Origin of the sequence: Aridibaculum aurantiacum (assembly GCF_017355875.1) — a bacterium.
Taxonomy (GTDB): Bacteria; Bacteroidota; Bacteroidia; order Chitinophagales; family Chitinophagaceae; genus Segetibacter; species Segetibacter aurantiacus.
The window spans coordinates 2,421,584-2,479,254 of the sequence record NZ_JAFEWC010000001.1 but is presented as its reverse complement, the minus strand read 5'-3'; the positions used below and the strand labels follow the sequence as shown (position 1 = coordinate 2,479,254).

Genomic DNA, 57,671 nt, shown 5'->3' with positions numbered 1-57,671 from the left:
ATGATGGAGCCAATGATGGGTTTATTCCTTTTTTCCACTTCAGCATTCTTAACATCTAATCTTGGTTTTCCTTCACTGTTAAGCGGTTCTTTTAGCCAGATCACCTTTCCGAAGTACTTGCCATTTTCTTTGTAGATCTGTATGTGACCTTTGCCGCTACCATTTTGCCAAACTCCTAGTATGGCATCAGCATTGGCAGAAACGGCAGTGGTCATAAATAAGCTAAGTATAGTAGCAACAATCAGGTTTTTCATGCAATGAAAATAAGGCGGATTAATGAATGATGAACAGGTTTAACCTGCTATTATAGTATATGCTGCAGGTCAGGCCTTTTTTGAATAAACGCTTTAGCAAATGAACATATTGGTACAATCTTCCATTCTTTTTCAGTAGCATATGCCACGGCTTGTTCCACCATTTGCCCTGCCAGGTTTTGCTCCCTGTGCTCTTTGTCTACTTCTGTAGAATAGATTTGTAATGAATTGTCTTCCACATTATATAGCATTTTGGCTATTTGCTTGTTATCAGAAACAATAAAGAATTTTCCTCCGTTGCCGCTTGCCTCGTGTTCTATTTTCATGAGTTCATGTTTGAAACTCTCTGTGTTCAAACAGCATACCCGCTTCAATTTGCTCATAGGATTTTTTAGCAGTAGAAAGTGCAATTGCAGTAAGTTCAGCTTGATAACAAACTATTTAGGTTTAAATTGCATCTTTACTAATACAACAAGTGCATCAGTAAGAGCACCGGTTGCATACGCCACTTGAAGAAAGAACAAATGTTTCAATCAAAATTCTTTTTGTGTCATTAATAGCAACTGAAAACGAACCCACTAAATCGCCCGTTATTCATCAAAGAATAATGGTATCCGGAATGGTTGACATCAACCAGATGCACCAGTTATATGAAGAGAACGTGCAGTTTGCAGGTCTTCATTTCTTTCCACAGTCTCCATACTACATTCTCAACCATACTACCGGCGAAACAATAAAAAAGGAAAAGCTCAAGGTTTTTAAGATCGGCATTTTTGCCAATGCTTCTTACGAAGAGATCATGAAGCAAGTAGATGCGTTTGGGTTGGATATGGTGCAGTTAAGTGGTGATGAAACACCTTATTTCTGCGAAAGGATCTCAAATTATGTTTCAGTTATCAAGGGTTTTCATTTTGTAGAAAACGATCATATGGAGTGGGTAATTAAGGATTATTACGCTGACTGTGATATGTTTTTATTCAATTCATCTTCCACCATTTACGGAACAAAAACCAAGCAGTTCAACTGGCGGAAGCTTAGCGGCAGAAATATTGGTAAGCCTTTCTTGCTTAGCGGAGCTATTTCGCCGGCAGATGTAGCCAATATACAGCGCTTCCGGCACGATAAAGTGGCTAAAGATCTATTCTCCATAGTTATCAATTCAGGATTTGAGACTGCGCCTGGTGTGAAAGATATGGAAGCAATCCGTTCTTTTGTTCAACAAGTGAACCAGCCACTTGATTAAAAACAATGCTGGCTGCTTTACCCCATGATAGCTATAAGACTTGCTTCTCTTTCTGATCTGCCTTCTATCCGGCAGATATACAATGATGTGATACTACATACAACTGCCGTTTACGATTATGAGGCTCATAGTGAGCAAATGATGCAGGAGTGGTTTGCAAACAAAGAAAAAGATGGTTTTCCCATTTTTGTAGCAGTAGATGGTGATGCCGTTATTGGCTTTAGTACCTTTGGCCCCTTTCGACGCTGGGCGGCGTATCAATACACGGTTGAAAACTCTGTGTATGTAGCAGAAACTGCCAGGGGGAAAGGAGCAGGAAGGTTATTGCTTAATCATGTAGTTGATGCAGCTAAGCTACAAGGTAATCATTGCATAGTGGCAGGGATTGATGCCACTAACCAGGCCAGTATTTCTTTACACCAGTCGGTTGGTTTTAAAGAGGTGGCTCATTTTAAAGAGGTAGGCTATAAGTTCGGCAGGTGGCTTGACCTGAAATTCTTACAGCTAATGTTAGATACACCTGCTATCGGTTAGCAGGTAAAATTGAGGAGATATGAAAATTGTTATAGTAAAATACAATGCAGGAAATGTTCAGTCAGTACTGTTTGCATTGGAACGAATAGGAGCAGAGGCTGTAGTTTCTGATAACCCGGAAGAAATCAAAGGCGCTGATAAAGTGATCTTTCCAGGGGTGGGTGCTGCGGGTACGGCTATGGCTTACCTGCGCGAAAGAAAACTAGATCAACTTATAAAAGATTTACAACAACCTGTACTTGGCATTTGCCTGGGCATGCAACTGATGTGTGCGCACAGCGAAGAAAGTGACACTACTTGCCTCGGTATTTTCAAGGAAGAAGTAAAACGTTTTGCTCCTGCTGAACCATCGGCATTACTTAAAGTGCCACAGATGGGTTGGAACAAGATATACAACGTGAAGAGTGATTTGATGGAAGAGGTTTCTGAAGGTTACTGCTACTTTGTTCACAGTTATTATGCTGCCTTAGGTGAACATACCATTGCCACTGCAGATTATATTCAACCTTATAGTGCAGCCTTACACCGCGATAACTTTTATGGCGTACAGTTTCACCCGGAGAAGAGTGCAGAAACAGGCGAAAAAATATTAGCAAACTTTCTTACTAGAATATAATGGAGATCATACCTGCTATAGACATCATTGATGGTAAATGTGTGCGGCTAACAGAAGGCGATTATGATACAGTAAAAGTTTACAACCAGGACCCGCTGGATGCAGCTCGTCAATTCGAAGATGCCGGTCTTACCCGACTGCACCTGGTAGATCTTGACGGTGCAAAGAAAGGCGCAGTTACCAATTGGAAAGTGCTGGAGAAGATAGCTGCTAAAACAAAGATGGTTATTGATTTTGGTGGTGGTATAAAAACAGATACAGATGTACGTATAGTTTTAGAGTCTGGTGCGGCTTATGCTACTGTAGGAAGCATAGCCGTAAAGGATGAAGAAACTTTTAGTAGCTGGCTCACCACATTTGGAGAAGACAAGTTCATGTTGGGCGCAGACGTGAAAGATGAAAAGATAACTGTTGGTGGATGGTTGGAAACTACCGGCGTTTGGGTATATGATTTCATTGAAAAGTATACAGCTAAAGGTGTCACTAAAATATTTTGTACTGATGTAAGTAAAGATGGAAAACTGGAAGGCCCATCTATTGATCTATACAAGAACATCATTGAAAAATTTCCTACACTTCATTTTATAGCAAGTGGTGGCGTAAGCAACATCAATGATGTGTATCAGCTGGCTGAGATTGGGTGCAAAGGTGTGATCATTGGCAAGGCAATTTATGAAGGGCGGGTAACACTGCAAGAACTGGTAAAAGTGAAATAATGCTGACCAAAAGAATAATCCCATGCCTGGATATAAAAGATGGCAGAACGGTTAAGGGTGTCAACTTTGAGAACATTCGCGACGCCGGTGATCCTGTAGAGTTAGCAGCATTATATGCGAAAGCTGGCGCTGATGAACTGGTATTTTTAGACATTACGGCTACTGTTGAAAAAAGAAAAACCTTAAGTCAACTCGTGAACCGCGTTTCGCATAAGATCAATATTCCTTTCACAGTAGGTGGCGGTATAAGTACAGTAGATGATGTAAGTGTTTTACTCAGTAATGGCGCCGATAAAATATCCGTTAATACTGCTGCGTTTAAAAACCCGGGGCTGATTGATCAGTTGGCTGGAAATTTTGGCTCGCAGTGTATCGTGCTGGCTATAGATGCTCGCCAGGAGGAAGATGGAGAATGGTATGTATACCTGAATGGTGGTCGCACCAAAACAGAAGCAAAATGTTTTGATTGGGCAAAAGAAGGAGTAGAAAGAGGCGCCGGTGAAATCTTGCTAACCTCTATGAACAATGACGGTACTAAAAAAGGTTTTGCTTTAGATATCACTAAAAAGCTGGCTACAGAACTACCGGTGCCTGTAATTGCTTCTGGTGGCGGAGGCACTATGGAGCATTTTAAAGATGTATTTGAGAATGGTTGTGCAGAAGCCGCACTCGCAGCAAGTATTTTTCATTTTAAAGAGATCGCTATACCTGATCTGAAACAGTATTTGCACCAGGAAAACATTATTGTAAGAATATGATCCAGCTTATACAAGAGCAGGATAAACAGATAAAACATGAAGATTGATTACGCAAAATATGCTGACGGACTTGTTCCCTGTATTGTACAGGATTTTGCTACGCAAAAAGTACTGATGCTGGGTTTTATGAACGAAGCAGCGCTTCAGCAGACTGAAGAGCAGGGTAAGGTGACCTTCTTTAGCCGAACCAAGAACAGGCTATGGACCAAAGGGGAGGAAAGTGGAAACTTCCTGCTGGTAAAAGAGGTTTTACTGGACTGCGACTCAGATACGCTTCTCATAAAAGCGGAACCTGTAGGACCTGTATGTCATACCGGCGCCGATACTTGCTTCAATGAAAAAAACCAGTCAAACGAATTTCTTCCTTACCTGGAACAGATCATTGATCAACGAAAACAGCTGGCTGCCGATAAATCTTATGTAGCTTCTTTATTTGCAAAAGGCATCAATAAAATAGCACAAAAGGTAGGAGAAGAAGCAGTTGAGCTGGTAATTGAAGCCAAAGATTCGAATGATGATCTTTTCCTGAATGAAGCGGCTGACCTGCTGTTTCACTATTTACTTTTGCTTAACGCAAAAGGCTATAAATTGCGCAACGTCGTTGAGATACTTCAAACTCGTCATTCTCATTAATTTATGAAAAAGCTTCTCTTTTTATTCTTCCTACCGGTATTTGCTATTGCCCAAACTAACCAGAAGACTTCCACTAAAGGATTTACTATTAAAGGCAACATTGCTGGATTAAAAGACAGCACTTTTGTTTTTGTAAGTAATCCAATGGCAGACAACAAAGTGCTGGCAACAGGTTATAGCAAAAAAGGAAGCTTCTTCTTATTTGGCAATGTCGACAATGCTGACCTTCACCTTATAAACTTTGTTGGTTATCCTGAGGTCAAAGATTTCTTCTTATCTAACGACTCTTATACCATTACCGGTGATGCAAAATCTTTGAATGCAGTGAAAATAGCAGGAAGCAGCTTGCACAAGGATTATGAAGTATTCAACCAGAAGTTCGATCCTGTAAAAAACAAGATGAACAACCTGGCGAATACAATCAATGCTACCCCTCAAAGCCCTTCCCGCGATTCAATGCTACAAGTATTTGAGAATGGAAAACAGCAGGTTGTAAAACTAGCTGGTGAGTTTGTTAAAGCACGTCCAGCTTCGCCGGTTAGTGCATTCGTATTGCTTTATACCAGCCCTGTTTTTAATAATCTACAGCTTCTAGAAGAACAATACGAACAACTATCAGAAGAGGTAAAACAGACTGAGCATGCAAAGCAGGTATATGCTGCCATAGTGAAAAACAAAGTAGGTATGGAAGGCACGCAGGCACTTGACTTCACACAAAATGATACAGCAAATATTCCCGTTTCACTTTCTTCTTTCAGGGGTAAATATGTACTGGTTGATTTTTGGGCTAGCTGGTGTGGACCTTGCCGTCACGAAAATCCAAATGTAGTTGCTGCATACAATGCCTTTAAGGATAAAAATTTCACAGTGCTTGGCGTATCACTAGACCAGGTTAGGCAAAAATGGATAGATGCCATCAAAGTTGATAATCTTACCTGGACACATGTAAGCGACCTTAAGTTCTGGAACAATGAAGCTGCACAGTTGTACAAAATACAAGGCATCCCAGCTAACCTGCTGATCGATCCTACAGGAAAAATAATAGCGCGTAACCTTCGTGGAGAGCAATTACACCAGGTGCTTAGCCAGGTGGTTAAGTAGCTTTATCGCAGCAACTCCGAAACATACTTCAAAGAAAGCCCGCACAGGTAGCCCCCATAGGTGCCTACTGCGTAGCCTAATATTGCCAGCAGCACGCCCACAGGTGCAAGGTATTTGTTGAATGCTGCCGCAACTATTGGTGCCGAAGCTGCACCGCCTATATTCGCCTGGCTTCCTACAGCTACAAAAAAGAAAGGTGCTTTTATCCATTTAGCTACTACAAGTAGTATGGCTATATGAATGATGATCCAAATTAGCGCTATCACAAATAAAGTAGGAGAGGTAAGTACAGCTTTAAGATCCATCTGCATACCAATGGTCGCTACTAAGAAATAAAGAAAGACCGAACCAAGATCAGACGCACCATATTGTTCCAGCTTACGCGCCTTGGTAAAAGAAAAAATCAATCCTAAAGTAGTAGCAATAATCACCAACCAAAAGAAGCCACTGGTAAGGGAGTAATTGGCAGATGCAGGGTAGTTTTTGGTGAACCATGGAGCAATAATATCAGCTCCAAAATGCGAAACGGCTGTCAGGCCAAAAGCGGCTCCTAATAAAAGTATCCATTCGCGTGTGCCCCTCTTTGTCACTGCACGATTGTTATCAATTGCCTCCATCTTGTTCTCCAATTCTGTTATGGCAGCACTATTAGCTCCCAGCCACTTGTTTATTTTTTCGTTGTGCTGCGAGCCATATAGTAGGATGCCCGTCCACAAATAGCCCACCATTACATCAACTACTACCACCTGGCTAAACAGGTCTTTGCTGGCGCCGAATACTTCAAGCATGGCTGCCTGGTTGGCGCCTCCACCTATCCAACTACCGGCAATGGTTGCCAATCCCTTCCATGCCTCTTCATCTTTGTATAGAAGAACACTTTCATTTATAGAACCTACAATGAAAAGCGCCAGCGGACCACCAACCATCACACCTATGGTTCCGGCAAAAAACATGATGGTGGATTTACCACCCAGCCTGCGAAGTGCAGGAATATCTATCCCCAGCGTAAGCAATACAAGGCTTGCAGGAAGAAAGTAACGTGAAGCAATTGTATATAGTGCCGACTTCTCGCCATTGATGATATTGAACGTATTGAGCAGAGCCGGTATGAAGTAGCAAAGAAGGATGCTGGGAACGATCTTATAAAACTTTACCCACCCGTTTTTTTTAGAAGAAGCCGTATAAAAAACAAGGGCAAGTATGCCTAAAAGTATTCCTGTAACCACAGCATCGTTGGTTATAAAAGCAGTTTGTTTGTCATCCATAACTGCAAAATATCTATTTTAAATGAGCTGTGGTTGATGCAGTAAAAAGGAGTTTGAGTAAAAGAGACCTGGGTTAGTGAAGCTGCATCTATTCTTGTTGGAATGATTATTTAGAAAATCTTTCCATCTAAAACCACATAATTATTAGCTGACCACAAAACCAACAAAAAATGAAAAAGTCAATTTTTTACCTTTTGATGATCCCGGTTTTCTTCTTTGCTACTGCTTGTTCAAGTCATGGCGACATACCATCATCAGATGTGCCGCAAGACATCATTACTAACTTCAATTCAAGATACCCGGGTGCTGACCATATAAAATGGAAAACCGAAAAGAAAGATGGCAAAACCATTTATGAAGCGGAGTTTCTGATCAACGGCGCTAAGGTAGAAGCCGAGTTTGACGAAGCTGGTAACTTTATAAGAGAGGAGGATTAACATCCTCCTTTTTTTATGCGATAAATTAACTTTCTTCTTCTTCAGATTCTACTTCGTCTGTCACCTTCACCAATACCTTATCTATACGCTGTGCATCCATATCCACTATCTCAATATTGAATGCACGCCATTCAAGATGGTCGCCGGTTTTAGGTATAGCCTGCAGTTGATCCAATATAAAACCTGCAAGCGTATTGAAAGAATTCTCATCTTTTTCCAGGTATTCCGTCCGCTCAAAATGACTTAAGAAATCATAGAATGGTATTTGTGCGTCTACCAGGAAGCTGCCATCCTCCCGTTCTACTATTTCGTAATCATCCTCATCGCCTGGCGCAATGTCGCCTACGATTGCTTCCAGGATGTCATTCAAGGTCATCATGCCTTCTACACTGCCATATTCATTTACTATAAAACAGCTATTGAAATTTGCAGTTTTGAATTTCTCCAGCACCTTGTACACTGAGTTGTTTTCAGGGACATATAAAGCAGGCCTCATCAGGTCGCTTATCAACACCGCATCATCCGCCAGCAAAACATCTTTAATGGTCACAATGCCCTTGATATTATCAATGGTTCCCTCGCAAACAGGGTAAGCGGAATGGATCACTTCATGCAATTTCGGTTTGATCTCGCCGGCAGTGCAGCTCATATCAAACCATACAAGATCGTTGCGATGGGTCATAAGTGAGGCAATATTCCTGTCGCCCAGGTGAAACACACGTTCAATGATCTGCTGCTCTGTCTCTTCAATAGCGCCATGTTCTGTTCCTTCACTTATGATGGCCCTAATCTCTTCCTCCGTTACCATTGCATCATTTTTTTGGATGCCAAAAAGCTTCACCAACAAGCTGGTACTGTTGGAGAGTAGCCAGATAAACGGATAAGTGATACGGGAGATCCACCGCATAGGCGCTGCGGCAAATTTTGCTATGCCTTCAGGGCGCGATAAGCCAATTCTTTTTGGAAGCAGCTCACCAAAGATCAGCGTCAGGTAGGTAACAATGATAACTACAATCAGTGTAGCCAATGTATTGCTGTAAGCTTTGGTTGCTTCAAAGCCATTGAGGTACTCAATGAAATCAGATTTTAATTTTTCACCTGAGAAAATACCCGTCAGGATACCGATCAAGGTAATGCCTATCTGGACAGTGGAAAGGAAATTGTCCGGGTGATTGGACAATTTCAAAGCCTCTTTTGCACGGGTGTCGCCTTTGTGGGCTTGCAGTTCCAATCGTGCTTTTCTTGCAGAAATCAGGGCTATTTCAGCCATGGAAAAAAGCCCATTTAATAATATAAGTCCAAGAATTAAAAATATTTCGGTCATCTTATGTGGTTGTCGCAAAGCTAGGTAAACGACACAGTTTATTGTAGTTATATAAAATTTTGCACCAAGTGGCAAAATGAGGTCTTATTATAAAGTAAGACACCTAAATTGCAGCCACTTTATGAACCACGGGAAAAAAATTGCCATTATTGGCGCCGGCCCTGCAGGACTTACCGCTGCATATTTATTAGCCAAAGAAAAATTCGATGTAACCGTTTTTGAGAGTGATCCCACTTATGTTGGAGGTATTTCAAGAACTGAAAAGTATAAAGGTTACCATTTCGATATAGGGGGCCACCGCTTCTTTTCAAAAAGCAAAGAAGTTGAGGATTTTTGGACAGAGATACTTGGTGATGAAATGCTTGACAGGCCTCGCAGCTCACGCATTTTCTACAACAAGAAATTCTTCTCTTATCCATTGGTTGCAATGGAAGCTTTACAAAAACTGGGTGTGGTAGAGTCGGCTTTATGCGTAGCCAGCTACCTGAAAGCAAAAGCAGCACCTATAAAGAACCCAACCAATTTTGAAGACTGGGTAACCAACCAGTTTGGTAAAAGGCTGTTCAACATTTTCTTTAAAACCTATACGGAAAAAGTTTGGGGAATACCTTGTAACCAGATCTCGGCTGACTGGGCTGCACAGCGTATCAAAGGATTGTCGCTTTCTTCAGCTATCATGAATGCACTGATAAAGCCAAAGAAGCAAGGCAAGGACAAGGTGATCAAAACATTGATTGACACATTCCGCTATCCTAAAAATGGCCCTGGGCAAATGTGGGAAGTGTGCGCTGAAAAAACCATCGCTTTTGGTGGTGAAATAAGAATGAACACACGTGTTACTTCTATTAATAATGTTGCTGGAGAATGGGAAGTAGAATTGGATGGAAAAACAGTAGAGAAAGGATTTGATTATGTTATTTCCAGTACGCCTGTTCGATATCTTATTCCGCGTATTCAGCCGGCTATGCCTAAGTCTGCTGTAGAAGCTGCCAACAAACTGAAGTACCGCGATTTCCTTACTGTAGTAGTTATTCTGCGAGATGAAGATGCTTTTGATGATAACTGGATCTATATCCATGATCCATCAGTTAAAGTTGGTAGGGTACAGAACTTTAAATCGTGGAGCCCTTACATGGTACCTGATCCTGCTATGGCTTGCTATGGTTTGGAATACTTCTGCTTTGAAGGTGATGGTATGTGGACCAGCAAAGATGAAGACCTGATAGAGCTTGCAAAAAAAGAAATGGCTCAGATTGGTTTGGCTACGCCAGATAAAATACTGGAAGGATATGTTGTAAGACAGCCTAAGGCTTACCCTGTGTACGACCACGAATACAGCCAGCACATTGAAACCATAAAAGAAGGTTTAAAGAATTATAAAGGACTATACCTGGTAGGTAGAAATGGTATGCACAAATACAACAACCAAGATCATAGCATGATGACAGCTATGCTTGCAGTAGAAAACATCAAGGCAGGAAAAGAAGTTTACAACCTGTGGAATGTGAACCAGGATGCTGAATACCATGAAGCGGGTAACCGTGGAGCGGAAGAAGGCGGACGTATGGTTCCAAAAGCAGTTAGCTAAATAAATTAAAAGAGGTGCCGAAAAAGCACCTCTTTTTTTGCTTATGAATTTCTTCACTGGTAACTACTGTTGTTGAATTAACTGTTAATCTTTGCTGGCTGGACCAGTTCATCATAATCCTCCAGTAGGTGACGCATCCAATTCAAGTTGGCCAACTCTTCTATTGAAGAACCTGCCACTAGCAGTTCCGATACCTATTCCTACCAAAGCGCCACCAATCACATCTAAAGGATAATGTACGCCCACATACACCTGTCCATACACTATGGATCCTGCCCAAAACCAAAATGCCCATCTATATTTTCCGAGGTATTTTCCTAAGGTTATTATGATAAATGTTGCCATACCAAAATGATTGGCCGCATGTGAACTTGTAAAACTTCCACTGATAGGACAGTGAACTACAAGCAGCCGGACATACTGGTTGAAATCCGGGTCGCGACATGGTCTTAACCTGCCAAAGAATTCTTTCAGGAAAGCACTGCTAAACTGGTCGCAAACGCTTACCGTGATGATGAAGAACAATATCCATGGCATAGCCTTCCACCTGAAATTAAAAACGATCAGCACAAACAGGAAAAGGTAAAGCGGCATCCATGTATTAGATTCTCTATAGATGGGGAAAAATGAATCGAAAAATGAATTGGTCAATGTATTATTGATCAGCAGGAAAAAGGATTTATCGATACCAGATATCCATGCCCATATAGCTTCAAAAAAAGAATTATCAGCCGCTTGCAAAAGGTACATTCTGAGTGTTTTGATGGAGAGGGCAAACTTAATTAATGATTAACTTTGGCCGCATATGCAAACCTTAAAAGTACCCCGCTACATTCAATGGATCGTTATTACAGGGATTATATTTTTATTGATAATGTCTTTGCTGCGGTTGATCTTGGTGTTTGCCTTTCCTCATCCTTCTGATCTTTCGTCATTGGTGCCCGCCTTTTTGCTAGGGCTTCGTTTCGATCTGCGCGTTATAGGTATCATCAGCTTGCTTACTTTTTTACAAGGATGTATAAAACCACTTCATCCTATACGTGCAAGAAGGGGAGTGGCTGTTACTTTTTTTACCTGGTCAGTGTTCCTGGTGCTGCTGTCGCTATCCTATACAATCGATTTTGCTCATTATGCTTACTTATCGCAGCGGTTAAATGGAAGCGTATTAAATTATGTAGATGATGCCAAGATCTCAATGAAAATGGTTTGGCAGACTTACCCTGTGCTATTGATATTGGCAGGTTTGATAGGAGGTTTCCTATTGATGCTGGGCATTGTGAAGTTGACCTATAACCACATTCTTTCGAAGCCCATTACCAGCACCAGGAAGAGTAGTGTGATTTGGGGCATCTTGTTTTTCCTGATGCTTGCTGTGGCCATATTTGGTAGAGTAGGACAATATCCTTTACGCTGGAGCGATGCATTTGGATTAAGCGATGATTACAAAGCACAGGTAGCTCTAAATCCTTTTCAATCATTCTTTAGTTCTCTTAACTTCAGGCATAGTACCTACGATCAAAAGCTGGTGAGAGAACACTATCCATGGATGGCTCAACATCTTGGAGTAGATAATCCGAATATTGATTCGCTAAATTATTTACGCGTAGTTCCGGCTAATGCTGGTGTAGCAGGAAAACCATTGAATGTAGTGCTGGTAATTGCAGAATCATTCAGTACTTATAAAAGTTCTATGGTGGCGAACCCGCTTAACACCACTCCGTTCTTCAATCAAATGGTACAGCAGGGAGTGTATTTCAGCAACTGTTTTACACCTGCCTATGGTACAGCGAGAGGTGTTTGGGCCACGCTTACAGGCACACCAGATGTTCAGTTATATAAAACTGCCAGTCGCAATCCTGCCGCAGTAAACCAGCATATCATTATGGATGATTTTGCAGAACATGAAAAATTTTACTTCCTTGGTGGTAGCACCAGCTGGGCAAACATTCGTGGCGTGCTTACCAACAATATTCCTAACCTTCATCTTTATGAAGAAGAAGACTATAAAGCAGCGAAAGTTGATGTGTGGGGCATAAGCGATAAGAACCTTTTTCTTGAAGCCAACAAGGTGCTTGCTACGCAGCAGAAGCCATTCTTTGCTATCATCCAAACTGCAGATAACCATAGGCCATATACGATTCCTGCAGAAGATAAAGGTAAATTCGAGATCAAAGAATACCCTCAGGATACACTGCAGAAATATGGCTTTACCAGTATAGAAGAATACAGGGCGTTTAGGTATACTGATTACTGCATCCAGAAGTATATGGAAGCGGCATCTAAGGAAGTTTATTTCAATAATACATTGTTTGTTTTTATAGGTGATCATGGCATACCGGGCGATGCAGGCAATATGCTTCCGCGTGCTTACAGCGAGCATAGCCTTACACAGCACCACGTGCCTTTGTTGTTTTATGCACCATCTATACTGCCGCCTGCTACTTACGATTTTGCAAGTTCCCAGTTAGATGTTATGGCTACCATTGCGGGAATTTGTGGTATAGGATATACCAATACTACAATGGGAAAAGACCTTCTGAAAAATACAGATCCTGCAAGGCAAACAGCTTTCCTCATGAATGTAGATGCGCGCAGGATCGGCATTATCTTCAATGGCATTTACTACAGCTATAATATAAAAGGAGGCGGAGAAGTAGTAGCAAGCACTACAGATAATCGACCTATCCAATTGACAGATTCATTGCGATCAACGTATAGGAAAGCAACAGAAGCTTATTATCAAACTGCACGCTACTTACTGCTGAACAACAGGAGGAAATAAGGCAAAAACGGCTTTAAAAATGATGGAGAGATTTAATTGTAGGCCACATAACCTTTTAATCCAGCTACAGCCTAACAACTACCGCCTAACGCCTGTTTATCAAACGTCCCTTATCTTCTTCGCTACCATGATCAATCTCGGTGACTTCCTTACATCGTAATGTTCAAAATGGTAATCACCAAATACTTCCTGTATCTGCATTCCCTGGTAAGCAAACATATCTGTAAAATCACCTAGAGAGAACTTGGCAACTTTCTCTGTAAACAGGTGCTTTATAACTCCATTCTCACTCACCTGGATTTGCTTAAAAAAGTGTTCGTCATTGTGCCACCTGGAGATCCTGAAAACAACGCCATCAATTTCCTTTTCATGCGTTTTTTCCAGGCGGTCTTCTGCATAATGAACGTTGAGGTAATCCATTACAAAAACGCCCTGTGAGTGCATACTTTGAGCAATGGTGCGAATGGCATTTTCGTGTTCACGCAAAGTCCGGAAATAGCCAAAGCTCGTGAAGAAATTGAACGCATAATCAAAGTAGTTGATCCAAAACGGAAGCCGCATATCGTGTTGAAAGAAATGCAGTGTATCAGTTTCAAAAGTTTTCGCTTCTTCAATAGATTCTAATGAAAGATCAATACCCGTAACATCGTAACCCAATTCTGCCAAAACCTTACTGTGTCTTCCCTTGCCGCAGGCCACATCCAATATCTTACTGCCTGGTGCAGGATTCAGTTGCTTTATAAGTGCGCGTATAAAAGACAATGCTTCCTCGTCGTCGCGGTGTTTATACAGCAAATGATAGTAAGGCGAATTGAACCAATCTTTGAACCAGTTATGATCAGGCATATCAAAAAATATATAAAGGGTGCAAATGTAGTGCAAGCAGCCTGTTCTTAGGCAGTGCTGCAGGTAATGATCAGCTAAATCCTGGTAAATTTTACAGCAGCTATTAGGCAAATCCTTCTTGAAGTAATTAACTATACCATCGGCATTTGCTATGCATTCTCTATGCATTCTACTAAAAAAGAAAAGACTGAATGTACATCCAGTCTTTTCAGTTATGTTGGTTGACCTTATACCAGGTCATCATCTTCGTCTTCGTCGTCATCATCCAGGTCCAGGTCGTCATCAAGATCTACATCATCGTCCAGGTCTGCTGGCTCTTCTACTTCGTCTACATCCACTTCTTCCACTTCATCTAATTCATCATCCAGGTCATCATCATCCAAATCTTCATCGTCTTCATCCAGGTCATCATCATCTAGCGCTGATGCCGTAAAAGAATCTTCGAAAATACCTGTAAGAAGTTCTGTGTTTTCTGAACTAAACATGAGGTCATTGTTGCTAAAAGGCGTTACCATCTTCTAATTAATTTAAAGGGTGATTGTTTGCATTGATGTTTAAATATAGTGATAAAACCATGCCATTTCAAAACAGGTTCATTCAATAGTTTATTAAGTATTGTTGTGCGTTTACATTCTCTTGCTGATTCTAATATCGTTTATAATTCATTGTAAATGAAGTTGTAGTAGCTGCTTCTGTAGACTAATTTCCTCGAATGATGACCATTGCAACAGTGGTAAGAAATGTATGATGTTTGATAATAGGGCACGAAAGTTTTAAGCACTTATACAAAAGGCAAGTATGCAAAAGTCGAACGATAAAAAGCCTATTCGCAAATCACAATCACAACCTCGTCCGGGTTTACAAACACGGATGACACCAGAGCCGGTAACAGCACCACAGGAAGCTGCAAGCGGCAGGTTGGTGGGCAAGGTGGCATTGATATCAGGAGGTGATAGTGGGATAGGAAAAGCTGTAGCTATACTGTTTGCAAAAGAAGGTGCAGATGTTGCCATCATGTACTTAAATGAACATGAAGATGCAGAGGATACACGCAAACAGGTAGAAGCATTTGGTAAGCAATGTTTGCTTTTGCCGGGTGATATCTCTAAAGAGAAAACCAGCTTAGGTGCGGTTAAAAAAGTAGTATCAAAGTTTGGTCGTATAGATATACTGGTTAACAACGCTGCCATTCATTATGAAAGCAAATCGCTGGAGGAGATTTCTACCGAACAATTGACAACAACTTTTGCTACCAATATATTTTCTTACTTCTGGCTTACAAAAGCTGCTTTACCTCATATGGGTAAAGGAAGTTCTATTATCAACTCTACTTCAGTTACAGCATATAGAGGCAGTGCATCACTTATAGATTATGCAAGTACAAAAGGTGCAATAGTTTCCTTTACACGCAGCCTTGCACACAATGTAGTAGAACAAGGTATACGCGTTAATGGTGTAGCTCCCGGACCTATCTGGACACCATTGATCGCTTCTAGTTTCGACAAAAAGAAAGTGGCCAAACATGGTAGTGATGTACCAATGAAACGTGCAGGTGAGCCGGCTGAAGTTGCACCTTCTTATCTCTTTCTTGCCAGCAGCGATTCATCGTATATGACTGGCCAGATATTGCATCCTAATGGAGGAGAAATTGTAAACGGATAAAAACGATCATTATGAGATCTATATGGACAGGCGCTATTGGTTTTGGATTGGTGAACATACCAGTGAAAATGTACAGCGCTTCTGAACGCAGTGAGTTGAACCTCGACATGCTTGATAAGAAAGATCATTCGCGGATAAAGTACCAGCGTATCAATGAGAAATCTGGTAAGCCAGTGGATTGGGATGGGATAGTGAAAGGCTATAAATATGGCGATGATTACGTGATACTTGATGACAAGGATTTTGAAGCAGCGAATGCAAAAAAGACAAAGACCATAGAAATCACTGACTTTGTAAAAGAAGAAGAGATCGATAGCATTTACTATGAAACGCCTTATTACCTGGAGCCTGATAAAAGTGGTGTAAGAGCATATGCATTATTGCGTGCAGCTTTGCAAAAAACAAAGAAAGTTGGTATTGCCACCTTTGTTATGCGTAGTAAAGAAGGCCTTGCTATTCTTCGTCCTTCAGATAAAGTGATCGTATTGAATCGTATCCGTTTTGCAGAAGAGATACGCGACCCAAAGCAGCTTGCTCTACCTGAAGAAGCAGAAATAAAAAAAGCAGAACTGGATATGGCTATTACGCTCATCAACCAGCTGACTTCTAAATTTGATATCACCGCCTTTAAGGATACCTATACCGAACAGCTGATGAATGTGATAGAAGCAAAAGCTAAAGGCAAGAAAACAACTGCACCTAAAATGCGCGTGGTACACAGTTCTACCACAGACCTGATGAGCCAGCTAAAAGCAAGTTTGGGAACAGGTACCAAGAAAAAGAAAGCTTCGTAAAAATTTCTTCTAAGTATATAAAACACGAACATCAATTGCATGAGCCTAGGCTTGTATAACAAAAAGCGCAACTTCAACGAGACGGAAGAGCCGGAGGGAAAGAAGAAGCAAGGAAAGGTAAAAACTTTATCTTTTGTTATACAGCGTCATAAAGCCTCTCGCCTTCATTACGATCTTAGGTTGGAGATGGAAGGTGTTCTAAAATGTTGGGCAGTTCCAAAAGGCCCAAGTCTTAATCCTAAAGACAAGCGGCTGGCGATGATGGTGGAAGATCATCCTTATGATTATAAAGATTTTGAAGGTGTGATTCCGGAAGGAAATTACGGTGCAGGTATAGTAGAAATATGGGATAAAGGAACATTGACAGCACTGGATGATATTGATCCATCAAAGGCTGAAAAAGCACTATTAGCAGGCCTGGAAGCCGGTAACCTGAAGTTTGTTTTGAATGGGAAAAAACTAAAAGGAGAATTCGCACTGGTTAAACTAAAAAAGGCTGATGATAATAGCTGGCTGTTGATAAAGCATCGTGATGAATATGCAACAGATGAACCTTATGACAGTGAAGAGCACACGCCAAAATCTTCTCCCATAAATAAAGCTTTGGCTGGTAAAAAAGCAGCTTCTCCTGTAAAAAAAAAGCCCAGTTGATGAGAGGGAAAACCGGAAGGAAATTAGATGAGTACATTCCAGCCATGCTTGCTAAGGAAGTAGACAATCCATTTGATGATGAAGATTGGATTTTTGAAATAAAGTGGGATGGTTACCGCGCTCTTGCAGAAGTAGATAAAAAAGCAGTTAAGCTATACTCACGCAACGGAAATTCTTTCACTGATATTTATCCGAACATTGTAAAAGAACTTCAGAAAATAAAACATTCAGTTGTTTTAGATGGAGAAATAGTAGTGCTGAACGAAGCCGGTGAACCTGATTTTCAGAAGCTGCAGCATTATGATGCAAACCGCCATTTACCCTTACAATATTACATTTTCGATTTACTGGAATTGGATGGAAAAAAGCTTTATGAAGTTCCACTTATTGAGCGTAAAGCGATGTTGCAGGATATTCTTCCAGCAAATGATATTTTAAAATTCAGTGATCATGTAGAGGAGACAGGTGAGGATTTCTTTCATGTAGTGGAAGAGCGAAATATGGAAGGCATAATGGCAAAAAGAAAGTCCAGTTTTTATTATCCTGGTAAACGTTCAGCAGATTGGCTTAAAGTAAAACATCATAGATCTGATGAAGCAATCATAGCTGGTTTCACAGCGCCACGCGGAGGCAGAAAATATTTTGGTGCACTAGTGTTGGGTGTATATGATAAAGGTAAGTTTAGATACATCGGCCACACCGGCTCAGGGTTTGATACCAAACTTTTAAAAGAAATATATGCGCAGTTACAGCCACTGGTTATAGAAGATTCTCCATTTGATGAAAGAGTGAAAACGAACATGCCGGTAACGTGGGTGAAGCCAGAACTGGTTTGTGAAATGAAATTCACTGAATGGACCAGCGATGGCAAATTGCGTCACCCAATCTTTTTGCGGATGCGCAATGATAAAAAGGCTGCAGATGTAAATACTGCTTATTTAAGTAAAGGTAAACCAGTGGCTTCTACTGAAGCATCCGAAGAGGAAATTGAGCCAGTTGAAGCATCACCGAAGCAGCCTATAAAAAAGGCAACAAAAAAAGCAGCAACCAAATCACCAACTCCAAAGAAAGCAGCTAAGAAAACTGCAGAGAATTCTACATCTGCAGGAAAGAAAGCAGCTAAAACTGCAACTGCTGATGTAGTAAAAAATGATAAGGATAAAACCATCAGGATAGGAAGTGCAGAGGTGAAAACTACCAACCGCACAAAAATATTTTTTCCTGAAAGCGGCATCACCAAAGGCGATGTAATTGACTATTACGAAAGGATGGCGGATTATATTTTGCCTTACCTGAAAGACCGGCCTGAGTCATTGTTTCGCACGCCGAATGGTATAAATGCGAAAGGTTTTTTTCATAAAGATGCAGGCGATGAAGCACCAAAATATGTGAAGAGTATCTCGTTGTATTCTGACTCTGCTAAAAAGCATATTGAATACATCTTGTGCAATAACAAAGCATCATTATTATACCTCGCCAACCTCGGGTGTATTGAGATAAATCCATGGCATTCGCGGGTGAATGCATTGGACGCGCCGGATTATATGATCATTGATATTGATCCTTCAGATAACAATACTTTTGACCAGGTAGTGGAAGCGGCGTTGGTGGTAAAAGAAATTCTTGATGAGGCTGGTGCACCATCTGTTTGCAAAACCTCGGGCTCATCAGGTTTGCATATTTATGTGCCCATGGGTAAAAAATATACCTATGACCAGGTGAAGGATTTTGCTTACCTGGTTTGCATGTTAGCCAACCAACAAATACCTGCTTTCACTACGTTGGAAAGAAGTCTTGGCAAACGACGCAAAGACCAGATATACATGGATTACCTGCAAAACAGGAAAGGTCAGACTATAGCCTCTGTTTATAGTTTACGACCCAAGCCCGGCGCCACCGTTTCTACGCCATTACTTTGGGAAGAAGTAAAGCAAGGCCTTTCTCCTAAGGACTTCACCATCTTCAACATTGAACAAAGGGTAAAGGAAGTAGGCGATCTTTTTAAACCAGTAATGGGTAAAGGCGTTGACCTTGTGAAATGCCTTCAGCGGCTGGAAGGAGAGAGCTGATCACCCGGCTGCAGCCTTACTTCTTGTTCTTGTTGCCACTCGTTTTTGAAGCCTTTTTCGATGCAGCTTTTGTAGTTGCTTTTTTAAATGATGATTTACCTGTACCTCTTTTCTCATCAGGATTATTTCCTTTCTTCTTTGTATTGCTTTTGCTACTATACCCTTTTGTGCTTGATTTGGAAGCAGATTTTTTAGGCGCTGCTTTCTTTGTTGCCGTTTTCTTTGCAGCAGCTTTTTTTGGCGCAGACTTCTTTGGAGCTGCTTTTTTAGTAGCTGCTTTTTTAGTAGCTGCTTGCTTAGTTGCAGTCTTTTTAGGCGCTGGCTTCCTTCCAGCATTCTTACCTGAATTTTTATTTGAAGGATCCTTAGGCGGCGGCACTTTTTTTCCTTCACTTCTTGCTTCACTCAGCCCAATGGCTATTGCCTGTTTTCTTGAGGTTACTTTTTTACCGGTTCCTGTTTTTAGTTTTCCCCTCTTCATTTCGTGCAGGTTTTCTTCTACTTTTTTGCCGGCTGCTTTTGAATATTTGGCCATAGTTAAAAGTTGTTACTGATGAATGTTTACTGTTTCAGTAGCTTCTTCTGCTTTGGCTTCAACAGGTATAGCTACTTAAATTTCTTTTAAAAAAAGATTAAGGATTCCAAAACTGTTCCTCCTCGTTTACCGTAACTCCAGCCATAGACATAGTAAAAATTATCATTCACAAAATCTACTATTATGACAAACAAAGCTTCTTTGGAAAAACCTACAGACGGGCTTCCTTCTGTATCGAGGCGTAAGTTCCTGGCATTTGCAGGTGCATCGTCAGGTTTGGTATTGGCTGGCGCGGCCTGTAGAAAAAATAACGATGCAGGTGGTGTTGATCTCGGCAGTGGCGATACTGGTATCCTAAATTATGCATATGCACTTGAGCAACTTGAGGCGGCATTTTACATCCAGGTGCTAAACTCACCATACTCTGGTATAACTGCCATGGAAACTGCAATGCTCCGCGATATCCGTGACCATGAGATAGCACACCGTGAGTTCTTCAAAAATGCGCTTGGCAGTAACGCCATTCCCGGCCTTGAGGTTGATTTTTCTGCAGTAAACTTTTCCAGCAGGGATAGCGTATTGAGTACTGCTAAAACATTTGAAGACTTAGGCGTAAGTGCTTACAATGGTGCAGGAAGATTACTTACCAATCCTGCCTTCCTTACACTGGCAGGAAAAATAGTTTCAGTAGAAGCAAGACATGCGGCATACATCCGCGATATTATTAGCAATGGCTCATTTGCAAATAACGAAGTAGTAGACGCAATGGGACTGGATGTGATTCGTACTCCGGCACAAGTAATGGCTGCTGCAGATCCATTTATTAAAACGAGCATCAACATCAGCAATCTTCCAACATCATAAAAACATACTATTATGAATTTTGAAAATATTTTATCAGAAATAGAAAAAGTAGACCCTGAGGTTTATGAAAGATTGGATACCCGCAGGTCTACATTGAAGCGGTTTAAAGACATTGCCGGCAAACTATCTCTTGCAGCCATACCAATGGCGTTAGGTTCAATGTTCAACAAGGCATATAGCCAAACAGCTACCGGTGCCCAGGTAGTAGATATTCTGAACTATGCGCTTACGCTAGAGTACCTGGAAGCTGAATTTTATAAGCGTGCTGTTACAAGTTTTGCTACTATTGGTGTTCCTGCAGGAGCTGCTCAAATGGCTATAACCACTATCAGGGACCACGAAGTAGCGCACGTAAACTTCTTACGTACTGCAATATCAGGGGCAGGTGGTACACCTGTAACATTTACCGCGGCTAATTTTGATTTTACAGCTGGTAACGGATCAATGGCAGGACCATTTGCCAATGTATTTACCAACTACAACACCTTCCTTGCAGTAGCACAAACTTTTGAAGATACAGGTGTACGTGCTTATAAAGGCCGTGCTGCCGAGTTAGTAAGAACAGGTGATGTATTAAGTGCTGCACTTCGTATCCACTCTGTAGAAGCGCGCCATGCTGCTCACATCAGGCTGATGCGGAAGGCAAATAATTTTGGTGATGTAAAACCATGGATAACCGGCAACCAGACAGGTATTGGTGCTGCTGTACAAGCAAGTTATAATGGTGAAGAAAATACCGTACAGGCTGGAGTTCAGATAACCGGCATTAATGGCCTTGGTATCACAGCCGAAGCAGCTTCTGAGTCATTTGATGAAGGACTGACACCTGCACAAGTACTGGCAATTGTTGACCCTTTCATTATATAATAGGATTAGCTAGTGAATGAAAGAGCCATGTTTTGCATGGCTCTTTTTTTATTCAGGTATGATGAAAGTAAATGTAGCTCCTCCGCCAGGCGAGGCCGAAGCGAAAATGACACCGTTGTGGTTCTCAACTATTTTTTTACAAATAGAAAGACCAATGCCTGTTCCTTCGTATTCAGCTCGACCGTGCAGTCTCTGGAAAATGGCGAAGATCTTTTCTGCATATTCGGCATCGAAACCGATACCATTGTCGCTGATGGTTATTTGAATAAATCTTGAACTGTTTTTAAGATGGTATTTAGCAGCTTTGCTAGCTGTCAAATATTCTGTTTTTATAGTGATGACAGGCGTCTCTTCTTTGCTCACAAACTTCAACGAATTGCTTAGCAGGTTCTGGAACAACTGCCGCATTTGTGAAGGATTAATATTGGCCTCAGGAAGCTGATCTGCCTGTATGATAGCCCGTGTTTTTTCAATCTTCAGGTCAAGTGTTTGCAACACTTCGTCCAACACTTTTTGCAGGCTATATCTTCTATACGATTTGTCGCCAGAGATAAGTGAAATGGACAAGATATCATTGATCAGTTGTTGCATTCGCTGCGACGAATTGATCATCTTATCAAGGTAAACTTTTCCTTCAGGTGCAAGTGCATGATTGAAATTATTCAGCAGCCTGTCGCCAAACGTGCAGATCTTCCTGAGTGGTTCCTGCAGGTCGTGACTAGCAATGTGCGCAAATTCTTCCAGGTTTGAGTTGCTCTGCTGCAACTGAATGGTTTTTTGAATGAGCGTCTGCTCCATTTCTTTTCTGTCAGTTATATCCAGTGCTGATCCAATTACTTGTACTGCCTGCCCATTTTCATCTCTTTTAAAAACAATCTCGCGTGTCAGTAGCCACTTCCATTTTCCATTTCGATCTTTTACCCTGCCTTCTATCTGGTGAATAAGGCTGCTGCCATCAGCTATTGGGTATTTTATATGGTTTTCGTTGTTCTTTATTTCATCTTCTGGATGAAGAAAAGAGGCAGAAACTTTATTGCCCAGATTTAATATTTCTTCAGGTAGGTAGCCTAGCACCTGCGTTACCTCTTTGTTTACATATAAAAAGCGGTTTTGCTGCAGGTCGAACAGGTAAAGGATTGTAGGAGAGGCCTCGGCAATGTGAAGACTGAATTTTTCCTGCTCCTGCAGTTTACGTTCTGTTTCAACTTTCTCAGTTATGTCCAGCGAGATGTTGAGGATGTTTTCGACTTTTCCTTCGCGGTTACGATCAAATACGGTTCCATAGGTATGGAGCCACCTGTATTTGCCACTGCTGTTTTTAATCCTGTATTGGAATTCAACTACCATCTCTTTATCACACTCAATGCCCTTTGTGTTAGCATATGCAAGAGCTTTGTTGTTCTCCTCCATTATCCTTGGCAGATCCTCTGGATGCATGATATCTATAAAAAATTGAACACCCTTTTCTAAAGGCTCCTCAATTTCATAACCAAGCAGTTTTTTCAGACCTTCACTAACAAAACTGTATACACCCGTATTGATGTTGTAACTGCTGATAATGGAAGGCGTGGCGTCTGCTATTTTCTTGATGAAAACCTGGTTATCGAGCAACTGCTTTTCTATTTCTTTTTGTTGCGTTACATCCTGCGCGGTTCCTACCAGCTGTATTACATTTCCTTCAGAGTTAGTTACCACCTCTCCTTTAGAGTGAATGATTTTATTCGCTCCGGATGGCAAATTGATCTGGTAAAAAAAGTCATGCGGCCTTTTATGCTCTATCTGTTCCTGGATGATGTTTCCAATGTTTGTGGAGTCGGAACTATTGTACTTCCTTAGTTCCTCGTAACTCACCTGGCTACCTGGCTCCATTTCATAAATCCTGTACATTTCATCGCTCCAGGTAATGGACCTGTCTGGAAGGTTGAGCGACCAGTTGCCCATGTGGCTTAGTGCCTGTGCCTGCTTGTAAAGGTTTTCACTTTTCTCGAGGCGGTTTATCAGCAATTGTTTTTCAGTGATGTCCTGGCAAGTTCCTATTACTTTAAAAACATCACCTTTCTCATTTTTTCTGACTTCTGTTTTTACCTGTAATATCTTCAGGTTATTCTTGCTTGTCCTGATCTGTAGAATATACTCAAGTCCATCAGCAGTACGCGGATCCTGGATGATTGACTGAAAGACCGGCAGCTGATCAGATCCCTCGAGAAGGGCAGATAATTTAGCAATGGTGATGATCTCTTGCTGCGGTTGCATATCGAAGATCCTGTACATCTCATCACTCCAGTTGATGGTAGTTTGTTTTGTAAGCCATGTCCAGTTGCCGATGTGCGTTAGTGCCTGCGCCTCTTTATAAAGCTGTTCGCTATTTTGAAGCCTTTGCACCATGTAGTGTCGCTGCGTCACATCCATCACTGTTCCTTTCAGGATAGACCGACCATTCTTTATTGAGCTTGAGCCGCGGCTCCAGATGATCTTTTCTTCTTCGCCGGCAAAGTACCTGAACTCTTCGTCAAGCACTGCTGTGCCTGCGTGTGCTGCAGTGATGGCTGTAGTTACTTTTTCTTTATCAGCCGGGTGAATATTATTAATGAAATCCTGCAGCGTATCGCCACTTTGTAGTTTCAGTATCTTTTGTACCTGTGGAGTAACCTTTGCCTTTCCTTCATTAAGTCCCAGTTCGAAGCTGCCCATTTCTGCCAGTTCCTGTGCTTCCAGCAGTTGCTCTTCCCTGTACCTAAGCTGTTCAGCCATTCTTTTCTCCTGGTCAATCTTCAGAGCAATGCCAATGATCTGGCAAGGTGTGCCGTCTTCAGTTCTTTTAAAGATCGATTCGTAATTCCTTATCCAGCAATATTTGCCTTCCTTGGTTTTCAGCCTATGTTCAAAAGAAGTTATCTCGCCATCTTTCAATGTACTGAACGACGCGAAATGTTCTAATACAGCCGGTATATCATCCGGATGTTGAACAATCTCAAGGTAGTTGCTGCCCATTGCCTGCAGCTCTTCATGCGTATAGCCCAGCAGGTCCTCTACTTTATTATTGGTATAAACTTCTTTCTTATCCAGCAGGTCGAAAACGTAAATAAGACCTGGAGAGGTGTTGTTGATCTTTTCTATGAAATGAGCATGTTCATCAATCCTTTTGGTGAACATTTCAATGTATACTGAGAAAGACCTGTTCATTACCTGGAGGGAATAAACGTCTATCTCATTTACAATCCTCAATACAAGTTCTACATCATTAGTGTATTGCGGGAGAAACTTGAGCAGTCCTTTCTTTCGTACATAAGCTATCAAAGTGATGTCATCAGCTAGTACAGCCTCTTTAGCTAAATGTGGAAGTTGTCCTGATTTCCATTGCTGAAGCGAATACGTGATGAATTCTGCAATCCTATTTCCTGAGAAAGAAGTTAGCCATTCTTCTATACCAGGTATAGATACTTCTAATAATGCTTCGTCTTCTTGTGGAAGATATTTCAATATAGGAACCTGGACTTCTTTGGCCAGCCGCACTTGTTCTTCTGCAAAAGGCCTCAATTTATTCTCAAGAATAAATTGAGCATAGGCTGGGAGCTCTATAAAATCAAGAGATAACTCAGACTTTTTGATTGCTAGTGTTGGCAAACGACAATGTTTATCGCAATTTAAGGAAACGGAAGTGTTATCTAAAAAGCATTTTTTTTAGAAGAATCACTGGTTCCTTTTGATGCCAAAGCTGGTTTTAAATCTTGAATGTAGTCCGCCTTTGCGAAGTAGAGGCGGTACTAATTGTAGAGGATAGTTATTGAGAATATTCCTTATGCTAAGAAGTGTACCTGGAATTAGTAAAACGTTCCATTCCTTCAATTTTATTGTACAGGTAACTGCGATACCCGGCCAGCGGTTTCAATTTTTGCATGGGCTCGTAATACAGGCATTTTTCTTTTTGCAAATTGGTCAGCCTTTGTTTAAGCCTCCTGATTTCATGATCTGGTTTGCCGTCCAGTAAGGCAGCATTCATTTGGCCTGCGGCAAACTTTATTTTTTCCTCAAGCAATTGAAGACGAACGAGAATTTCCTGAACTTGAGGAACGGGTGGAGGCATAGCATCTTTTTTATAGGGTAATAAAAAATTAATGCCACTATGCAACCAAGCCCATTGAGCAGCCTGCTAGATCAAATTTGTAGTTCTTCCACTACAATATCTTCTGCCTCTCTTGGGTAAAAGTTTAAAATCCACAAAATGGTTTACTTTGGCGGCCTGATGTTGAAAACGCCATATGAGTTATAATTATTTACCGCTAGACCGAAAAACGCTTCATTTCCAACAGATAAAGAACCTGCTTGATTTTGACCAACATGTGTCCATCACCTTTGATGCACATGAAAGGATACTGCAGTGCCGCGAATATCTTGACAACAAAATGGCCAGTGGCAACGAATTGCTGTATGGCATCAATACCGGGTTTGGCTACCTTCAAAGTGTACAGATAAATGACGACCAGGTAGAGCAATTACAATACAACCTTTTAGTAAGCCATGCCTGTGGTTTAGGAGAAGAAGTGCCTTTGGATATTGTGAAATTGATGCTGATGCTCAAGATCAAATCGTTGAGCTATGGGCACAGTGGCGTGCATATAGAAACAGTTAAGCGCCTGATGGAGATGTATAACAATGGCGTGTTCCCGGTTATTTACACGCAAGGTTCTTTGGGTGCAAGCGGCGACCTTGCTCCACTAAGCCATCTTAGCCTTCCTCTTATTGGTTTGGGAGAAGTATGGTTCAACGGGCAAAAGCGGAAGTCTGCAGAAGTTTTGTCGGAACTAGGATGGGAGCCGATAAAGCTACATTCTAAAGAAGGCCTTGCACTTATAAACGGAACGCAGTTTATGAGTGCATATGGCATGTATTGCCTAAAGAAATCCGAGCAACTGATAAATATGGCAAACCTCATAGCCGCTATGAGCATAGATGCGTTCGATTGTTCGCCCGAGCCTTTTAATCACCACATCCATGCTGTAAGAAGTCATAAGGGGCAGGTTGAAACCGCAGCCACTATTCGTTCTTTTCTTTTAGGTAGTTCCATTTCTTCACAGGCAAAGAAGCAGGTACAGGATCCTTATTCGTTCCGTTGTATACCGCAAGTGCATGGTGCCACTATTGATACATTCGATCATGTATTGAATGTGTTTCTGAAAGAGATCAATTCGGTTACCGATAATCCCAACATTTTTCCAGAAGACGACCTTGTGTTAAGCGGGGGGAATTTTCATGGGCAGCCGCTGGCTTTAGCACTCGATTTTCTAAGTATTGCCATGAGTGAGTTAGCCAATATTTCCGAAAGAAGAACCTACCAGTTGATCAGTGGACAAAGAAACCTGCCGCTTTTCCTGGTAAAGAACCCGGGTCTTCATTCCGGATTTATGATACCTCAATATACTTCAGCCGGTATAGTAAGTGAGAACAAGCAGTTATGCACGCCGTCTAGTGTAGACAGTATAAGCAGTAGCAACAACCAGGAAGACCATGTGAGTATGGGTGCTAACGGTGCAACCAAATGTTTGCGTGTGGTGAATAATGTAGAGAAGGTGCTGGCTATAGAATTATTATCAGCAGCGCAGGCATTGGATTTCAGAAGGCCAATGCAGTCTTCGCCTGTTGTGGAGCAGCTGTACCAGCAGTTACGTGCTGTTGTGGATTTCAATGAAGAAGATCGTGTATTGCACGATGACATGATAAAGGCAATCGATGTTGTGTCTAATTATAGTTTTGTTTCCAGGTAAAATTTTCTGCGTATGTCAGTTCAGTTGATTGCCGATAGCGGCTCTACCAATTGCGAATGGGTATTATTGAAGAATGGAAGAAGGAAGAACATCCTCACCTCAGGTATCAGTCCATATTTCATGACTGGTGACCAGGTGGTGCAGTTACTTCACGATCAATTAATGCCTAAGCTGAAAGTGCAGGTGGACCAGGTGCATTTTTACGGAACAGGATTAGGCAATCCAGGTAATGAAGCGCTTGTAAAACTTGCTCTGAAGCAAGTGCTGAAAGGCGCTAAAATCAATATACATACAGATCTGTTGGCCGCTGCTCGTGCACTTTGCGGTACATCTAAAGGTATTGCCTGCATATTAGGCACTGGTTCTAACTCCTGTTTTTACAATGGGAAAAAGATCGTAAAAAACAGCCCCGGTTTGGGCTTTATATTAGGAGATGAGGGCAGCGGTGCATATTTAGGTAAGAAAGTAGTTCAGTATTACCTGTACAATACATTTGATGAAGACCTCCGTGCCCGTTTTGATGCACGTTTTGAAACGAACGGTAAAGAGATATTAGAAAGTGTATATCGTAAACCTTTGCCTAATCGTTACCTCGCAGGCTTCACAAAGTTCCTGGCAGAGAACCGCGGCCATTATATGGTAGAGAATATAATTGAAGATGGCCTGAATGATTTCTTTTTTAACCACCTCTATAAATACCGCGAAAGCTGGACACATCCCATTCATTTTATAGGCAGTGTTGCTTTCGGCTTCAAAGACGTATTGCAGGAACTGTGTAATTCATATGAACTTGAATTAGGCAAAGTACTGCAAACACCACTGGACGGGTTAGTGGCATTTCATAAGAATGCGTAACCTGGTTCATTTCCTGTTCAACAAGCTGGCAGCTTGATTAGTGGTACTACTTTGGTGGTGAACTTCAAAAGCATACTACCACTGCATAAAATTGCTGTCATGGAAAGTTTTCAAAACCTTACAGAGCAAGAAGGAAATTACCGGCACCTGGATAAAATGGATGTGAAGGATGTCCTGCGCATTATAAATGATGAAGACAAAACGGTTGCGTCGGCAGTAGAAAAAGCATTGCCCCAGGTTGAGCAACTTGTGCACGCAATTGCAGATCATATGTTGGCGGGAGGAAGGCTTTTCTACATAGGTGCTGGTACCAGTGGCAGGTTAGGAGTTGTGGATGCAAGCGAATGTCCTCCTACGTTTGGTGTTCCGCATGGTTTGGTTATCGCCCTTATAGCCGGTGGTGAGAGAGCCATAACTGATGCAGTAGAATTTGCAGAAGATAATGTACATGCAGGATGGAATGACCTTCAAAAACATTTTGTGAATGAGAAAGATGTGGTAGTTGGATTATCGGCCAGCGGCACTACACCCTATGTTTTAGCGGCATTGGAACAATGCAAAAACCTTAGCATAACTACCGGCTGCATTGTATGTAATCCTGGTAGTCCTATTGCAGCCAGTTGTACTTTCCCAGTAGAAGTAATAACAGGTCCTGAAGTAGTAACAGGAAGTACACGCATGAAAAGTGGTACTGCTCAGAAAATGGTTTTGAATATGATCTCAACTTCCGTGATGATACTTATGGGTAGGGTGGAAGACAATAAGATGGTGAATATGCAGCTAACAAATGAAAAACTGGTGAACCGCGGAGCAAGACTGGTAATGGAAAACCTTGGGCTTCCAGATCTGGATACTGCAAAGAAGCTATTGTTAGAAGCCGGTAGCGTGAAAAAAGCCATTGACACAGGCTATACTAGAAATTAATTTATGTCGTTATTTATAATTCTTAAATTAGTGCAAATTTAAATTCTCATGCTTATGAAGAAAGCAATTTTACCCTCTTTGGCAATTGCTGCCACTTTAGTTTCCTCTACAACACATGGTCAATCAAACAGGGCTTTTGCCATAACCGGCGATACAAAAGGCTCTTACAATTGGACTGCTGTTCGCGAAATCGATCTTGCTACCGGTGAAGTGATCAGGACGATATACGATCCAAACAATGCCATTCAGCCATACGATGCAGTTACAAAATCCGCTATTGAAGTAGCTAATCACGAAAGGTATTCTGTAAAGGCTTTGCCTATGGTAACCGGTGTAGCCGCTGCAGCTTTTGATGGACGCAGCAACAGGTTGTACTTTACCAATATGCGCGCTGACGAGCTTCGTTATTTTGACCTGTCAACCAACGAGAATAAGGTATTCTTTGTTCGCGGAATGGGTATGGCCGGTGGCAATAAATACGATGAAGCAAATGTTATCACTCGTATGGCCTTCGCTTCAGATGGAGTAGGATATGGTCTTACCAATGATGGTAACAAGCTGGTTCGCTTCACTACCGATCAAAAGCCACAGATAACAGATCTGGGACCATTGATTGATGGAAAGAACAACGGGAAGATCAGTGTACACAGCCAGTGCACCAGCTGGGGTGGCGATATGGTAGGCGACGCTTATGGTAATCTATACCTGATCAGCATGCGTAACCATATTTTCAAAATCAATCCTGAAACTCGTGTTGCTGATTACGTAGGCCAGGTAAAAGGTTTGCCAGCTGATTTTACCAGCAATGGTATGGTGGTAAACAATGAAGGAGAAGCAGTAGTAAGTAGTGCAGTTTTAAACAGTAACTACTACCGCATCAATATGTCAACTTTAGAAGCTACACCTATACATAAGAAAGATGAAATGGTGTATAACGCTTCTGACCTGGCTAACAGCAATTTGCTATTCCAGCGCACTTCATCTTCAGAAGTTATAACTCGTAACGAGGTAAAAGGAAATAATGCGGTAAGTGTATATCCTAACCCGGTAGCAACACGTTTCTTCAATATTTCGTTTGAAAAAGTTCCTGTTGGTCAATATACCATAGCTCTTACTGATGTATCAGGCAGGCTTGTTTTCAACAGGGCTTTAAGCATCAATGTTCCTGGCCAGGTAGAAAAAATCAACCTGCCAAGATCTGCTGCTGGTGGAATGTATCTACTAAAAGTTACAGGAGCTGATAAGCAAACCGTGTATAGTGATAAGATTGTGGTTCAGTAAGTATAGTCATTTTGATGAGAAGGGCTGCCTTGTGCGGCCCTTTTTTTGTTTTGGTATAACAGTTATTCTTTTACATTGCAGAACCCGTTCTCCTGGCAATTGCTGGCGCATAGATTTCCATTTGCCGCCAGTTACGCAGTTTCAAGTTTAAAAGTAAGATGAAGAGGAGAGGAATAACTGCAGTAACTTTTAAAGTAGAACTTCTTTATGCATGATATAGAACCATTTTTTAACTGGAGGCATATGTACACCGCGGAGGAGGATGAACTATCACCCTTTTATGGTCGTACGTATAGCGAGTTTGAATACAGCCAGACAGTTTATAATTACTATATACATCCACAGTGGGATGAATTTGGGAGCAGGACCCTGTACCTAAAAGTTTTATATGCTGATTACAATGAAAGCTTTGCTATCATAGAATTGATTGGTGAGTGGAATGATGCTATTGAAAATGATATCATGACATTGAAGCGTGATGTCATTGATAATATGTTCTCACACCACATCACAAAATATATTTTAATTACGGAGAACGTCCTCAACTTTCACAGTGGTGACAAAGATTATTACGAAGAGTGGTTTGAAGAAGTAACAGAAGAAGGCGGATGGATAGTGGCTATCAATATGCCCGACCAAAGTCAACATGATTTCAAGCGGAGAAAGCTGCATTATTTTATTGAGTTATTGAATATTCCCAACTGGAGAATCTTTAAGCCGCAGCACTTATTCGACCAGATAAACACCGACATCAGCAAGAGATTAGATTAATCTGTTATGGCATAATTATTTGAAGAAGTTCCTTGAAAACATCTTTTAAATATTCATGCTATGAAAACTTCAGTTGTACTTTCTGTTATTGTTTCTTCTCTATTGGTTATCTCCTGTAACAAGCGCAATGAAGACTATAGCAACCTGGAGCACGAAGTAATTAAGGAATGGCGGATGCCTATGTCCAGTGCTTTTGTTGTTCCCACTTTGCAGGGAAGATCTGATTCCGGTGAGCTAATCCTGCAAGTACGTGACGACCGAACCGTTATCTATCAATATAATATTACACAATTAGCTACCAACGATTATATCCACGGTGGTGGTATCTATGCAGGTGATCCTGCTTCAAACGGGCCACTTATGCTAGACCTGCGTGGCAGAGAAGGAACCCGTTACTCTTCGGGGATACTAACGAACCTGCGCCAATCTCTCATCGACAGTTTAATCAACGATAATGTAAAGAAGTATGTACAGGTCTTCAGTAAAGATTATCCATCGGGAGTGGCAAGAGCTAACATAACGCCTTAGTCAATCAGCGCTATCTAAATCCAGTTGGTAGTTGTTGTTTTTAGGAGAAATGGTAGAAACATTTTTAATGTTCTTTCTCCTGTTGCTTTGGAGCTTTCACCCGTTCATACAAATTAATGTACCTAAATGGATGTTCTAGAGTTAAATGGTGTTTTCTTTTCGCTATAACATCTTAAAGGATTTATTAGACAGGTTGCTGCTGCTAAACCATTGATGATGAGATAAGATTGCAAAAAACGGTTGTATGTTTTATTCCGTCTAACATACTTTCAATTCATCGACCAACATTCTCTCCGTTACACAGGTATTAGTTTTCTCTTCTATTTAAGCACCTTAAAAATTCAAAAGGTTAAATTTTGTGACACTTCGTTCTTTATCTTCACGAGCTTAAATTTAAACCTATAATGAAGAGATCTCTACTTGCATTAGTATGTGTACAACTACTATTTGCGGTCAATTCTTCAGCCCAATTGCTTACGCCTGTAACACAGGTAAAGAAGTGTATCACAACAGAAGTGATGGAAGAGGCAAGAAGAAACAACCCTAACGCTGAAACCGACGCACAGTTTGAAGCATTTATGCATCAAGTAATGATGCAGCGTACCAGTCGCACAAATGCTGCTTACAATCTTCCTGTCGTTTTTCATGTCATCCATAATGGCGAGGCAGAAGGAACTGGATTTAACGTTGCTACCCAATTCATAAGATCGCAGCTTAACCAGTTGAACAAAGATTTTCTTAACCAGTCAGGAAGTCCATATGCTACGGCTGCTTCTTCTGATATCCGTTTCAGTTTAGCACAAAGAGATCCTTCAGGTAATGTTTTAAGCAATCCTGGTATAAATAGGGTAGACCGTAACCTATGGAACTGGACTGCACCAGGAAGCGGATGGTCTAGCAGCTATATAGACGGCACCATTAAGCCTAACACCATTTGGGATCCTAATCGTTATATCAACATCTGGATCTGCCCAATCAGTGGTGGCATATTAGGATATGCTACTTTTCCTACTTCTTCTACTTTGGCTGGTTTGTCAGGTGGTGAAACCGCTACAACCGCTGGTGTGGTGATTACTTCAACAAGTGTAGGAAGTGTAGTTACCCCAAGCACAGAAACTTGTTCTGAAGCAAATCCTTACAACCTTGGAAGAACTATGACCCACGAAATAGGTCACTTCTTTGGTTTACGTCACATCTGGGGCGATTCAAACTGTGGAACTGATTATGTAGATGATACGCCTACGCATCAAGCAGCCAACTATGGTACACCTGCGCATCCAAAATCAAATAGCTGTGGTACAGCTGCTGAAATGTTTGACAACTACATGGATTATACAGACGATCGCATCATGCACACTTTTACTGCAGGGCAGGTGGCACGTATGCAAACAGTTATGCAATTCAGCCCACGTAGAAAAGAACTGGCTACTTCCAATGCTGGCCTTGTAGCAGCTACAAGTAATAAAATCTCTTTCACTGCATGTAATACTACCATTACAGAAAATGAAAAAGGAACTACTACTTCATTCCCTTGGTATAGAGATATCCCGGTTATACTGAATGTAGAAGACGTAGCAACTGGTTCTGCAACTGTAACAGTATCTGCAACCGGAACAGCAGTTAATGGAAGTGACTTCCAGATTGTAAATCCTACTTTGAATTTTGCAGCAGGAGATCCTAATAAGATTATCACTGTTCGTATCATTGATGATGCTGTACCGGAGCCTACCAAAACAATTGTTCTGAACTTTTCAGTTTCTGGTACTGGAGTAACAGCAGGTACCATCAACCAAACCTATACTATCAGCATTGTTGATGACGACAGAGTGCGCCCAGGTGAAAATCCAATAACTCTTCTTAATGAAGGATTTGAAACTACTGGTGGTGCTATCCCTACTGGATGGAGCTCATTGATAGGTTCTGGTAGCCCTAACAGTTTTGTAGTAAGTGCTAATGGTACTGCAGGTGGTTCAGGCCAGGTTGCCCATATTACCAACAACACCAGCTTTAAGCCTACTACATACACCAAAACAACTAATGGTCTTGCAGTTATCCGTACTCCTTTGATAGATGCTAATGGTTTATCAAACCTGAACCTGACTTACAAGTACCAAGTTGGTGGCGAAGTGAGTGCTACTAACACAGTCATAGATTATGCTTACTCAGCATTTTCTACCGAAGCTGTTCCTAACTCTTTTAGCCAGGTTGCGGGTTCCGAACTTTTGGCTTCCAATACTCCTATTTCAGGTGTTACGAATGTTCCGATCCCTTCATCATTCAACAACACAAGGTTCCACCTGGGCGTATTGTGGAGAAACAATAACAGTGGTGGAACAGACCCTGGTGTTATAGTGGATGATTTTGTAGTAACTGCCATCGGTACTCGTATTGAATCAGCAGCATTGACAAATAACTCTTTTGCTGTTAGTCCTGGTACAACCAACAACTTCAGAAGCTCACAGAACAACAGGTTGATGGCTACTATTAGCAACGTTTCTACGAGCCTGCCTCAGTTGACTGTTTCTGTGATAGAAGCTGGAAACAACAGGCCAACAATCACTACTGAAACAGGTGACTGGATGCGCACAAGGAAAATGTTCCAGGTGAACACGCATGGCAACGAAAACGTTTCTTACACAGCTACTTTCTTCTTTACACCAACAGAAGTTGCTGCATGGGGAGCAGGTGTAAATACCTTGAAGTTCTTAAAGTTGAAATCTACAGCAAATATGCTGGGAACACTTTCATCAGCTGACGGTGAAATAGTAACACCTACATCAGTAGATGACAGGTTAACTACTGATGGTTATATCTCTTTCACTGCTACATTTACCGGTTTCTCAAGAGTAATGATGGTTGAACCTTCTACTACTTTACCAGTACGTTGGTTAGACTTTACAGGTACACTTTCTGGTAGCACAGCTAAGCTTGCGTGGAAAACAACAGCTGAATTGAACAACCGTGGATTTAATGTAGAGCGTAGTGTGGATGGTATCAACTTCAGCAATATTGGTTTTGTTACAGCTCAGAATGGTAGCGGTATCAACAGCTATAGCTTCGATGATAACAACCTTGTAAAAGGCACCCGTTACTACTACAGGATACAGCAGCTTGATATTGACAACCGTTCTTCGCACAGTTCAGTTGTAAGTATGATGTTTGGTGGTAAGGAAACCTTTACATGGTATCCTAACCCGGTGAAGACTAAGCTGGTTATCCAAAATCCAACTTCTGTAAAAAGTGCATCGGTTATTATTACCGACCTTACCGGAAGAACAATGTATAAGAGCCAGATGTTAGCAGGTAACCTGGAAATTTCTACCGGTGCCTGGGCTGCTGGAATGTATACTGTAAGAATAACAGCAGATGGTGAAACTACAAGCTTCAAAGTATTGAAGGACTAATAGGTTCATCTTAAATAGAGGAAAAGGCTACCTGTAATGGTGGCCTTTTCTATTTCATCAATTTCCCATTTTTCAAATAATTTTTTGCTGTAGCTTCCATCTCAAACAGAAACTAAAACAGATGATCAGAAAGTTCTTGACCGTTGTATTAGTGGCAGTACATGTAACCGTATTTGCCCAGCAAGGAGGAAATGTTTTAACCGTACAAAAAATAATGCGTGATCCAAAATGGATTGGCACTTCTCCATCAAATACCCGGTGGAGCTGGGATGGAAAAATCCTCTTCTTTAACTGGAACCCTGAGGGTAATATGTCTGACTCGGTTTATTATGTAACGCTAAATAATCTTACTCCACAAAAAGCCAGCGTGCAGATGCGTCGCAATACTGCATTGGATGGCGACATAACTTATAACAATGCACGCACTGGTTTTATTAGTACACGTGGTGGCGATCTGTATTATACAGATGTAAAGTCAGGGCGGGAGAGAAGGCTGACAAAAACAGTAGACGCCGAAAGCAATGTATCATTTATAAACAACGATAGCAGGATAGCTTTTAGCCGTAGCCAAAACATGTATGCTTTTGATTTAGCAACTGGCTTTACTGAACAGCTTACGAACTTTGTTCGTGGCGCGGCACCTGCAGAAAGAAGAGATAATTTAAATACGCAGGAGAAATGGTTGCGCGATGACCAGCTTCGTGAGTTTGAGGTGCTAAGGCAGCGTAAAGAAAAGCGTGATAGTGCAGAAGCCATCAGCAAGCGGATGAGAGAGAAAGATTTACGCAGCATATACATCGACGACAGGTTGATGACATCTTTGACTGTAAGTCCTGATGCGCGATTTGTGACCTATCGTTTAACCAAACGTGCAGCAAATGCTAAGAATACAATTGTTCCAAATTATGTAACAGAAACAGGCTATACAGAAGATATTCCTTCACGAACCAAAGTAGGAGCACCCGGTTCCACTAGTGAGTTTTTCATTTTTGATGTAGTAGCTGATACTGTAATTAAACTGCAGGTAGACCAGTTGCCGGGAATAAAAGATGCTCCAGATTATGCCGTTGCAGATACTTCTCGTAAGAAAGCTGCAAGAGGTGTAACTGTGTACGGACCATACTGGAATAATGCTGGAACACATGCGGTGGTTGATATCCGTTCTGACGATAACAAAGATCGTTGGATCATGAAGCTGGATGCGGCTACAGCAAAACTAAGTTTGCTTGACAGGCAGCGCGATGAAGCTTGGGTAGCAGGCCCGGGCATCAGTCCTTTTGCAGGTGGATCAAACAGGTGGATAGATGATAACAGCTACTGGTATCAAAGTGAAGCAACTGGTTATTCGCATTTGTATTCTATCAATGTAGTGACCGGTGCAAAGAACCAGATTACCTCAGGAAATTACGAGGTGAAACAGGTACGCTTGTCCAACGACAGGAAATCATTTTACATAACCACCAACCAGGTACACCCGGGCGAGCAGCATTTTTATAAAGTGAATGTAAACGGTGGTGCGCTGCAAAAGTTGACGACACTTACTGGTGCACATGATGTACGTATTTCTCCTGATGAGAAAAATCTGGCTATTCGTTATTCATATTCCACAAAGCCATGGGAGCTATACCTGCAGGAAAATAAACCAGGAGCAAAATTGGTGCAGGTTACCAACAAAGCACAATCAGCAGAATTTGCTTCTATTAATTGGATGGATCCCCAGGTTGTAACTTTTGCCGCACGTGATGGTGCGCAGGTATATGCAAGGCTTTATAAACCGGCTAACCCGCATCCTACAAAACCTGCGGTCATCTTTGTTCATGGTGCTGGCTATTTACAGAATGCCCATAAATATTGGAGTACTTATTTCCGTGAATACATGTTTCACAACCTGCTGGCGCAGCAGGGATATACTGTATTAGACATTGACTATCGCGGCAGCGAAGGGTATGGCCGCGACTGGCGTACAGGCATATACAGGCACATGGGAGGAAAAGATCTTTCAGATCATGTGGATGGTGCTAAATACCTGGTAGAGCAGCATGGTGTGGATGCAAAGCGTATTGGTATCTATGGAGGCTCATATGGTGGTTTCATCACACTCATGGCTATGTTCACTGAACCAGGTGTATTTGCTGCTGGTGCTGCGCTTCGTTCGGTTACCGATTGGGCGCACTACAACCACGGCTACACTTCTAATATTCTAAACGAACCATTCAATGATACCCTTGCTTATAGAAAAAGCTCGCCTATTTATTATGCTGATGGACTACAAGGAGCACTGCTCATGTGCCATGGTATGGTAGATGAGAATGTACATTTCCAGGATATCGTACGGCTAACACAGCGGCTGATAGAACTGGGTAAAGAAAATTGGGAACTGGCTGTTTACCCTGTAGAAGATCATGGTTTTGTAGAACCATCGAGCTGGACGGATGAATACAGGCGTATTTTAAAGTTGTTTGAAACAAACCTGAAGAAATAAAGTAGAAGGCCCCAACTCGGGGCCTTTTTTATTTTTGAAACAGCTGCTGCACCTTGCGTGCAACGCGTTGTATACTTTCTTCTTCGGGAAGTTCGTCAACATGTATCCATCGGCAAGAACTTACATGCTCTTCCTGGACCACAATATCCATTTGCGAATTACATGTAAAAAGGTAGCGGATATCATGGTGTACATGCGCCGGCTCCTGCTTACGATCGTTAGCTGGTATTGGATGACTATCTATGTCAATTATGGTAGAAAGAGGTTTGAAAGCATCGGCAGGTAAACTAGTTTCTTCTACTGCTTCGCGCAGTGCTGCCGCTAAAATATCTGCATCAGTTGTTTCTACATGACCTCCTGGTTGCAGCCAGCGGTTTAGTGTTTTATGTTCTATCAGTAAGAAAGCGTTTGCATTTGGATCATATATAAAAGCGCTTGCTGTAATATGGCCGGTAAAATTGTGTCTCGTATACAAATACCCTGTATCGAATGCAGCTACAAACTGTTTGATGGCTGCGACATTCTCATGCTCATCTTTATATTGTTGCTCATATTGAGCAAGCAGTTCTAGTACTTCTTCTTTGGTGTTCATTGTTTTAATTCAATCAGTGTTTAGTGGACACAACTTAGCTTCTTTGGCGCAATCTTTTTCTAAAACGGTTATGCTGATACGGACAGCGGTTCGATATTGATGGTGATAGAAAATTAGAAGAATTCATTTTCCTTTTGATGGAACAATAACTTTACAGCATGTACACAAGGCAAGAGGCATCGCAACTACGACAAGAATTCTGGACAACATTCGGGCAATACATGTCTCCAATATTATCAGCCGAAGGAGAGAAAGTAAACTGGATAAATTATAAGACGGGTGAAAAGCATATTCACTTCAAAATGGATGCTGCCAACCGTTCAGCGAGTATTGGCATAGTGGTTTCTCATCCTGACCCGGATATACAACAGCTGTACTTTGAACAGTTTGTTCAGCTGCGGGCTGCGCTACATGCTTCCCTTGGAGAAGAATGGAAATGGGAAATGCTGGAATATGATGAAACAGGCAAACTGGCCAGCCGGATATACACTACGCTTGATGAAACAAGTGTCTTGAATAAATCCCACTGGCCTGCGCTGATCTCTTTCTTCAAGCCTCGTATGATAGCCTTAGATGAATTTTGGAGTAATGCCCGGTATGCTTTTGAGCTATTGCGCTGATCAATTGTTCTTCAACTCTTCTTCTATCAGCTCATTCAAAATAGCTTCATTGGTGATGATCCATTCTGGTAAGTTTTCTTCCAAAGCTATTTTCCAACCCTGGTCACCTTTGCGCATATTGAAGATTTTCCTGTTGCCCCTGTCATCACAAACATCTACAGTAAACTGACCTTCTTTGATACTGTTTATCTTTCTGAAATTAAACTCCCTTAGCCTGCCCTCTGCTTTCACCAACTTTGTGAACTGGATATTTTTATTGAACTCGATCTTCATATTAAGGATTAAACTTTACATGATTCCTGCAATTTGTGTGCTACATACTATACAGGCCACACCTCATGTGGGCGCAAAGATTACATTATGTAAGTTTAAAATCAACATGAAAATCTTAAGTGTGTCATATTATATACCGATTGCGTTCATAATGAATGAGGTATAGTTTTTTTATCCATGCTGAAAATATTTACTATGGATAAGATGCAAGACCTGACAGCATTATTGAAGCATGAAATAGAAGATTTAATTTCTGCTGAAGACCAGATAATAGGTGCAATGCCTTTGATGATTGAAAATGCAAAAAGCAATACGCTTAAAAAAGCTTTGCGCCAGCATCTAAAAGTTACTCAAGCGCAGCGTAAGCGTCTTGACAAAGTGCAAAAACTAATGGGTGTAAAAAAAGGTGAAGCCAGCCAAAGCACAGGTTTTCTTTCATCCCTATTTGGTGGTATTACACAGCATGAGTGCAAAGGAATGAAAGGCATTATAGAAGAAGGAAATAAAATAATGGCCGAAGACATGGTGGATACAGTAAAAGATGCCGCCATTATTGCCAGTGCGCAAAAAGTAGAACATTACGAGATCTGCGGATATGGAACTGCCCGTTCGTATGCTAATGAACTCAACCTTACTGATGTGGCTAAACTGCTGGAAGAAACACTTAATGAAGAATATGAAGCTGATAAACTGCTAACCACTATTGCAGAAGGTGACGTAAATGTTAAAGCAGAAGGTAAGAAGCCAGCCTCAAAAGGAACTAATGGATCGGGTAGTAGTGTTACTGCAAAGAAAGCTGCATCAACGCAGGGTAGTGCTAAAAAAACTGCAGCTACACCAAAGAAAGCCGCATCTAAATCCACTACGGCTACAGCTAAAAAAGCAGCAAATAAAACCAGTAAAAAATAAAGAGAAGGTAGCTATTGGCTACCTGTTTTCTTTAGCGCGGTGACAGATAACTTCTATAGAAAAACTGAAGGCTAAAGCAAAAGCAACTGCTTCCCATACAGATTGTCTTACCAAAAGAGAAATGATGATCATCACTAAACAGAATATACTGGCCACAACGGTTAATGCATTTCTCTCCGACAGGTACTTTTTCATGCGAATTCAGGGTGTTTGATTGCATAAAAGTACATCACAGGCGCCGTTATCTGCTCCTGCGCCTGTCGTATAGCGCTTAATTCTTCATTAAAAAAGACATGTTATTCTTTTGCCCTATGATAGCAGGGTAAAGCCATTGAGGCAGTTAACTTACCAAGTTTGCATGTTTTGTAAATTGAAAGAGAGAAACTACAAGCCGGTCTTCCGTTTTATGTTAGCCATCATTCTATTGAAGTCGCTTTCAGTAGGAAGTATATCATCTAGTTTCTTTCCATGATGCGCTTCCCACTCTTTCTTTTCGTCCTCAGTTCCAGGTGGTCTATAGTTGAGTTTACTTAATCGTACAATCTCTTTTTTTGAAACGAGTTTTACTTCCTTATCAGCCAAAACTCTTTGCCGCACATGACCACATATATCAAAATGCGGGTGTACATTCCTGCCGCCGAGGTGAAGCCAATCCCAACTCAATTTCATTTTTTCAGCATAAGCGTATAGTTCATCTAAACTATCTGCTACCAGGTGAACTCCATCTGTGTATAGCATAGCAGGGTTTTCATTGGTTCTGCAATATGTTTGCCAGTAAGACGATCAAAAGGACAAAGTAGTGCCCAATTCAGACACTGAAAATGAAAATATTTTAGGCTGTTGTGGTGACGTCCTCGTTATATTTGGTTTCAACCTGCTAACCCATGCGTTATTCTGCTATCGTCCACCTATTCATCATTTACCTGGCCATTCAAAGCCTGTACTCCGGCGTAAACTATATTATAGGCAACTTTTATAGTGTGGTGGTACTTTTACTTGAAGACCTAACTTCTTTCTCTCTTTTAGCAGGCGCTCCTCTTTATCTTTCTTCTGGGCTGCTTTCTGTTTTAATAGGCTTCATCATACTTATTCGATCTGCCGCTATCACCAGGTTTGTAGTAGAAAGATCAAAATTTGCGGATAATGTAAAAGTCTCTGTGAATGCAAAACAGCTGCTATCTGTTGTAATAGTTTTCCTGGCTTTAAGTTCTTTACTGATTGCTATACCTAACTTCTTAACAAACTTATGGAGCACATTCAGAGAAAATGCAGGCGCATTTTTGTCCAATGAAGAAACCATTAGCAGTGAAGACTGGTACCTGAGTATTGTCAAAATCTTTCTTCCTTGCCTGATGATCGTTTTCTGCAAGCCGCTTACGGTTTATTTTTCTAAGAACATCTTTTTTGATGAGGATATACAGCTAGTTGAGACGGAAATTGCTGAAGCAGACGACACAGCTGTAGAGCCTGCTACGGAAGCTGATCCGGCGGATGATAACACTGCCAGTTTATAATGAATGTAGTGCTGGCACTTCTTCTGTATAAAACATATAGTTAATGTGTGTTAAATCTCCATATATTTTGCTGCCGTTGCTTTCGATGTTGAAACAATGACTACATTTGCATCGCAATGAACAAATCGAGCCTTCATAACCACTGCATGTCTACAAACTGTTGTTGCGGTTGTTGTCTACCTATGAAGAAGGCTGTAAAGTAATATTGTCATTACCTCATTATATACAAGCCTTCCAACCCTGGGAGGCTTTTTCTTTTTTACATACACAAAACGATAAACCAAAATAAATATGAACATACATACAGACCGATGTTGTAGCCAATTAAACAATAGCTACTAAACAAAACATCAAAATCAAATTCAAACAAACTCATGAACGTACAAGCTTCTTCCTCTTTAAAAGGATTAGTTCTGATTATTATTTTTTCTCTTACGCTCGTTATAGCCAACGCTCAAAACATATCTACAACCGGTACTGTAAGAGACGCATCGGGTAACACCCTTAGCGGCGCTACCGTTTTTATAGAAGAAACAAAAAACACCGTGGTTGCCGATAGTGACGGCACGTTTAGGTTGTCGCTTCCAGCGGGCACCTATACGTTAGTAGTTTCTTATGTCGGACAGGCAACACAGCGTGTATCAGTTAATATATCAAATAATACTACCGTACTTCCGGCTATCAGCCTGGCAACTGTTGCTAATGCCAATACCGTTGTAGTAGTAGGTTCACGTAATCCTAAACGTAGCGCTATTGAGACAGCTGTTCCGGTGGATGTCATACCTCTTGCTCAGATCACAGGACAGGTAGGTCAGCTGGACCTATCGCAGTTGCTTAGTTTTCTTGCTCCTTCATTCAACTCTGTTCGCCAGACCTTAGGCGATGGTACCGATCACATTGACCCGGCGCACTTACGCGGACTTGGTCCAGACCAGGTGCTGGTACTGGTGAATGGCAAGCGTTATCATCAGTCGTCTTTGGTGAACGTAAATGGAACCGTTAACCGTGGTACTGTTGGAACGGACTTGAACTCCATACCTGCCAGTTCTATTGAAAGAGTAGAGATACTTCGCGATGGCGCTTCTGCACAATATGGATCGGATGCTATAGCGGGAGTTATTAATATTGTTCTAAAAAAGAGAACCGGCCTTAGCCTTTCGACTACCTATGGTCAACACATTTCGAGCTATGATAAGAACTACGCTTATAACCGTTTGAACCCAAATAACCAGCTTCCTGGTAAGGTGAATGCAAACGATGGTGAGAATTACCAGGCAACACTTAACTATGGCTTCAACCTGAAGAAAGGATATTTGAACCTTTCTGCAGAATACCTGCGCCGTGGTGCTACCAACCGTAGCGGGTTGTATACCGGCCAGATCTGGCCCAGCGTAAACGGCAGGGACGTTTCAGATAGCATTAATGCTGCTAAAGGATTAACAAGAGACGATTTTGATCTGCGTCTTGGAAATTCAAGAATTGAGGGTGGTGGCGTAGTAGCCAACTTTGCTTATCCAATCAATGACAACCTGGAAGTATATGCTTACGCTTTAGCCAATGGTAAAAACGGTAATGCTGCAGGTTTGTATCGTTATCCAAACAGCATCCGAGTTGGTGGAAGCTTTCCTTCAAGCAACAGCAGTTCAGCAGCAGCCGCTGCAGCAGTAAGAGCTCTTTATCCTAATGGCTTTCTGCCAGAACAAAATTCACGTGTACGCGATTATTCAGCTTCGGCAGGTATACGTGGTAAATTAGGTAGCTGGAGATTTGATGCAAGTGAAACCTTCGGCGCTAACACTTACACTTACCTGGTAGATAATTCAGTGAATTATACTCAAGCATATTTACCTGGCATCACTCCACAGCAGTTGCAAACGAGCTTCAACAGTGGTAAGACCAGGACATGGCAATCTATCACCAATCTTGATCTTTCAAAAAACCATGATGTACTGGAAGGTTTGAACACTGCAGTAGGAGCGGAGTTCAAAGTAGACGGTTATGGTATTGAAGCCGGGGAATTTAACTCGTATGCAAATCTTACTACCGACAGGGGATTAGCTTCCATTGCAGGTGCACAGGTTTTCGCAGGTTTTTTACCTGAAAGTGCAGGTACCTGGACAAGGCGCAGCTTTGCTTTGTATAGCGACAATGAGCTGGACATAACAAAGAAATGGCTGGTGTCGGCTGCATTGCGTTTTGAGAATTTTTCTGATTTCGGCTCTACGCTGAATTATAAAGTTGCTTCACGCTACAAGTTGGCAGACTGGCTAAGCTTGCGTGGTGCTACCTCTTCTGGTTTCAGGGCACCTTCTCTTCAACAGCAGCACTACTCAAAGGTGACTACGCAATTCATTACCATCAATGGTCAACTTGTTCCTGTTCAAGCCGGAACTTTTACCAATGATTCTAAAATTGCCCAGATACTTGGAATTCCGCAACTGAAGCAAGAGACGTCTATTTCTTATTCATTAGGAGCTACTTCAAGATTGGCAAGAGGCCTGGAGCTGACAGTTGACGCGTACCAGGTAGACATCAACAATCGCATCATCTTATCGAACGCTTTTGATGGTGGTACAGACCCTGCTTTAACAGCTGAATTGAACAATGCCGGCGCTAATCGTGCATCTGTATTTGCAAATGGTATCAACACCCGCTCAAGAGGTTTAGAAGCCGTGCTTAGCTACGCAGTGAAATTAGGAGGGAAGCATAACCTGAATGTAACGCTTGCTCACTCAACCGTTCAAAATCGTGTAAGGAGAGATGAGAATGATAAGGTTATCATTCATGGATCAGATGTATTGATCAACTCTGGCCAATTGGGCAGGTATTTCAACCGTCTTGACCAGTCGCGTATCGAAACGCAGAGTCCGCAGAACAAGCAGATCTTGTCTCTCCAATACCGTGTAGGCAAGTTTGGTACACTGTTGCGCTTTTCACGTTTTGGAAGCACCACATTCCTGGCTGACACTACGGGTGGAGCTGCTCTTGTTGTAAATGGATTTACAGGTCAACGCGAAACGCTTGATCAAAGATTTAGCGGAAAAACGCTTACTGATCTGAGCTTCACTTACGACATCAACAAGCGTTTTGCAATCAACGTGGGAGCAAACAACCTGTTTGATGTGTATCCTGATGTGCAGGAACATTTCAACAGTACATCCTCTGGTCGCTTTACGTATTCTCGTGCTGTGTCGCAATTTGGCTACAACGGCAGGTATGTATACGGCAGGCTAACATTTAACTTGTAAGCCTACTTACTATAAAAGAAAAGCTCTCCGCAATGGAGAGCTTTTCTCTTTTAAAACTATTTATGTTGTTCTACTTCTGGTTGAAATTGAACCTCAATCCACCCATCAACCATCTGCCGGGCATCTGGCTTCCAAGCAGGTCGCTGTAGTTTTCATCCAATAGATTATCAACCTGCACAAAAGCATTCAGCCCGTTTACCAGCATAGCCTGCAGCTTTGTATTTAGCACAAAATATTCTTTAGAAAGCGTGGCATTTATGGCAGATGCCTGCATTATTCCGCGCTGCTTGTATAATCCGGCCACACTTACAGAAAACCTGTTGAACCTGTACTCAACATTGAAGTTGGTAAGGAAACGTGCGTGCGAAGAGATGTAAAAAGAGGGTACTGCATCACTGCTTTCGCTATTGATCCACACCAATCCCAGCATTGCAAATAATTGTTGTTTTTTAGAAAGCTGGTGTACATATTTTACATCTGTTTCAAAACCTGTAGAGGTTACTTTGGCTATGTTTTTAGCCAAAGCATAACGACCAGTTGGTACCAGGTTGCTGGTTCTAGGCATCTGCTCAAAAGGAGTAGGAACCCAATCCACCAGGTCCGTATTAAATCGCTGGAAGAATGTAGAACTGATCCTTAGGTTTTTGATGCCGAGGTAGTCAACACCTGCTTCATAGCTGGTGGAGCGTTCAGCAGTAAGATCAGGATTACCAATGCTGCCACTTGTAACCCTGGCTCTGTTATAGTTATTGAACCTTTCAGTGAAATCTGCATCACGTGTGGTCTTGCCTGCAGAAGCGCGTAGCTGCCAGTGCGGTAGCTTGTAGGCTACATTCACTTGTGGTATAACTTCCCAGCCTGCTCTTTCATGGTAATCTACACGTATTGCAGGATTAATGAACAGGTTTTCATTGAAGCTTTTATTCAATAAAACAAAAGCACCTACCTGGTCTAGTTGGTGATTACCTCTGTCGTTTGAAGAAATTTGTTTGTTGACCCACTGAGCGCCTGAGGTAATAGAAAGATCTTCTTTAAACTGGTAGGAATGGACCGCCAGCGCCTGTAGTAACTGGCTTTTATTCAGGTTAGGAAGAGAAGCAGAATTGAAGGTGAACTCATCCTTTACATGTTTGTGACCCACATCAAAACTCAGTTGGTGTTTTCCTTTTTGGTAAGCCAGCTTCAGGTGGTTCCATAAGGATGTTACTTTTTCTTTTGCGGTATCAGATGCAAACGTGGTGTAGAAATTTTGTGCAGCAAAGTCACGGCTGTCGTAGGCTGAACGAAACGACAGTTGCAGATTTTCGCTGAAGCTATGACTGACAGAGCCGCTTAAAGTGTTGTTGTAAAAGAACCCCCTCGTGCCACGCTGCAACTGCCCAGTAGCATTGTTAGAAATAGCTCCCGCAGCTACGGCTGTTTTACCTTTTTTTAGGTAGCCGCCTACCTGCGCATTCCACAGGCCATATTCACCCACCACACCTTGCGCACTGATTTGTTTTCCGTCTGCTTTGCCTTTTGATGCAAATGTTTTCGTAATGATGTGAATAACACCTCCCACAGCTTCCGTTCCATAAATAGCTGATGAAGCACCTTTCAAAACTTCTATACGTTCAATTTCTGAAGGAGCAATAGGAATATAGCTATTAAAGTGTCCAGTGTTTGGGTCGTTCAACCGGATGCCATCCAGCACCACAAGCACCTGCTGAAAAGTGCCGCCACGCAGTACTATATCACTTTGTGCACCCATTGGACCACGTGCCTGCACTTCCAGGCCCGGCAGGTACCGTAGCAATTCATCAATTGAATTCACCGGGAATTTGGAAATGCTCTCGCCGCTGATGACAGTAATATTTCTGCCGGTTGTATTGGCTGATACAGGATGTAATGAAGCTGTAACGGTTATAGGATCCAGTTCCGCCTGTTGGCTGTTTGCAATGGTTCCATTTAAGATCAATGCTGAAGCCAGCACGACTTTAGAAAGTTTATTTCTCATCATAAAGTAGATGTGCGGCTTGTTTCATGTAGCAATCATCGCCAGCCGCCATTGTTTGGTTTAGAAATGGCGGCAAATGTAATCTCCACTACTACCTGCGGCAATTAAAAGACATTAAGAACAATTCGGATCCCCAACAATTGGTCTTACCACCTCATCACATACATTAGTATTTCTAATTTCTATGCTCTTACAGCTGTATCGTACTTCTAAAATTCTACTTCGTACCTGAGATCCAACTTCCAACTTCTAACCTCGTACTCAATCATCGTACTTCCGACTTCCCACTTCGTACCTGACCTCCTACTTCCAACTTCCAACCTCAAACTTGATATCCCACCTCGTCCTTGCAAATCACATCCTTTACCCACACCACCCGCGGCTTATTAACAGCTTTTCCACGTTATCCACCTATTTTTTACAACCGTTCACAGCGTTTGGACAATTTTTCCCATTGCTGGTGGTGCTCCTGCTTTTAATGTATGTTCGCACTTACCCTAAAATTGTAGATAGTGAGATTAAAGAGTTTAGAAATAAAAGGCTTTAAAAGCTTTGCCGACAAAACAGTCGTGAATTTCGATGAAGGGATCACCGGGATCATTGGACCCAATGGTTGCGGCAAGAGCAATATCATTGATAGTATTCGCTGGGTAATTGGCGAGCAAAAGATCAGTGCACTGAGAAGCGAAAACCTGGAGGCGTTGGTCTTCAATGGTTCGCGTACACGTAGCGCAAGTGGTCTTGCCGAGGTAAGCCTCACTTTCGAAAACACCAAGAACCTGTTGCCCACCGAGTTCAGCACCGTTACCGTTACCCGCAAATTCTATAAGAACGGCGAAAGCGAATACCGCCTGAACGACGTAAGCTGCCGGATGAAGGATATCCATAACCTGTTTATGGATACTGGTATCAGCACCGATAGCTACGCGATCATTGAACTGGGGATGGTGGATGATATCATTCGCGATAAGGAGAACAGCCGCCGCCGCATGCTGGAACAAGCTGCGGGTATCACTATTTACAAAACACGTAAAAAAGAAGCCAAGGCAAAGCTCGATGCAACGGAAGGGGATCTTAATCGCATTGAAGACCTGTTGTTCGAGATAAACAACCAGCTAAAGACACTGGAGAACCAGGCAAAAAAGGCTGAGAAGTATTACGAGATCAAGAAAGATTATAAAGAGATATCTGTTGAGCTGGCGAAAGCTTCATTGGAAGGTTTCAATGATACTTACCGCGAACTGAGCGAGCAGAGCGAGGTAGAGACTGATAAAAAGGTTCGTTTAGAAGCAGAAATTGCTACCGAAGAAGCTGCTTTGGAGCAAGAAAAAGTAGGCTTCATTGAAAAGGAGCGTGCGCTGCAGGCTATGCAGCACGAGTTCAACGAACTGGTGGCAAAGCTTCGCACACAGGAGAATGAAAAGAATCTTGCTTCGCAAAAACTGACATATCTAAAAGAAAAAGAAACCAGCATTGTTGACTTCTTGCATAAGGCAGAAGGACAATTGCAAGGGATAGATGAGTCTATAGAATTTACCACCGTTCAACTAAGTGAAGAAGAAGGAAAACTGGTAAATCTCCAGACGCAGCTGGATACTGCGCGGATGGACGTTGAGACCAAGCGTCGTGTGTTTGATGAGAAGCGTGGAAATATAGACCAGCTTCGCAGGCAATACCAGGAGATCCAGCGCAAGCAGTTTGATGCAGAGAAAAAAGTTGCGGTTGCTGATGCGTCTATTCAAAACCTGCAGAGAGCGCTAACACAGTTGCAGGACGAACGACAGCAGCGTGAAGCACAACTGAAGCAACTGGAAGAACAGCGTGCAGATAAAGAGCAAGAGCTGGAAGACAAACGTGTAGACCTGCGCCAATTGCAGGAGCAGCACGAGGCAACCAAGCAACAAATTTTGCAGACCCAGCAGGAGCTGGAAGCACTGCGACTAAAACTGGCAGAAGAAAACCGCAAGCTCGATAGCAAGCGCAACGAACACGCACTTTTGAAGAGCCTCATCGACAGCATGGAAGGCTACCCGGAGAGCGTGAAATTCCTGCACAACAACAAGAACTGGAACCATACAGCACCTATTCTTTCTGATATCATTTATGTAAAAGAAGATTATCGTGCAGCTGTAGAAAACGTGCTGGAGCCTTACCTTAATTATTATGTAGTGAACGACCTGCAGGAAGGTTTGGTTGCTATCAATTTGCTGGAAGGAAACAAGAAAGGCAAGGCCAACTTCTTCATGCTCGACAGCGTGAACAACTTTGTAAAAAAGGAGGAGCATCAGCCGGCCAAGACCATTCCGGCAATGGATGTAATAGAGGTAGATGAAAAATACCGCAAGCTGGCAGAGTACCTGTTGTGCAATGTTTTTATTGCTGATGACGAAGCAGCACTACAAGACAGCGACGGCGCTATCGTACTTGAAAAGCATGGCAAGTTTGTAAAAGGCAAATACAGCCTGAGCGGCGGAAGCGTCGGTTTGTTTGAAGGAAAGAAAATAGGCCGTGCTAAGAACCTGGAGAAACTGCATGAGCAGATAGTTGCGCAGGAAAACGTGGTGAATGCTTTGAAAGCTGACATCCAGGCGAAGCACAACCAGGTGATCGGCTATAGCGAGCAGTTAAAAGAAAATGCGATAAAGCAAACACAGCAGGAGATAAGCGATCTTACCAACCAGGTGTTTGCTTTGCAAAATAAGTTAGAAAACCTTTCTGCACTGCAGGCCACCAGCCAAAAGCGTTTGGAAGATCATGAGAATAACCTGGCGATTAACCAGGATGCCATTGCGGATGTACGTGAAGAATTGCTTACGCTAAATGAGCAGCTACAGGCATCAAGTGATGAGATGAAAAACCAGGAACAGGATTATCAATCTGCGGAGCAGGAGTACCAGGAGGTGAATAAACTATTCAATGAAAGTAACCTGGCACTGACCCGCCAACAGAGCAAGATTTCTGCGCTGAAGACGGAATTACAGTTTAAGCGTAATCAACTGAATGACCTGACACAGCAGGTAGAAGAGAACAAAGTTCAACTGAAGCAGGCAACGGAGAACATCATAGAAAATGAAGCTATTTTAAAAGATAGCGAAGCATTCCTCATCAACCTGATGCGGATGAAGGAAGAAGAAGAGAAGAAGCTAAATGAAGCTGACCAGGCGTACTACAACATTCGCAATATCCTTAGTGAGAAGGAAAGTGAAGTGCGCATGAAGACTAAGAGCAAGGAGATGATAGATCACCTGCTGACAGAGATAAAAGATAAACTGAACGAACTGAAGCTGCAGTTAGCTGGAATGAAAGAAAGGCTGAGCGTTGAGTTCAGGATAGAACTGGATGAAATCATTGACCAGCCACGTGCTACAGAAACACCGGTAGAAGAATTGCAGGCGGCTTCGGATAGAATGAAGAAGCGACTAGAGAATATGGGCGAGGTAAACCCTACCGCTATTGAAGCTTACCAGGAAATGAAGAAGCGCTATGATTTTATCGTGGAGCAAAAGAATGACCTGGTAACGGCGAAAGAAAGTCTGCTTCAAACAATCCAGGAAGTAGAAACTACAGCGAACCAAAAGTTCCTTGATACTTTTAACGCAGTAAGAGAAAACTTCCAGAAGGTGTTCCGCGCTTTGTTTACTGAAGAAGATTTTGGAGATCTTATTTTAGAAAACCCGGAGAACCTTGCTGAAACAGGAATTGATATTGTGGCCAAGCCTAAAGGTAAAAAACCAAGCAGCATTGGCCAGTTGAGTGGAGGAGAAAAAACACTTACTGCAACTGCGCTGTTGTTCGCAATTTACCTGATCAAGCCAGCACCATTCTGTATCCTCGACGAGGTGGATGCGCCGCTGGATGATGCCAACGTAGGTAAGTTCACCAAGATGATACAGCAGTTCAGCGAGAACAGCCAGTTCATCATCGTTACGCACAACAAGCAAACCATGGGCGCTGTAGATGTTATCTATGGTGTAACCATGCAGGAGCCTGGCGTGAGTAAGCTGGTGCCGGTGGATTTTAGGAGCCTGGCGAATTAAGTAAAAAGTCAAAAGTCAAAAATCAAAAGGAGAACGTTCAATGCTCGTTCTCCTTTTTTTGTGCCGCCAGTTTTTGCTTTTTGCTTTTTGACTTTTGATTTAGACATTTGCTTCCAATGTACAAATCCGTCGCTATTCTTTTTCTTGCTTGTTTTTCCTGCTATATTCTCTTTACCCGCACACCAGATTATTTCGACTCGGAATTTACTCCGGGAACAGTTGTATTGCCCGATACTGCTGATTGGGCAAAGAAAGCTGTGGTTTATCCTGTAGGTAAAGAAAAATTTACAGTTCCCATAGAAGGATGGGGCAGTAGCCAGGTAGCTAAGGGCGATAAAGTAACGGTTATCTACAACCCAACTAATCCTTCAGAAGGTGCTATGTATACCTTCTTTTCCTATTGGTTAAAATTGCCGGAACTTCTTATTTCTGCAACTATATTTCTCCTGCTATTTTTTGGTGCTGTTTTCATTACTGGTGAAAATCAACCCGAGGAACCAGACGATGGCTCTTACAAGAAAAAGAGAAAGTACAAGGACTGATTATAAAAAAGAAGGGCATCCCACTAATGAGATACCCTTTCCTGCTGCATAAAACCATCTACTAAACAAAAAACATAAAGAACATTATTCACATTCTTAGTGCTAGTGGTAAAAAGACCGGTGCTTTTCCACATGGTTTAAATTCTTCAACTGTAATCAGTTCCTTTAACTCCTTTTTCACGTATGCGTACCCCATTTCTGAATATTACAATAGTAGCTGTATTGCTGCTTTTATGTTGTTGTAGCAGCATACCTGCCTATCATTATTCCCGCCAAGGAAATGCTATACCACTAGGTGAAGACTGGAGAGAGATCATACCTGCTGCCGTTGGTGAATTTAGCCGGATAAAAATGGATGAGCCTTCAGATAACCGCGATGGTAAAGCTTTTTATAAACATGAAAAGCAAATGCTGGTAGTAAGGTTTATGAAGCTGGAAGATGAAAGAAAGCTAAAGCTGTACATGGTGGAAGCCAGCAAAGACATCGCCAGGCCAAGGGAATGGAACCAGCGAAAGGTGCACACATCTGGTGAAAATAAGTACGTAGTATATAAGCAGCCGGGCAACAACTATGTAGCCTGGAACCGTGGCCTATACTATTTTGATGTATTAACAGACAATGAGGCGGTGCTGGATGAATTCCTTAAGAACTTCCCTTACTAGCGCCTGCCCTTGATCAATAGATCAACTTCCCAATCTTTCCTTTGTCGCCAGCAAGAAACACAGCTTTTCCTGTTTTACTCACCATAGCTACATTAAAACTTTCCAGACTTGCCTTCTGCCATTCCTTGTGTGCATTGGTAGCGAAATCAACGCCTGTTACACCACATGCAACCATCATCTTGTCGTTGATGATGCGAATGCAGCTGCGGTATCCAAAAGGAGAACCAATAGAAGGAGAACCCCATTTTTTTCCTGCGTCTGTTGTAAAGAAGAATATATCGAAATAATCACGTGGCACTTTGTAGTCACCACCTATTACATAGAACCTGTTGTTCCTATCTGTATCAAAAGAGAAAGCACCATTAGACTCTTTACCTTGAACAATAGGCATGGTAACAGCTTTATTCGGCTTACCTGGTCTGCCCATCATGAAGATGTTTGAAATGGTTCCGCCTGTTACAAATGCATATTCAAAATCTGGGTGATCTAGGAAGCTGATATTGGTGCCGCTGGCTGAAAATATTGCTTCGCCTGTTTGCGCTGGCGGCAGTTGATTAAGTGGCGTTTCCTGCCAGGTTTCGCCGCCATCAAAAGTGCGGATAATGTAAAAGAAGCCGCGGCCGGAAGAGCCGATCTGTAGCGGGTCGCCAATGCAAATTCCTTCTTTTTCATTTTTAAAATCCATCGCATCCAGGAACATCCCGTTCTGGTTTTTCTCGAAAACCTTTTTCCACGTAAAGCCGCCGTCCGTTGTTTTTAAAATGTATGCAGGATTATCTACTGCCATGATGATAGCAGTAGTACTATCAAAAGCTTCAATATCTCTAAAGTCGCGGGTTTCATAACCTTTGATGGTATGCCATCTCCATGTTGCTCCACCGTCAATGGATTTACCTACAGTACCGTTATTGCCGCTCACCCATATCACCTGGTCCGATGGCACACTCATTCCACGAAGGCTGGTGTTTGGATTATTGGCAATTACCTGCACGCTCACATTTTTTTGAGCATGGGAGGCTATAGCAAATACGAAAGAAAGACAAAAGAGGATACTGGTTTTCATTTACAAGGAATTATAGGTACTGCAATAGCTAGCGCTGCAGTAATAACGAACATACGCTCTTCCTTATTGATTGCAACCTAAAAATTATTTAAACCGTCGAATTGCTGCTAGATGAGATTTATTTTCTTTTATAACATTAAGAAATTTAAACTGTTAAGAAGGTTACATCCTGCTCTTAAATAGCAGGGGAAAATGTAGATTGCAGCTTCTTTCGACGACAATATGAACATTGTAATAATCTATACATTTTTGTTGAGTCTTTCACCGTTTGGTGAAGCGCGTGCCGGTATACCTTATGCTATGTTTCACGGTATGGATGTATCATCCGCTTTCTTCATTGGCCTTTTCAGTAACCTGCTGGTGTTCCCAATATTAATGTGGCTAATAGATAAAGGAAACCATTTACTGTGGCCTTACCGCATCTACAAAAAAAGCGTGATCAGGTTTTCTCGTATGGCTAAGAAAGGTGCTGGGAAGAATATTGAAAAATATGGTTTTTGGGGACTGATGGTTTTTGTGATGATCCCGCTTCCAGGTACAGGGGCTTACATGGGCACTATTGCTGCGTCAGTTTTCAATATCGAAAGAAAAAAAGCTTTTTGGGCGATCAGCCTGGGTGTGTTCATTTCCTGTGTTATTATGGCTGTGGTGTCGCAGCTTGGTAAGGCTGGAATTGAAGCGCTATAACTTTTCTCTAGTCTTTGCTACTGATGTGGAAGTTTAGCTTGTTCTTCAGTATCTCTATTACATTATAGATAATTGGGCATCTGCCGTAGTGCATGAGCGTAACAAACATTCGGCTGGTAAAACCTGGCTTGTGCAGGTGAGGAAACTCGCGGCACTCGCTAAAGCGATGTTCGTATACACTGCATAAGTTGCCGGTAAGGAAGGCACATGGGATGCTGTTCATAACCATTTTTCCCTGCTCGCTGGTTTCAATCTTTTCCTGCTTCAGTAGTTGTTTATCTACCTGTAAATGGTTGGCAATCCTGTCCAGCTCCGGCTCCTCTACATTTATCATCAGCGACCGGCAACAGTTACCGCAACTGGTACAGTCAACTTGCTGGGTTACTTCCTCCGCTATTTGAAATACCTGCTCATCTATGAATGCATCATCAAATTGGCGGGTGTAAAAACGGAAAGCTTCATTCTCTGCCAGCTTATTCTCTTCCTCCTGTTCTATGAAAAGTAGATCTGTTTTTAGCGCTGTATCAGGCTTGGTGGTAACGGGCATTGTGGTGAAACTAATGTATTTGCAGTACGAGAATGTATAAATCTCTTATCCACAATCAGGCCGTTGTTGTTAAAAAAAGAAAAATTGGATGGGTAGAGCGGGAAGGTATATTTGCGGGTTAGTGAGTTGCAAATGCAAAAGGTAAAATGTAAAAGTGACTCAAATTGCATATCCTGTTTTGCATTTTTCATTTTACATTTTCATTGCTGTACTTCGTACAGCCGTACAAGTGAGCCAGCCTGCGGTAGGCTGGTTACACAACGACATTGAATAGAATTACTAATAGCTAAGACACAATTATGAGTGCATTGAACGAATATAACGAGGATAGTATACGAAGTCTCGACTGGCGTGAACACATCAGGCTGAGACCGGGGATGTATATTGGAAAACTCGGTGATGGCAGCAGCCCCGATGATGGTATTTATGTGCTGGTGAAAGAGGTGGTGGACAACTGTATAGATGAGCATACCATGGGTCATGGAAAAAATGTAGAACTGTCGATAAAGGAGAAGACGGTAACAGTGCGTGACTATGGACGTGGTATTCCGCTGGGTAAGGTGGTAGATGTGGTGAGCAAGATCAATACAGGTGCGAAATACGACAGCAAAGCATTCCAGAAAAGTGTGGGCTTGAATGGTGTGGGTACTAAGGCTGTTAATGCTTTGAGTTCTTACTTCAAAGTGACTGCTTTTCGTGAGGGAAAAATGAAGACGGCAGAGTTTGAAAAAGGCCAGCTAAAGAAGGAGCATAAGGAGCAGCCAACGACGGAGCCTAATGGTACTTTAGTAGAATTCATACCGGATGATACAGTGTTCAAGAACTATCATTTTATACCTGAGCACCTGGAGAACCAGATATGGAATTATTGCTATTTGAATGCAGGGCTGGTGATCAACTTCAACGGCAAGCGTTATGTAAGCAAGAACGGCCTGATGGACCTGCTACAGCGCCGTACCAATGAAGATGAAATACGCTACCCGATCATTCACCTGAAAGGGGAGGATGTAGAAATCGCGCTGACGCACAACAACGATTATGGTGAGGATCTATATTCATTTGTGAATGGTCAATACACAACGCAAGGTGGTACACACCAGCAGGCTTTCAGGGAAGCTTTTGTAAAAGTGGTGCGTGACTTCTTTAAGAAGGATTATGAAGCGGCAGATATCCGCGGAAGTATATGTGCAGCTATATCGGTGCGTGTGCAGGAGCCGGTATTTGAAAGCCAGACGAAGACGAAACTTGGATCATTGACTGTATATGAAGGTGGCCCAACCATGCGCAATTTCATGGTTGATTTTCTTGGTAAGGAACTGGATAATTTCCTGCATAAAAATCCACAGACAGCTGATGCTATGCGTAAACGCATTGAGCAGAGTGAACGTGAAAGAAAGGACCTGGCTGGCATTAAGAAACTGGCTAATGAAAGAGCGAAGAAGGCGAACCTGCACAACAAGAAGCTGAGAGATTGTAAGTTTCATTTTAATGATGCGCCGGAAGGAAAGCTGAAGGACGAGATCCTGGAGAAGAAGAACCAGACAACCATATTTATAACAGAAGGTGACAGCGCCAGTGGAAGCATCACCAAGAGCAGAAGGGTAGAAACACAGGCTGTATTTAGTTTACGTGGAAAACCTTTGAACTGCTTTGGCCTTACAAAAAAGGTTGTGTATGAAAATGAAGAGTTCAACCTGCTGCAGCACGCGCTGAACATTGAAGATGGACTGGAAGGTTTACGCTATAATAATATTGTGCTGGCTACCGATGCCGATGTAGATGGTATGCACATCCGCCTGCTGATGATGACGTTCTTCCTGCAGTTCTTCCCCGACGTGGTGAAGAATGGTCACCTGTACATACTGGAGACGCCGCTGTTCCGTGTAAGGGATAAGAAAGAGACAATTTATTGTTATGATGAAACGGAGAAGCAGGCAGCCATTAAAAAGCTGGGCGGCAAGCCGGAGATCACCCGCTTCAAAGGACTGGGTGAGATAAGCCCTGAAGAGTTTGCACGTTTTATAGGTGATGATATGCGCCTGCAGCCGGTGATGCTGATGCCGGAGACGCATATACAGCAGGTGCTGGAGTATTATATGGGTAAGAACACTATGCAGCGGCAGGAGTTCATCATTGATAATTTAAAGGTAGAACTTGACCTGGCAGATGAAGTGGAAGCCACCATTGAAGATGCTAAAGAAAGGTCGGCAAAAGCAATTGGTAAAAAAGCCGATGAGCTGCTGGTGACGGAAGAGGTGCTTTAGAAATTAATATAAGATGTTGGAGATATGATACACGTTGTTTTCGAAAAAGCCAATGTAGAGGCTTTGCGTAAAAGCTTTGAACTGGATCCGTCTATGGATGGTGAAATAGCAGAGGTGCAGGACGATTTTGCAGTCGGACCTCTGGCTGATGTCGATACAGAAGAAGGCGCTGCAGCACGCCTGCAGTGGTGGAAAGATATATTGGCAGGCGGCCATAATGAAGGACTTGCTGATGATGGACATGTAGATGATCAGAAGGTGGTAAGGGAACTAAAGGCGAAGCTGGATGAAAACCCTGAAGAGATTGTGTGGATATGGGCCGCACAAAACAAGCACGACGTTAGCGGCTACTATTGGCTGATGAGCCAGCTAACAGAATACCAGGGGAGGATCTATATCCTTTACCTGAACAATCTGCCTTTCATTAATGAGAAGGGCAACATTTTTTATCCTACCAACCTTTTCCAGATACAGCCGAAGGAATTTGTAAAGGCAAAGAAACTGGCACGGGTCATAACACCAAGTGAGTTTGAAGTTGATCCTGATGAGTGGACAAAACTGTGCAATGAAGATAAAGGCGTGCGCCAACTGGAAGGTGGTAAAAAGCTGGTTTCACGCGGCTATGATTATTACGATAATGAACTGCTGAAGTTTGTAACGAAAGAATGGCAGAAAGGCAACAAGCTGTTGCAGCAATATTTTTCCAAATCAAAAGAAATAACCGGTGATTCTTACCTGCTGTGGAGGCTGAAATATTTGGTAGAAGTTGGTAAGATAGAAATGCAGGGAGACTGGAGAAATATGAAAGACTTCCAGGTGAGGTTGCCTGGTACGAATGCTGAAGCAGCTGAAACAACATCTGCTGAAGCTTCACAATCGTAATTGGAGCCATTCATTCAGGTATATGTTGCACTTGTATAATAACAAGTATTATAATGCCAATCATTTGGTTTATTACATGCTCTTATCAACGCACAATAAAACCATTTAACATGCGCTCAATTCTTGTTCTTTTTCTATGCTTCGTCTACTCCCTTAGTTTCAGCCAATCAACTGCAGAAAAATTAGATGCTTATCTGAAAGCAGCTGAAAGAGCCGGCATCTTCAATGGCTCCGTTTTGGTGTCAGATAAAGGACAGGTAATCTTAAGCAACGGGTATGGGTTAAAAG

52 protein-coding genes (2 of these 52 running past the window's edge) are annotated in these 57,671 nt (G+C 42.0%); 35 read left to right on the top strand and 17 right to left on the bottom strand.

All coding sequences use genetic code 11. The features are described from left to right. Together J4N22_RS10370 and J4N22_RS10365 are read right to left on the bottom strand one after the other, a co-directional pair. Nucleotides 1-254 carry the 5' portion of a DUF2147 domain-containing protein gene (locus J4N22_RS10370; RefSeq protein ID WP_207493978.1) on the bottom strand. The gene continues 178 nt to the left of window position 1, outside the view, so the window shows 254 of its 432 coding nt (coding positions 1-254); the start codon lies at nucleotides 252-254; the stop codon falls past the left edge of the window. Between the two features lie 50 nt (nucleotides 255-304). Next, a complete protein-coding gene (locus J4N22_RS10365) occupies nucleotides 305-637 on the bottom strand; it encodes a GNAT family N-acetyltransferase (RefSeq protein ID WP_342450928.1) in 333 nt (110 codons plus the stop codon). A gap of 164 nt (nucleotides 638-801) precedes the next feature. Between J4N22_RS10365 and J4N22_RS10360 the strand changes: the two genes are divergently transcribed. Genes J4N22_RS10360 through J4N22_RS10330 form a run of 7 tightly spaced genes read left to right on the top strand, consistent with a single transcriptional unit; the run spans nucleotide 802 to nucleotide 5,855 of the window. Next, entirely contained in the window at nucleotides 802-1,497 is a 696-nt protein-coding gene (locus tag J4N22_RS10360) for a phosphoribosylanthranilate isomerase (RefSeq protein WP_342450927.1), read from the top strand. A gap of 24 nt (nucleotides 1,498-1,521) precedes the next feature. After that, complete coding sequence (locus J4N22_RS10355) at nucleotides 1,522-2,031, top strand: GNAT family N-acetyltransferase (protein WP_207493976.1); 510 nt, start codon at nucleotides 1,522-1,524, stop codon at nucleotides 2,029-2,031. A 19-nt stretch (nucleotides 2,032-2,050) separates the two neighbouring features. After that, nucleotides 2,051-2,647 (top strand): imidazole glycerol phosphate synthase subunit HisH, encoded by a 597-nt coding sequence (gene hisH, locus J4N22_RS10350; protein WP_207493975.1) that lies wholly within the window; start codon nucleotides 2,051-2,053, stop codon nucleotides 2,645-2,647. Then, on the top strand, nucleotides 2,647-3,363 hold the full coding sequence (hisA, locus tag J4N22_RS10345; RefSeq protein WP_207493974.1) for a 1-(5-phosphoribosyl)-5-[(5-phosphoribosylamino)methylideneamino]imidazole-4-carboxamide isomerase: 717 nt from the start codon (nucleotides 2,647-2,649) through the stop codon (nucleotides 3,361-3,363). Before hisH ends, hisA begins: the two co-directional genes overlap by 1 nt. Further along, a complete protein-coding gene (gene hisF, locus J4N22_RS10340) occupies nucleotides 3,363-4,121 on the top strand; it encodes an imidazole glycerol phosphate synthase subunit HisF (protein WP_242692120.1) in 759 nt (252 codons plus the stop codon). The genes hisA and hisF overlap by 1 nt, the downstream gene beginning before the upstream one ends. A 36-nt stretch (nucleotides 4,122-4,157) precedes the next feature. Next, nucleotides 4,158-4,754, top strand: a complete 597-nt coding sequence (gene hisIE, locus J4N22_RS10335) for a bifunctional phosphoribosyl-AMP cyclohydrolase/phosphoribosyl-ATP diphosphatase HisIE (RefSeq protein ID WP_207493973.1) — start codon at nucleotides 4,158-4,160, stop codon at nucleotides 4,752-4,754. A 3-nt stretch (nucleotides 4,755-4,757) separates the two neighbouring features. Continuing rightward, nucleotides 4,758-5,855: a TlpA disulfide reductase family protein gene (locus tag J4N22_RS10330; RefSeq protein WP_207493970.1), complete on the top strand. Its 1,098-nt coding sequence runs from the start codon at nucleotides 4,758-4,760 to the stop codon at nucleotides 5,853-5,855. 2 nt (nucleotides 5,856-5,857) lie between these two features. Here J4N22_RS10330 and J4N22_RS10325 read toward each other — a convergent pair whose 3' ends face one another. Continuing rightward, nucleotides 5,858-7,120 (bottom strand): DUF819 family protein, encoded by a 1,263-nt coding sequence (locus J4N22_RS10325; protein WP_207493969.1) that lies wholly within the window; start codon nucleotides 7,118-7,120, stop codon nucleotides 5,858-5,860. Nucleotides 7,121-7,290: 170 nt separating this feature from the next. On the opposite strand from J4N22_RS10325, the gene J4N22_RS10320 reads away from it, so the two are divergent. Then, nucleotides 7,291-7,557: a hypothetical protein gene (locus J4N22_RS10320; RefSeq protein WP_207493968.1), complete on the top strand. Its 267-nt coding sequence runs from the start codon at nucleotides 7,291-7,293 to the stop codon at nucleotides 7,555-7,557. 25 nt (nucleotides 7,558-7,582) lie between these two features. Here the strand turns inward: J4N22_RS10320 and J4N22_RS10315 are convergent, their stop codons facing one another. After that, the gene (locus tag J4N22_RS10315) at nucleotides 7,583-8,881 is read right to left on the bottom strand and encodes a hemolysin family protein (RefSeq protein ID WP_207493966.1); all 1,299 of its coding nucleotides are present in this window, start codon (nucleotides 8,879-8,881) and stop codon (nucleotides 7,583-7,585) included. Nucleotides 8,882-9,002: 121 nt separating this feature from the next. Here J4N22_RS10315 and J4N22_RS10310 point away from each other — a divergent pair, with 121 nt between their 5' ends. Beyond that, nucleotides 9,003-10,469, top strand: coding sequence for an NAD(P)/FAD-dependent oxidoreductase (locus J4N22_RS10310; RefSeq protein WP_207493965.1), 1,467 nt, complete (start codon nucleotides 9,003-9,005; stop codon nucleotides 10,467-10,469). Nucleotides 10,470-10,580: 111 nt separating this feature from the next. On the opposite strand, the gene J4N22_RS10305 is transcribed toward J4N22_RS10310, so the two are convergent. Then, entirely contained in the window at nucleotides 10,581-11,219 is a 639-nt protein-coding gene (locus J4N22_RS10305) for a phosphatase PAP2 family protein (protein WP_207493963.1), read from the bottom strand. A gap of 55 nt (nucleotides 11,220-11,274) precedes the next feature. Between J4N22_RS10305 and J4N22_RS10300 the strand changes: the two genes are divergently transcribed. Continuing rightward, a complete protein-coding gene (locus J4N22_RS10300) occupies nucleotides 11,275-13,251 on the top strand; it encodes an LTA synthase family protein (protein WP_207493960.1) in 1,977 nt (658 codons plus the stop codon). Between the two features lie 99 nt (nucleotides 13,252-13,350). Here the strand turns inward: J4N22_RS10300 and J4N22_RS10295 are convergent, their stop codons facing one another. Beyond that, a complete protein-coding gene (locus tag J4N22_RS10295) occupies nucleotides 13,351-14,097 on the bottom strand; it encodes a class I SAM-dependent methyltransferase (RefSeq protein ID WP_207493959.1) in 747 nt (248 codons plus the stop codon). Between the two features lie 227 nt (nucleotides 14,098-14,324). Further along, complete coding sequence (locus tag J4N22_RS10290) at nucleotides 14,325-14,582, bottom strand: hypothetical protein (RefSeq protein ID WP_207493957.1); 258 nt, start codon at nucleotides 14,580-14,582, stop codon at nucleotides 14,325-14,327. 313 nt (nucleotides 14,583-14,895) lie between these two features. On the opposite strand from J4N22_RS10290, the gene J4N22_RS10285 reads away from it, so the two are divergent. Genes J4N22_RS10285 through ligD form a run of 4 tightly spaced genes read left to right on the top strand, consistent with a single transcriptional unit; the run spans nucleotide 14,896 to nucleotide 19,273 of the window. Next, on the top strand, nucleotides 14,896-15,759 hold the full coding sequence (locus J4N22_RS10285) for an SDR family oxidoreductase (RefSeq protein WP_207493955.1): 864 nt from the start codon (nucleotides 14,896-14,898) through the stop codon (nucleotides 15,757-15,759). An 11-nt stretch (nucleotides 15,760-15,770) separates the two neighbouring features. Further along, complete coding sequence (gene ku, locus J4N22_RS10280) at nucleotides 15,771-16,553, top strand: non-homologous end joining protein Ku (protein ID WP_207493954.1); 783 nt, start codon at nucleotides 15,771-15,773, stop codon at nucleotides 16,551-16,553. 39 nt (nucleotides 16,554-16,592) lie between these two features. Further along, entirely contained in the window at nucleotides 16,593-17,204 is a 612-nt protein-coding gene (locus J4N22_RS10275) for a DNA polymerase ligase N-terminal domain-containing protein (RefSeq protein ID WP_207493952.1), read from the top strand. After that, the gene (gene ligD, locus J4N22_RS10270; RefSeq protein WP_207493951.1) at nucleotides 17,204-19,273 is read left to right on the top strand and encodes a DNA ligase D; all 2,070 of its coding nucleotides are present in this window, start codon (nucleotides 17,204-17,206) and stop codon (nucleotides 19,271-19,273) included. Before J4N22_RS10275 ends, ligD begins: the two co-directional genes overlap by 1 nt. Nucleotides 19,274-19,289: 16 nt before the next feature. Here ligD and J4N22_RS10265 read toward each other — a convergent pair whose 3' ends face one another. Next, nucleotides 19,290-19,808 carry a DUF6496 domain-containing protein gene (locus tag J4N22_RS10265; RefSeq protein ID WP_207494758.1) on the bottom strand — a complete coding sequence of 173 codons (519 nt, stop codon included), beginning with the start codon at nucleotides 19,806-19,808 and terminating at the stop codon, nucleotides 19,290-19,292. 183 nt (nucleotides 19,809-19,991) lie between these two features. Here J4N22_RS10265 and J4N22_RS10260 point away from each other — a divergent pair, with 183 nt between their 5' ends. Both J4N22_RS10260 and J4N22_RS10255 read left to right on the top strand, forming a co-directional pair. Further along, nucleotides 19,992-20,672 (top strand): ferritin-like domain-containing protein, encoded by a 681-nt coding sequence (locus J4N22_RS10260; RefSeq protein WP_207493949.1) that lies wholly within the window; start codon nucleotides 19,992-19,994, stop codon nucleotides 20,670-20,672. Nucleotides 20,673-20,684: 12 nt separating this feature from the next. Continuing rightward, nucleotides 20,685-21,539 carry a ferritin-like domain-containing protein gene (locus J4N22_RS10255; RefSeq protein WP_207493948.1) on the top strand — a complete coding sequence of 285 codons (855 nt, stop codon included), beginning with the start codon at nucleotides 20,685-20,687 and terminating at the stop codon, nucleotides 21,537-21,539. Between the two features lie 48 nt (nucleotides 21,540-21,587). On the opposite strand, the gene J4N22_RS10250 is transcribed toward J4N22_RS10255, so the two are convergent. Then, the gene (locus tag J4N22_RS10250; protein ID WP_207493946.1) at nucleotides 21,588-25,163 is read right to left on the bottom strand and encodes a PAS domain-containing sensor histidine kinase; all 3,576 of its coding nucleotides are present in this window, start codon (nucleotides 25,161-25,163) and stop codon (nucleotides 21,588-21,590) included. 178 nt (nucleotides 25,164-25,341) lie between these two features. Beyond that, nucleotides 25,342-25,623, bottom strand: coding sequence for a hypothetical protein (locus tag J4N22_RS10245; protein ID WP_207493939.1), 282 nt, complete (start codon nucleotides 25,621-25,623; stop codon nucleotides 25,342-25,344). A 175-nt stretch (nucleotides 25,624-25,798) separates the two neighbouring features. Here J4N22_RS10245 and hutH point away from each other — a divergent pair, with 175 nt between their 5' ends. The 8 genes from hutH (at nucleotide 25,799) to J4N22_RS10205 (ending at nucleotide 37,546) form a co-directional block, all read left to right on the top strand. Continuing rightward, nucleotides 25,799-27,301: a histidine ammonia-lyase gene (gene hutH / locus J4N22_RS10240; protein ID WP_207493937.1), complete on the top strand. Its 1,503-nt coding sequence runs from the start codon at nucleotides 25,799-25,801 to the stop codon at nucleotides 27,299-27,301. Between the two features lie 12 nt (nucleotides 27,302-27,313). Further along, a complete protein-coding gene (locus tag J4N22_RS10235; RefSeq protein ID WP_207493936.1) occupies nucleotides 27,314-28,156 on the top strand; it encodes an N-acetylglucosamine kinase in 843 nt (280 codons plus the stop codon). Between the two features lie 99 nt (nucleotides 28,157-28,255). Next, complete coding sequence (murQ, locus tag J4N22_RS10230) at nucleotides 28,256-29,080, top strand: N-acetylmuramic acid 6-phosphate etherase (RefSeq protein ID WP_207493934.1); 825 nt, start codon at nucleotides 28,256-28,258, stop codon at nucleotides 29,078-29,080. Nucleotides 29,081-29,134: 54 nt separating this feature from the next. Further along, a complete protein-coding gene (locus J4N22_RS10225) occupies nucleotides 29,135-30,361 on the top strand; it encodes a T9SS type A sorting domain-containing protein (protein WP_207493930.1) in 1,227 nt (408 codons plus the stop codon). Between the two features lie 243 nt (nucleotides 30,362-30,604). Beyond that, complete coding sequence (locus J4N22_RS10220; protein ID WP_242692119.1) at nucleotides 30,605-31,132, top strand: hypothetical protein; 528 nt, start codon at nucleotides 30,605-30,607, stop codon at nucleotides 31,130-31,132. Nucleotides 31,133-31,192: 60 nt separating this feature from the next. Continuing rightward, entirely contained in the window at nucleotides 31,193-31,660 is a 468-nt protein-coding gene (locus J4N22_RS10215) for a CHRD domain-containing protein (protein ID WP_207493927.1), read from the top strand. Nucleotides 31,661-32,064: 404 nt separating this feature from the next. Next, nucleotides 32,065-35,064 carry a M43 family zinc metalloprotease gene (locus tag J4N22_RS10210; RefSeq protein ID WP_207493925.1) on the top strand — a complete coding sequence of 1,000 codons (3,000 nt, stop codon included), beginning with the start codon at nucleotides 32,065-32,067 and terminating at the stop codon, nucleotides 35,062-35,064. A gap of 121 nt (nucleotides 35,065-35,185) precedes the next feature. Then, nucleotides 35,186-37,546, top strand: a complete 2,361-nt coding sequence (locus J4N22_RS10205) for a prolyl oligopeptidase family serine peptidase (protein ID WP_207493924.1) — start codon at nucleotides 35,186-35,188, stop codon at nucleotides 37,544-37,546. A 28-nt stretch (nucleotides 37,547-37,574) separates the two neighbouring features. On the opposite strand, the gene J4N22_RS10200 is transcribed toward J4N22_RS10205, so the two are convergent. Further along, nucleotides 37,575-38,138 carry an NUDIX hydrolase gene (locus J4N22_RS10200; protein ID WP_207493922.1) on the bottom strand — a complete coding sequence of 188 codons (564 nt, stop codon included), beginning with the start codon at nucleotides 38,136-38,138 and terminating at the stop codon, nucleotides 37,575-37,577. A 158-nt stretch (nucleotides 38,139-38,296) separates the two neighbouring features. Between J4N22_RS10200 and J4N22_RS10195 the strand changes: the two genes are divergently transcribed. Beyond that, entirely contained in the window at nucleotides 38,297-38,758 is a 462-nt protein-coding gene (locus J4N22_RS10195; RefSeq protein WP_207493920.1) for a DUF4268 domain-containing protein, read from the top strand. On the opposite strand, the gene J4N22_RS10190 is transcribed toward J4N22_RS10195, so the two are convergent. Beyond that, complete coding sequence (locus J4N22_RS10190) at nucleotides 38,759-39,031, bottom strand: hypothetical protein (protein WP_207493918.1); 273 nt, start codon at nucleotides 39,029-39,031, stop codon at nucleotides 38,759-38,761. Between the two features lie 195 nt (nucleotides 39,032-39,226). On the opposite strand from J4N22_RS10190, the gene J4N22_RS10185 reads away from it, so the two are divergent. Then, nucleotides 39,227-39,940 (top strand): YciE/YciF ferroxidase family protein, encoded by a 714-nt coding sequence (locus tag J4N22_RS10185; RefSeq protein ID WP_207493916.1) that lies wholly within the window; start codon nucleotides 39,227-39,229, stop codon nucleotides 39,938-39,940. A gap of 18 nt (nucleotides 39,941-39,958) precedes the next feature. On the opposite strand, the gene J4N22_RS10180 is transcribed toward J4N22_RS10185, so the two are convergent. Together J4N22_RS10180 and J4N22_RS10175 are read right to left on the bottom strand one after the other, a co-directional pair. Further along, nucleotides 39,959-40,135 carry a hypothetical protein gene (locus tag J4N22_RS10180; protein WP_207493914.1) on the bottom strand — a complete coding sequence of 59 codons (177 nt, stop codon included), beginning with the start codon at nucleotides 40,133-40,135 and terminating at the stop codon, nucleotides 39,959-39,961. Between the two features lie 189 nt (nucleotides 40,136-40,324). Next, nucleotides 40,325-40,678 carry a DUF4031 domain-containing protein gene (locus J4N22_RS10175; RefSeq protein WP_207493912.1) on the bottom strand — a complete coding sequence of 118 codons (354 nt, stop codon included), beginning with the start codon at nucleotides 40,676-40,678 and terminating at the stop codon, nucleotides 40,325-40,327. Between the two features lie 146 nt (nucleotides 40,679-40,824). On the opposite strand from J4N22_RS10175, the gene J4N22_RS10170 reads away from it, so the two are divergent. Then, the gene (locus J4N22_RS10170) at nucleotides 40,825-41,454 is read left to right on the top strand and encodes a hypothetical protein (protein WP_207493910.1); all 630 of its coding nucleotides are present in this window, start codon (nucleotides 40,825-40,827) and stop codon (nucleotides 41,452-41,454) included. Nucleotides 41,455-41,828: 374 nt separating this feature from the next. Further along, complete coding sequence (locus J4N22_RS10165) at nucleotides 41,829-44,702, top strand: TonB-dependent receptor (protein ID WP_207493908.1); 2,874 nt, start codon at nucleotides 41,829-41,831, stop codon at nucleotides 44,700-44,702. A gap of 70 nt (nucleotides 44,703-44,772) precedes the next feature. On the opposite strand, the gene J4N22_RS10160 is transcribed toward J4N22_RS10165, so the two are convergent. Then, nucleotides 44,773-46,701 (bottom strand): TonB-dependent receptor plug domain-containing protein, encoded by a 1,929-nt coding sequence (locus J4N22_RS10160; protein ID WP_207493906.1) that lies wholly within the window; start codon nucleotides 46,699-46,701, stop codon nucleotides 44,773-44,775. Nucleotides 46,702-47,210: 509 nt separating this feature from the next. On the opposite strand from J4N22_RS10160, the gene smc reads away from it, so the two are divergent. From smc to J4N22_RS10145, 3 genes are all read left to right on the top strand, one after another. After that, nucleotides 47,211-50,735 carry a chromosome segregation protein SMC gene (gene smc / locus J4N22_RS10155; protein ID WP_207493904.1) on the top strand — a complete coding sequence of 1,175 codons (3,525 nt, stop codon included), beginning with the start codon at nucleotides 47,211-47,213 and terminating at the stop codon, nucleotides 50,733-50,735. A gap of 116 nt (nucleotides 50,736-50,851) precedes the next feature. Next, entirely contained in the window at nucleotides 50,852-51,277 is a 426-nt protein-coding gene (locus J4N22_RS10150; protein ID WP_207493901.1) for a DUF3592 domain-containing protein, read from the top strand. A gap of 183 nt (nucleotides 51,278-51,460) precedes the next feature. Further along, nucleotides 51,461-51,940, top strand: a complete 480-nt coding sequence (locus J4N22_RS10145; RefSeq protein ID WP_207493899.1) for a hypothetical protein — start codon at nucleotides 51,461-51,463, stop codon at nucleotides 51,938-51,940. Nucleotides 51,941-51,953: 13 nt separating this feature from the next. Here the strand turns inward: J4N22_RS10145 and J4N22_RS10140 are convergent, their stop codons facing one another. Continuing rightward, entirely contained in the window at nucleotides 51,954-53,003 is a 1,050-nt protein-coding gene (locus J4N22_RS10140; RefSeq protein ID WP_207493898.1) for a WD40/YVTN/BNR-like repeat-containing protein, read from the bottom strand. A 222-nt stretch (nucleotides 53,004-53,225) separates the two neighbouring features. Between J4N22_RS10140 and J4N22_RS10135 the strand changes: the two genes are divergently transcribed. Then, complete coding sequence (locus J4N22_RS10135) at nucleotides 53,226-53,690, top strand: COG2426 family protein (protein WP_207493896.1); 465 nt, start codon at nucleotides 53,226-53,228, stop codon at nucleotides 53,688-53,690. A gap of 7 nt (nucleotides 53,691-53,697) precedes the next feature. Here J4N22_RS10135 and J4N22_RS10130 read toward each other — a convergent pair whose 3' ends face one another. Next, nucleotides 53,698-54,237: a YkgJ family cysteine cluster protein gene (locus tag J4N22_RS10130; RefSeq protein WP_207493894.1), complete on the bottom strand. Its 540-nt coding sequence runs from the start codon at nucleotides 54,235-54,237 to the stop codon at nucleotides 53,698-53,700. 299 nt (nucleotides 54,238-54,536) lie between these two features. Between J4N22_RS10130 and J4N22_RS10125 the strand changes: the two genes are divergently transcribed. The 3 genes from J4N22_RS10125 to J4N22_RS10115 all read left to right on the top strand — a co-directional run. Beyond that, nucleotides 54,537-56,501: a DNA topoisomerase IV subunit B gene (locus tag J4N22_RS10125; protein WP_207493892.1), complete on the top strand. Its 1,965-nt coding sequence runs from the start codon at nucleotides 54,537-54,539 to the stop codon at nucleotides 56,499-56,501. A 24-nt stretch (nucleotides 56,502-56,525) separates the two neighbouring features. Continuing rightward, nucleotides 56,526-57,383: a DUF1835 domain-containing protein gene (locus J4N22_RS10120; protein WP_207493890.1), complete on the top strand. Its 858-nt coding sequence runs from the start codon at nucleotides 56,526-56,528 to the stop codon at nucleotides 57,381-57,383. Between the two features lie 110 nt (nucleotides 57,384-57,493). Further along, nucleotides 57,494-57,671 carry the beginning of a serine hydrolase gene (locus J4N22_RS10115; protein ID WP_207493889.1) on the top strand. The gene runs 1,160 nt beyond the window's last position, so the window shows 178 of its 1,338 coding nt (coding positions 1-178); its start codon is at nucleotides 57,494-57,496; its stop codon lies beyond the right edge, outside the window.

Bases quoted from the DNA above. Each gene is read 5' to 3' on its own strand.
- J4N22_RS10175 (WP_207493912.1), bottom strand. From the start codon at position 40,678: ATGCTATACACAGATGGAGTTCACCTGGTAGCAGATAGTTTAGATGAA.
- hisF (WP_242692120.1), top strand. From the start codon at position 3,363: ATGCTGACCAAAAGAATAATCCCATGCCTGGATATAAAAGATGGCAGA.
- hisH (WP_207493975.1), top strand. From the start codon at position 2,051: ATGAAAATTGTTATAGTAAAATACAATGCAGGAAATGTTCAGTCAGTA.
- J4N22_RS10135 (WP_207493896.1), top strand. From the start codon at position 53,226: ATGAACATTGTAATAATCTATACATTTTTGTTGAGTCTTTCACCGTTT.
- murQ (WP_207493934.1), top strand. From the start codon at position 28,256: ATGGAAAGTTTTCAAAACCTTACAGAGCAAGAAGGAAATTACCGGCAC.
- J4N22_RS10145 (WP_207493899.1), top strand. From the start codon at position 51,461: ATGCGTACCCCATTTCTGAATATTACAATAGTAGCTGTATTGCTGCTT.
- J4N22_RS10320 (WP_207493968.1), top strand. From the start codon at position 7,291: ATGAAAAAGTCAATTTTTTACCTTTTGATGATCCCGGTTTTCTTCTTT.
- J4N22_RS10245 (WP_207493939.1), bottom strand. From the start codon at position 25,623: ATGCCTCCACCCGTTCCTCAAGTTCAGGAAATTCTCGTTCGTCTTCAA.
- J4N22_RS10285 (WP_207493955.1), top strand. From the start codon at position 14,896: ATGCAAAAGTCGAACGATAAAAAGCCTATTCGCAAATCACAATCACAA.
- J4N22_RS10220 (WP_242692119.1), top strand. From the start codon at position 30,605: ATGTACACCGCGGAGGAGGATGAACTATCACCCTTTTATGGTCGTACG.
- J4N22_RS10125 (WP_207493892.1), top strand. From the start codon at position 54,537: ATGAGTGCATTGAACGAATATAACGAGGATAGTATACGAAGTCTCGAC.
- J4N22_RS10210 (WP_207493925.1), top strand. From the start codon at position 32,065: ATGAAGAGATCTCTACTTGCATTAGTATGTGTACAACTACTATTTGCG.
- J4N22_RS10165 (WP_207493908.1), top strand. From the start codon at position 41,829: ATGAACGTACAAGCTTCTTCCTCTTTAAAAGGATTAGTTCTGATTATT.
- J4N22_RS10150 (WP_207493901.1), top strand. From the start codon at position 50,852: ATGTACAAATCCGTCGCTATTCTTTTTCTTGCTTGTTTTTCCTGCTAT.
- J4N22_RS10310 (WP_207493965.1), top strand. From the start codon at position 9,003: ATGAACCACGGGAAAAAAATTGCCATTATTGGCGCCGGCCCTGCAGGA.
- J4N22_RS10160 (WP_207493906.1), bottom strand. From the start codon at position 46,701: ATGATGAGAAATAAACTTTCTAAAGTCGTGCTGGCTTCAGCATTGATC.
- J4N22_RS10255 (WP_207493948.1), top strand. From the start codon at position 20,685: ATGAATTTTGAAAATATTTTATCAGAAATAGAAAAAGTAGACCCTGAG.
- J4N22_RS10355 (WP_207493976.1), top strand. From the start codon at position 1,522: ATGATAGCTATAAGACTTGCTTCTCTTTCTGATCTGCCTTCTATCCGG.
- J4N22_RS10265 (WP_207494758.1), bottom strand. From the start codon at position 19,808: ATGGCCAAATATTCAAAAGCAGCCGGCAAAAAAGTAGAAGAAAACCTG.
- J4N22_RS10290 (WP_207493957.1), bottom strand. From the start codon at position 14,582: ATGTTTAGTTCAGAAAACACAGAACTTCTTACAGGTATTTTCGAAGAT.
- J4N22_RS10315 (WP_207493966.1), bottom strand. From the start codon at position 8,881: ATGACCGAAATATTTTTAATTCTTGGACTTATATTATTAAATGGGCTT.
- J4N22_RS10305 (WP_207493963.1), bottom strand. From the start codon at position 11,219: ATGTACCTTTTGCAAGCGGCTGATAATTCTTTTTTTGAAGCTATATGG.
- J4N22_RS10275 (WP_207493952.1), top strand. From the start codon at position 16,593: ATGAGCCTAGGCTTGTATAACAAAAAGCGCAACTTCAACGAGACGGAA.
- hisIE (WP_207493973.1), top strand. From the start codon at position 4,158: ATGAAGATTGATTACGCAAAATATGCTGACGGACTTGTTCCCTGTATT.
- J4N22_RS10170 (WP_207493910.1), top strand. From the start codon at position 40,825: ATGCGTTATTCTGCTATCGTCCACCTATTCATCATTTACCTGGCCATT.
- ligD (WP_207493951.1), top strand. From the start codon at position 17,204: ATGAGAGGGAAAACCGGAAGGAAATTAGATGAGTACATTCCAGCCATG.
- J4N22_RS10130 (WP_207493894.1), bottom strand. From the start codon at position 54,237: ATGCCCGTTACCACCAAGCCTGATACAGCGCTAAAAACAGATCTACTT.
- J4N22_RS10180 (WP_207493914.1), bottom strand. From the start codon at position 40,135: ATGAAAAAGTACCTGTCGGAGAGAAATGCATTAACCGTTGTGGCCAGT.
- J4N22_RS10225 (WP_207493930.1), top strand. From the start codon at position 29,135: ATGAAGAAAGCAATTTTACCCTCTTTGGCAATTGCTGCCACTTTAGTT.
- J4N22_RS10190 (WP_207493918.1), bottom strand. From the start codon at position 39,031: ATGAAGATCGAGTTCAATAAAAATATCCAGTTCACAAAGTTGGTGAAA.
- J4N22_RS10295 (WP_207493959.1), bottom strand. From the start codon at position 14,097: ATGCCTGATCATAACTGGTTCAAAGATTGGTTCAATTCGCCTTACTAT.
- J4N22_RS10185 (WP_207493916.1), top strand. From the start codon at position 39,227: ATGGATAAGATGCAAGACCTGACAGCATTATTGAAGCATGAAATAGAA.
- J4N22_RS10365 (WP_342450928.1), bottom strand. From the start codon at position 637: ATGAGCAAATTGAAGCGGGTATGCTGTTTGAACACAGAGAGTTTCAAA.
- J4N22_RS10215 (WP_207493927.1), top strand. From the start codon at position 31,193: ATGAAAACTTCAGTTGTACTTTCTGTTATTGTTTCTTCTCTATTGGTT.
- J4N22_RS10300 (WP_207493960.1), top strand. From the start codon at position 11,275: ATGCAAACCTTAAAAGTACCCCGCTACATTCAATGGATCGTTATTACA.
- J4N22_RS10205 (WP_207493924.1), top strand. From the start codon at position 35,186: ATGATCAGAAAGTTCTTGACCGTTGTATTAGTGGCAGTACATGTAACC.
- hisA (WP_207493974.1), top strand. From the start codon at position 2,647: ATGGAGATCATACCTGCTATAGACATCATTGATGGTAAATGTGTGCGG.
- J4N22_RS10140 (WP_207493898.1), bottom strand. From the start codon at position 53,003: ATGAAAACCAGTATCCTCTTTTGTCTTTCTTTCGTATTTGCTATAGCC.
- J4N22_RS10235 (WP_207493936.1), top strand. From the start codon at position 27,314: ATGTCAGTTCAGTTGATTGCCGATAGCGGCTCTACCAATTGCGAATGG.
- J4N22_RS10330 (WP_207493970.1), top strand. From the start codon at position 4,758: ATGAAAAAGCTTCTCTTTTTATTCTTCCTACCGGTATTTGCTATTGCC.
- hutH (WP_207493937.1), top strand. From the start codon at position 25,799: ATGAGTTATAATTATTTACCGCTAGACCGAAAAACGCTTCATTTCCAA.
- J4N22_RS10195 (WP_207493920.1), top strand. From the start codon at position 38,297: ATGTACACAAGGCAAGAGGCATCGCAACTACGACAAGAATTCTGGACA.
- J4N22_RS10260 (WP_207493949.1), top strand. From the start codon at position 19,992: ATGACAAACAAAGCTTCTTTGGAAAAACCTACAGACGGGCTTCCTTCT.
- J4N22_RS10325 (WP_207493969.1), bottom strand. From the start codon at position 7,120: ATGGATGACAAACAAACTGCTTTTATAACCAACGATGCTGTGGTTACA.
- ku (WP_207493954.1), top strand. From the start codon at position 15,771: ATGAGATCTATATGGACAGGCGCTATTGGTTTTGGATTGGTGAACATA.
- J4N22_RS10200 (WP_207493922.1), bottom strand. From the start codon at position 38,138: ATGAACACCAAAGAAGAAGTACTAGAACTGCTTGCTCAATATGAGCAA.
- J4N22_RS10120 (WP_207493890.1), top strand. From the start codon at position 56,526: ATGATACACGTTGTTTTCGAAAAAGCCAATGTAGAGGCTTTGCGTAAA.